The sequence below is a fragment of the Lentimicrobium sp. L6 genome (assembly GCF_013166655.1).
Taxonomy (GTDB): domain Bacteria; phylum Bacteroidota; class Bacteroidia; order Bacteroidales; family UBA12170; genus UBA12170.
Map to the genome: position 1 here is coordinate 1 of NZ_JABKCA010000027.1, position 57671 is coordinate 57671.

Consider the following 57671-nt stretch of genomic DNA (forward strand, 5'->3'; position numbering starts at 1 on the left):
ATGATTTGGAGAAAGACGATCAATTAGCTCTGTTTTTATAATCGAACTCAGGTTTTTAGAAATGATTTGCTTAAACCAAGCTATTACAATCAACACTAAACACTGACAATCTGCTCCTTACAAACCTATATAAATTTATTGTTAATTGGGTATTCAAGATATTATAATAGAACGCTACGCTGTAGCTCAATTGAAAACATGTGACATGTTTTCTATAAAGAGCTTGGTGTTCTGCACCAAATTCTCTTCGGAAAAATCATTCTTCTTTAATTTCAAATATCATTGTTTTAATGAAAAAATTAAACAATCTCAATTTGACATAAATCATTCTACCATATTCACACTCAAGGTCCAGAACACCACCCTATTTATAAATGCATAAATCAGACATGAAGCCTAAGGTGAAGAGCACCGACCCTGTTTATAGAAACCGTATTCCCCAAATAAAACCAGAGGTGCAGCGCACCGTTCTATTTATCATTGATCAAAAAAAAGACCCAGCCAAAGGCCAGGTCTCAAATATATTTTAGGGGATACTATTATACCGATGAGAAATTGATGGAGTTTTAAATGAGATTTTAGCCTAATATATTTCTATCGGCATTAAGCATAGTAATTTTAAAGCTTCATTATACTCGCTTTAAAAAACAATGGCTATTAAATCCCATTACGAGATATCTTAATCAACTTCACTTCCACCGAACCTCCTTCTGGGAGAAGGCTGATATAATCGTTATCTTGATTCACCCACTTCACTTGTTTACCAATGCTGACAAAATAGCTGTGGTAGCCATCTGAGTTCTTTAGTGGAATGGAGTAACCTCCGCTTTGACTTCCACCTTTACCGAAATTCACAAATAGCTTCACGGCTTGTTCGGGGTCAGATAATTTCACTTCCAGAAGGATATAATTCTCACTTCTGTCTTTAAAAGAAATAGGGTCAAAAGTAAATTTCTCTTCATGGTTTTGGGCGATGGTCATTTTTCCATCGAGAATATGGACCATGGAATTTTTCTTAATGAGCTCAAAAATCTTATCAATCATTTCAGAAGGATATTTCTCGAATGGAAACACCGTCAAAGCCTTCTCAAAACTCAAAATAGATTCCTGATAATACTTGGTTCCATAGAAGCGTTCTCCATCAGCAATATATCGGTCATATTCTTTCTGCTGTGCTAAGAGTTCTTTCTCTAGAATAGCATTGATTTCTGCTAGCTTCTCTTGAGGATACAGCTCCTCTGTTTTTATTTCTGAAGCTTCCTGATAAGCTAATTTAGCAGTATCCCATTTCTTAGATCTAAAACTCTTATCACCATTATCTATAGCTTTCTGATAGGCCACATCTTTTTCTCTTTGGATTTTTGCTAATGCGGTTCTGGCCTCCTCTATTTTTTGTGGAGGATAGGTCTCATGAACATAAATGGCTTGAGCTTGTGTAAATAGGCTGATAGAGGTTTCGTAATCTTCAGCTACAAATGCTTGGTCTCCTTGCGCTACTAGACTTTCAAAGCGAGCTTGTTGATCAGCCATTAACGCTAAAATCCCATTGATTTCCTCTATCTTCTGCTGTGGATATAATTCCTCTGGTAAAATCTCTAATGCAGCCAGATATTTTGTTAAGGCCATATCGTAACCTTGTTCTTTAAAGGCAGCATCACCGGCAGCAATAGCTTTATCAAATTCCATTCTTTTGCGGGCAATATCTTGTAGAATCTGGTCTATTTCCATGATTTTTTGTCGTGGATAAACTTCCGTTGATAAATGCTCTAAGGCTGACTGATAACTTTGTTTTGCAGCTTCATGTTCAGAAGCAGCCAATTGGGCATCACCCTGAGTAACTGCAGCATCATAAGCGGCTCTAGTGGCGGCCATGGCATCTAAAATCGTTTGAATCTCGGTGATTTTTTCAGCAGGATAAGTCTTAGCAGGTAATATTGCTAAAGCTTCTTGAAAATGGCCTAAAGATGCTTCAAATTGACGCTCTTTAAACTCACCGTCTGCAGTATTTATTAATACCTGGTATTGCTCATGCTTTGCTACTAATTCATCTATCTTCACTATCTGTTCTTGAGGGTAAGTTCTATCCGTAAAAATCAATGAAGCTTCTTGGTATTGTTCTTTGGATTTTGCAAAAGATTCTTGCTGCAATAAATCATCAGCTTTAGCAATTACTTTATCATATTCTGCGTTTTTCCTAGCTAGTTCCTCTAAAATATCTCTAATCTCGCTCATCTTTTGCTTAGGATATTCTTCCTCCACTTTAAGTATAGATGCAGCCTCATATTTAGTGATAGCCGTTTCATAATCTAATGCAGTAAACAATTGATCAGCTTCTAAAATAATGGCATCATATTGGGCTTGCAAATCAGCAATGGCTTGTAATTTTTCATTAATGATATTGATTTGCTCTTGAGGATAAACCTCCTCTGTTTTTATTACTAAAGCTTCTTGATATTTAGGAAGTGCTAAACTCCACTCCTCTTTCACAAATTGCTTGTCGGCTTCTTTGATTAAAGCATCATACTGCTTTTGCTGGGCAGCTAGTTCCAATAAAATCCCTTCTATCAGTTTCAATTGTGTTTGAGGATATGCTTCATTGGCTTTAATAACCAATGCTGCTTCATATTTATCGATAGATGCCGCATAGTCTTTTAACTCCAACAACTGGTCTGCCTCAGCTACTAAAGCATCATACTGTGCTTGCTGAGCAGCTAACTCACCTAATAGATTATTTAATTCGGAGATTCTTTCCTTTGGATAGGCCTCCTCCGTTTTGATTTGAGATGCAAGAGTATAATTTGTTAAAGCATCTTGCCAGCTATTGGATTGATAGAAAGCATCTGCATCGGCAATGGCTTTGGCATAGGCCGCTTCCATTTCGGCCAACTCTGTTAACTTTTTATCAATTTCTTGAATTTGAGTTTGAGGATAAACCTCATTGGCTTTTATTCCAAGTGCTTCTTGATATCCTTCTTTAGCCACTTGCCATTCTTGAATAGCAAATTTTTCATCGGCAGCAGCAATAGCAGCCTCATAAGCCGCTTGTTGTTCTGCTTGTGATTTCAGCAAGTTTTGAATGGCTAAAATCTGTTCCTTAGGATAAGCCTCCTCTGTTTTTAATGCAGATGCTTCCTCATATTTAGTGATGGCAGCATTATAAGATTCTGCATCTCTATTTTGGTCAGCGGCAGCAATGGCTTCTGAATATAATCTATCATTTTCAGCTATTTGCAATAGGATGGCTTCTATTTCCGCAATCTTCTCTTTAGGATAAGCTTCCTCTGTTTTCATTTCAGAAGCTTGTTTATATTGCCCTAATGATATTTCATAGCTCTTCTCTGCTAAGGCTGCATCCGCCGATTGAATTAACTGAGCATACAGTGCATCTTGATCTGCCATTTCCTTGAGGAGGGCATCAATTTTAGCAATTTGTTCAGTCGGATAAGTCTCGTTGGACAAGATAGTGAGTGCCTCTTGATACTTGGCTCTAGAATCCACATAAGTACTGGCTGCAAACAATTCATCAGCGCTAGCAATTAAGGCATCATATTGAGCCTTCTGAGCAGCTATCGCTTCCAGTTTTGCATCAATATCAGCAATACGAGTTTTGGGATATTCCTCCTCAGCTTTGATTTCTAAAGCATCCTCATAAGCGGTTCTTGCCATTTCCCATTCACTTTGGTCATAATAAGCATCAGCTTTTGTAATGGCAGCTTGATATGCCGCATTTTTATCCGCCATAGCTTGCAATAAACCATCAATCTCGGCAATACGCTGCTGAGGATGGCTTTCGTTGGCAAAAATCACTAAAGCTTCTTGGTATTTACCTTTAGACTCTGAATAAGTCTGGGTTCCAAATAAGGCATCAGCTTCAACAATTAGTGCATCATAAGCCGCTTGTTGTGCTGCTTGGTCTTTTATCTTCTGGTTGATTTCAGTAATTCTATCTTGTGGATATTGTTCTGCGGGTTTTAATCCCAAAGCAGTTTGATAAGAATCTAAAGCTGATGTCCACTCGGTAGCATCAAAGGAAGCATCACCATCGGCAATAGCTTTGGCATAAGCGGCTTCTTTATTGGCTAGAATTCCATCAATCTCGGCAATCTTTTCTTGAGGATAAGTTTCGCTAGGTAGAATGGTCAATGCTTCTTGGTATTTGGCTTTGGCATCTTCATAAGTTTGAGTTCCGAATAAAGCATCAGCTGCCGCTATGATGGCATCATATTCTGCTTGTTTGGCTTCTTGGTCTTTTATCTTTTGGTTGATTTCTGCAATTCTATCTTGGGGATATTGTTCCGCTGGTTTTAATCCCAAAGCCGTTTGATAAGAAGCTAGAGCTGATGTCCACTCGCTAGCATCAAATGAAGCATCACCATCGGAAATGGCTTTGGCATAAGCCGCTTCTTTGTTGGCTAAGATTCCGTCAATCTCTGCAATCTTTTCTTGAGGATAAGTTTCGCTAGGTAGAATGGTCAATGCTTCTTGGTATTTGGCTTTGGCATCTTCATAAGTTTGAGTTCCGAATAAAGCATCAGCTGCCGCTATGATGGCATCATATTCTGCTTGTTTGGCTTCTTGGTCTTTTATCTTTTGGTTGATTTCTGCAATTCTATCTTGGGGATATTGTTCTGCTGGTTTTAATCCTAAAGCCGTTTGATAAGAAGCTAGAGCAGCGGTCCATTCTGTGGCTTCAAAGGAAGCATCACCATCTGCAATGGCTTTTGCATAAGCTGCTTCTTTATTGGCTAAGATTCCGTCAATCTCTGCAATCTTTTCCTGAGGATAAGTTTCGTTTGGAAGAATAGCTAAAGCCTCTTGGTATTTGGCTTTGGCCTCTTCATAAGTCTGAGTTCCAAAATGACCATCTGCTGCCACAATGATGGCATCATATTCTGCTTGTTTGGCTTCTTGGTCTTTTATCTTTTGGTTGATTTCTGCAATTCTATCTTTTGGATATTGTTCCGTTGGTTTCAATCCTGAAGCTGTTTGATAAGAAGTTAAGGCATGAGCCCAATCTCTGTTATCAAATTTAGAATCACCTTCAGCTATGGCAGCAGCATAGGATGCATCTTTATCTGCCATTCCTTGTAATAAAGCATTTATTTCTGCTATTTTAGTCTTAGGATATTCTTCACTTGGCTTTAATTCTGAAGCTTTTTGAAAATGGCCTAAGGCTAAAGACCAAGCACTTGCTGTAAATTGTTCGTCACCAAATTTGATTTCTTCTTGGTAAGCTAATTCTAAATCGGCGAAATCTTTCATGATTCCCTCAATAATGGCCATTTGATCTTTAGGATAAGCCTCCTCTGTTTTCAGCTGAGAGGCTAATTTATAATTATCAAAAGAGGGTGCATATTCCTTAGCCTGAAATTCTACATCTGCCTGTGCGATTAGCTCATCATATTTTTCGGCATCTGCAGCTAATTTGACCAATAAACCATTGATGATTTCTATTTGTGCAGGAGGATAGTTTTCTTTAGGCTTTAATTCACTAGCACTTGCATAAATTCCAAGTGCGGCTTGATATTCTAGAGCTTCAAATTTAGCATCGGCTTGAGCAATAAGGTCAGCGTAGTTACCATCCATAGCTCTTATTCTTCTTTGCTCTTCTATGGTATTGATGTCCTCAATTTTATATTTAGGATACATTTCTTCAGACTTAATTTGAGAAGCAATGAGGTATGCTGATTTGGCATCACTAAGCTTTTCTTGCTCGAATAACTTATCGGCATTGGCAATGGCATCCTCGTACTTCTTATCCAATTCCTTTTGAGCACCAAGTCTTCTTTCAATTTCACTGATACGTGATTTTGGATAAACCTCCTCCGATTTTATCTCTAAGGTTTGCTGATAGGCTAATAGCGCAGGAGATAAACTGTCAACAGCATATAAATCATCAGCTATCTTCAAGGCAGCTAAATAGCTTGCATCCAGTTCTTTTTGCGCATTGATTAAAGCATCAATCTCATCAATTTTTTCTTGAGGATAGACTTCGTTTGGCTTCAGGTTTTTGGCTGCATAATAATCGTAAAGGGCATTCTCATAATCCTTGGCTTGGTACTTGGCATCCCCTGCCATGATTAAGGCTTGGTATTTATCTGCAGCTTCTAAAACAGACTGGATTTCAGCTAGTTTATCTTTTGGATATTGTTCATCTGCAATTAATAATGAAGCTTCGGTATAGGATTCAATGGCCTTTTCATAAGACTTCTGCTCAAAACTTCTATCGGCTTTGGCTATTATTTTATCGTATTCTTCTCTATTGGCTTGTTGGGCTCTAACCTCTTTACATTCTTCCTTTAACTCATTCACTCTATCTATCACCAATTGAGCCCTTTGCTCATCAATATAGAAATTGCCTTTGTTCTTATGATAAGTAATTTCAGTTAATGGCCTATCAAGAATAGAAAGGTCTACAGAACAATCGGGGAATAATTCCACCACTAAATCATATTCAAAGATAGTATTGTGATTTACATCGCGAGGCAGGGCAGTATTGACATCAAATATCTTCTGCACATAATTGGATTTATAGAACTTAATTTGATAGTTGGAGTTTAAATTCAATTTGAATTTGTGTCTTCCATTTGTTCCAATTTCGGCAGTTTCTTTTACACTACCTCCTTCTATTAGCTGAATTCGAGCATCAAATAATCCATTGTCATTTTCATGAACAAAACAGGAAATTTCGATATATCCCGTTGCTAAAAGGATGTCAATTTCTAATAACTGATCTTTCGGGTATTGCTCATCTGGTTTCAATTCAACAGCCTTGGAATACCTAGAAAACGCAGATTGATATTTCTTATCTTTAAAAAGCTGATCACCATCAGCAATAGCTTTGGCATAGTCTGTTTCCAACTTATCAGCTTTGGCTTGTTCTTTATCTAATCCAGAATTAATCTTTGTCAACATGTTGGCGGCATAGGTTTTCTCAGGGAGAAGGGCAATAGCTTTTTGATACTCTGACTTAGCAGCGGCCAAATCCTTGTCCACATATAATTTATCAGCAACAGCAGTAATTTGGTCATATTCTTTTTCTTTCTCAATGAAGACCTTCATTTTAGCAATTTGAGCTATAGCATATTCATCTCCAGGTTTTGTTTCCAATGCTAATTCATACTGGCTTAATGCTTCAGAAAATTTTTGATAATTGAGCTGTTGGTCAGCCTTGAGGATGGCTTGCTCGTATTTCTGTCTATTGGAATCTTGGTTTTGGAGTATATTGGCAATCTTGATAATCTGATCATTGGGATATTTCTGAGCGGCATCAACATTAGCAGCATCGCGATAGAAACTAATGGCCTGCTCGTATTCCTGTTTTACAAAATGCTCATCGGCGGTTTTTATAGCTTGTTCGTAAACCGAATTCTTCAAATTAGCCGCCTCTAATAATGTTTGAGACTCCTCTAATCTTGATTTCGGATGTGCTTCGTAGGCAATAAGCGCAAGAGCTTTTTCATAATTGACGATGGCCGTTTCATAGTCTTTTACATCAAAAGCTTCATCGGCAGTTTCTATATATTCATCATATTCACCTCTTACGGCCATTTCTGCTTTAAGGAGGTTGATGATTTCCTGAACTTTTTCATTAGGATAAGCCTCCTCCGGATTGAGTTTTGCAGCTAATTGGTAGGTAGCTTTAGCATTATAGTAATCCTTGTTTTGGTAGTATTCATCTGCCGATTTTATCACCGATGCATAATCCTTAACCTCTTGGGCCCAAATTGAACCAGTGAAAAGGATAAAAAAGGCCAATAGGCTGATGATGTTTTTTGTATTCTTACTATTCATAAAAGTATTTTCAGGCTTTAGAACTAGTTTAAACTTAGACTTAAAATTGTGAGCAATCTGTTGTCATCATTAAACATATTCTTAAAAGATTATCAAAATATAACGTTTCGTCCCTTGCTTTATTGCTTATTGTATTTGACCATCAACCAGGTGTACCGTACGATCGCAAAGCGATGCCAAATGTTCATCATGGGTCACCATTATAAAGGTTTGTCCAAACTCATCGCGGAGTTGGAAAAACAAGCGATGTAGTTCTTCGGTATTGGTTCTATCGAGGTTTCCAGAAGGCTCATCGGCAAAAACCACTTTCGGCTGATTGATTAAAGCCCTTGCAATGGCCACTCTTTGTTGCTCCCCTCCCGATAACTCAGAAGGTTGATGCGTTAAGCGGTGATCCATTTTCAAAAACTCTAGAAGCTTCTTTGCTTCTCTCTCTACTTCTCGAAAATCTCGTTTGCCAATAAAACCAGGCATACAAACATTCTCTAAACAATTAAACTCAGGTAATAAATGATGAAATTGAAATACAAAGCCAATATTCTGATTTCTGAAATCCGCTAGCTTTTGCTCCTTCAAATCGAAGACAGAAACACCATCAATCAAAACCTCCCCTTCAGAAGGTTTATCCAAAGTCCCCAATATTTGTAATAGTGTGGTTTTACCAGCACCAGAAGCACCAGTAATCCCTAAGACTTCGGAGGAATTCACTTGAAAATCGATACCTTTCAGTACTTGTAGATCTCCGTATGACTTCTTGATATTTCTAGTTTGTATCATCATTTCTATTTAACCCGCAAATATCAGATTATTTTGGGAATAAAAGGACTTCTAAAAGGGGTATCACTTAATTATTTATCAAACCTTCGGTGGTTTTTAACTTAATTTAAATGTTGAGGATATTTTGATTGAAAAGCAAAGCCATTATTTTAGAAATATTGGCTTATTCTATTGATTCGGCATATGAATCTTATTTAAGAGTTTAATTCTTCCTAGTTTCTTGAATAGCTCACTTCGAAGAAGATTTTAAAGCTATAAATTCAATTGAAATAAGGTCATTGCGAATAAAGTAAAGCAATCTCATTAAATCTAGACCAGCTTTTTAATGCCAGAATTAGACATTGAAGATTAAAAATTTGGATTAAATGTTCATTGTATGGGTTTCGATTTTCATAAGGTATGACTTCCTTTTCTTTAAGCTGTTTCGATGCCTGAATAGGAAATCTGCGCAAACAGACCTATTTTAGAGATTACTTCTATTCTATCTTTTTAAGGATGGTATTAGATACAATTTTCGTTTTTCCTTCTTTACAAACTGGTTTCTCAAACTTATAACATCTTTGATATATAGTATTTTTTCTTAAATTTGAGCTGTTTTTGATTTCACAGTATGATTTATATCAAAACAAACTATCTTATGGAGTCCAGAAACCATAATTAAACGGGGAGTATCCGAAAAGCCAGAAGAGTAGGAAAATCAACAATCAAAATCAATATTATGGATGCTCAAAAAGTAGACATGTTTATCATTAGCAACAACAAATTCTTTGAAAGTCATAGAGTTGTTCAAATTCGTGAAAAAATGCTTGAAATGGATGAATCAAAATGGGGATTTATTCAAACGCTTCAGTTTAAAGATCCAACTATTGCCTTAATCATCTCCTTATTGGGTGGTTCATTAGGTATTGACAGGTTCTTTATTGGTGATACAGGCTTAGGCATAGGTAAACTATTGACTTGTGGTGGCTTGGGTATATGGGCCATTATTGACTGGTTTTTGATTATGGGGGCAACCAGAGAAAAAAACATAGAAATATTAGCACAAGTGATGCGCTAATCTATTGAAGCCTACAAAATTTTATATTATTGTTTTAGGCGCTTGCATGGCAGGATATATTTGGCTTGGACTTCAAACCTATTTGCCCTCTGATAAAGTTGGCCTCTGTTTGATCAAACAAAGCACAAATATCCCCTGCCCTTCTTGTGGTACCAGTAGATCTATTTTGAGCATTTGTAAAGGTGAATTTTCGCAGGCTCTCCAATGGAATCCTTTAGGTTATATTTCACTTTTTATCACGCTCATTTCTCCTTTTTGGATCCTTTTGGATTGGGTATCCAATAAAACCACCTTCTTCAAAGCCTATAAAAACATTGAAATTCAATTAAAAAAACCCATCATCTATATTCCAAGTATAATATTAGTATTGGCCAATTGGATTTGGAATATTCTAAAAGGATTATGATTCAAATTAAACCATTTCATTACCAGCCTAGCGAGCATGAAGCTGAGAAAGCTTCCAATAGTTATCTGATGTCCCTAGTAGCTTTAGTAGGAGGGCTGCCTTTCCCTATTATTAACTTATTTGCTACTCTTTTCTTTTATATTGCCAATAGAAAAGGGACAGGCTTTGTAAGATGGCACTGCAAACAAGCACTCTTTTCGCAATTATCCCTCCTCTTCATAAATACTGTTGCTTTTTGGTGGACCATCGCTATTCTCTTCGAAAGCGAAATTATTACCAACTTTTATATATCCTATATTATAAATGCGCTTATTTATAATATAGCCGAGTTTATTGCAACGGTGTATACCGCTATTCAAACCCGAAAAGGACTGCATGTGAATTGGTATTTTTATGGAAATCTATGTGATTGGCTCACTAAGGATTCCAATGTCAAAGAAATAGATTCTCCATTCCTATAAAGATTAAATGATGAACAAATTATTCACCGAAGGGCTCCTCATAATTATCATATTCTTTGTCAGTCTTTTTATGATCAATCAAATCAACTGGATGACTTTTTTCCAAGTAGAAAAAAAGACGGAAAATTTAGAAGAAGAGCTTGGAGAACTGTTCTATGATTTTATCTTACAGGATTATATTGAGATTCAAGATGAGAATACTCTGATAATCATAGATTCAATTTTCTTTAGAATCACCGAACAAAACCACATAGATTCTGATAAAATTCAAATCCACATCATCGATAATAAAGAAGTAAATGCTTTTGCATTACCTGGAAATCATTTAATTATCAATACTGGATTAATGAGTTCCACAGACTCGCCAGAAGAACTAGCTGGAGTTATCTGTCATGAAATCGCACATATAGAACTGGATCATATAATGAAAAAACTGGTTAAAGAAGTTGGGGTGAGTTTATTAGTTTCTTTGGCTGGAGGAAATTCAGGATCTGAAGTTTTAGCAGAAACAGTTAGACATTTATCCTCCTCAGCATTCGACAGAAAACTTGAAAAGGAAGCTGATTTAAAAGGCGTTGATTACTTAATAAATTCGAATATCGACCCCAATCCTTTTGCCGATTTCTTTTATAAGATAGAAGACAATGATGATTTTATAAAGCATTTCTCATGGCTAAATACCCACCCAGAATTAAAAGCTAGAGCTCAATATATTGTAGAATATATCAATAAAAAAGAATATCAATCTGAACCCATTATTTCTGCATCTTCCTGGAAGATACTAAAGGAAACAACTAATTAATCAGCAGCAAACACCTGACCTTGAGTATCTAATATTTGAAATAATATAATTCCACACAAAGAAAAGGCAAAGGAAAATCGCTAAGCTTGCAAAAGAAGATAGAACGCAGATGACACTGATTTGACGGATTTTCGCTGATTAGATTTTATAATAAGACAAGATTTCGTGTATTAGAATGTTCGCCACCACCCCAGATCTCCTCCTCAATCGTTTACCATTCCTTACAATTCCTCAAGTCTCCAAGTCTCACTTTCACCAGTTCTCCAGCTCGTTCTTACTTCATCTCGATATGAAAAACAATTCTTTCAGTAGCACACAACCTTGAACCTTGAACCTTGAACCTTGAACCTTGAACCTTGAACCTTGAACATCTAAACTTTGAACTTTTAGTTTATAACTCCAATACATATTTAAAACCCAGCCCAAAGGCCAATAGCACCCGCCAATAATCCCACAGCTACATTTATTGCCTTCATGGTGAAAAAGCTTTTTCTGGATTCTGCTAGTAATGGTAAGGCACCATGTCCGTCTTGAACAATGGAGCTAGCCAATAATACACTAAATGGAATTAAGCCTTGGAAAAACATAATAACAAATACCAAGTGTGGGCCAGATTCCGGAATAATTCCAATTAGAACTGCAAGCAGCAATACCATCCAAATATTATCAGTTATCCACTCGTTAAGCTCATAAAACTGTCCTAAAAAGGCAATTAAAATCATGGCACCAAAAGACCAGCCTAAAATCTTTAAAAAGTGTTTTTTGATCACATGACCCCAAAGGTGATCCTCCAAAAAGTGATCGGAGGAAGTTAAGAAAATATATAAAGCCGTTATCATTACAATCACATAAGTAAGCATAATCCAGTCGATTGTAAAAGATTCGTGGCCATGCTCGTGATCGTGGTCGTGAATATGCTGAGGTTGGGCTCCATCAAGAGTTGAAATATCAAAATGCTCATGGTGAAAAACGCCAGTGGCCATTCCAATCAAAAAGGAAACTACTCCGAAAATTAATATAGCCCTGATAAAAGTGATATTCTTTAAATTCTGAATAATGGATGTAGCTGACTGAGGATGGGCATCTACTTCATGTTGGTGGACTTCCATGTGTCCAGGAGGAACACAGAAAAACTCAAATCGCTTTCCAAAATACATCAATAAAACTCCAACAGCAATGGCAATCGCCATCACAATTAAATTAATTAGAAGCGCATACTCCGGAATTAATGAAAACATTACAAAAGCTTCATCTCCAGAAGTAGCTATCATGGCTGTCACCAATGCTGCAAACCGAATGACTTCATGTGCATAGAGCGAAACAATGGTATAAGCCCCCAAGCAACCAGGAACAATTCCTAACACCGCCGCAAAGATGATCTGAAGGAAAGGAGATTCCTTCAAGCGATGCGCCCAGTCTCCTCTAGTTTTTACATTCATATATTCTATCACCATCATCATGACCATCACAAAGGTGGTAATCATAATAGTTTGGCTGATAATTTTATGAAATTCAATATTTTCTAACATACTATAAGTATTTCCAAATCATATAAAACACACTAAATAAACTTAAGAATATCATTCCCACCCAAGCATAAATTTTAAGCCACTTGGGAGCTTGGTCGTCTTTATCAATAGACATCATAGCCCAATAATTGAGGATGGCTAATAGTGGAGCTGTCACAAAAGAAATGGTGGTGGCCAAGTCTACCATAAACTTCATACTCTTGCCAAACCAAATCATCAGACCCCAAGAACCCAAAACCAAAACCACCATCCAAATAAGATAGTTTTTATTTTGAGACGTATTATTAAGTTTTTTGGAGGGCAAAAGTAAGCTAAAAGTTGGTTCGAGCACACGAGGGTAAGCATCTAAAACAGTAATTGAAGTTGAAAGCATAGTGGTGAAAGCAGCTACTCCTATAACATAATAAGCCCAATGACCTAAACTGGCAGTATACATGTTCACCAATTGCCCAGCAAATGCAACTCCTTTATCAGAAAACTCTTGACCACTCCCATACATTACAAAAGCTCCTAATGCTAAGAAACCAATAGCTAAAAATGCAGTTCCTATATACCCAATATTGAAATCTCTAATGACAGCTCTCATATTGGGTTTTTCATTACCTTCCTCATATTTTGCCTCTGTCCATGTTGAGTGCCAAACAGATATATCAATAGGTGCTGGCATCCAACCAACAAAAGCTATCAAGAAAGCAATATCAAAGGCATTGGTCCAATCAAAATGATAGATCCCAGCCAATTCAGATTTAAATGAGAAAGCTATTGCAAAAATGGTACTAACTGTTAAAACTAGGATAATATATTTCATACCCTTTTCTAAAATCCGAAATTTTCCGATAATTAGAAAAACCATAATTAAAACCATTATCCCCATTGTCATCCACTTAATATCAGCAGATAAACCAGTCAAACCACCCAATAACCCAGCAGTCACCATACTTACAGCTACTGTTATGACAAACATGGTAGATAAGGTAAACAAAGCATATAAAACCAAAGCCCATTTTCCTATTTTTTTATAGCCATGCACTAGACTTTTCCCTGTACTTGCTGCATATCTTGGTGCAAATTCGAAAAACGGATACTTGAGTATATTAGCCAATAATAATACTCCAATTAAACCAAAACCATAACTAGCACCTGCTCTTGTGCTTTGCACTAAATGAGAAACTCCCACGGCAGCGCCAGCATATAAAAGCCCTGGTCCAAGATTTTTTAATATTGAAACGATTTTCATTCGTATTATTTGATATACAAAATTACATTATTCTTTATTGTTAAAAATAAAAATTGACTTCATAGACAATTTTTATTCTACTTTCTGGTCTACAAATCATAATATCAGGTAAATCACTGATTTATAAAGAATGATAAAAAGTACTATTTTAGCAAACTTATCAAGTTACATACTACAAAATCAATAATTAATTATTTAAAGATGAGAAAAATTACTCTAAGCCTTTTGGCTATTTTGCTTTCTATCCAGTTTATCTCGGCACAAAACCAAAAGGATGAATTTCCTAAATGGGTTCAGATGATGAGTGATGAAAGTGCTAATTTTTATGATGTTCAAGCAGAATTCAATGCTTATTGGGCAGGTAAATCTCCTGCAAAAAGCTCTGGTTGGAAAGTTTTTAAGCGCTGGGAATACATGATGCAATTTCAGATTGATGAGAATGGCAATAGAATTCCTGCAGATCAAGTTTATAAAAGAGTAAATAATTTCAAAAGCCAAAGAACAGTAAAATCCGATGCTAACTGGACTAATATCGGCCCAATAAATCTACCTATAAATACAGGTACTGGACAACCCAATGGAATGGGACGAGTAAATGCTATAGCTTTTCACCCAACTGATGCAGATATTGTTTTCATAGGCGCTCCTCAAGGAGGTTTATGGAAAACTGCAGATGGTGGAAGCACATGGGAAGTTTTAACCGATGACCAACCCACGTTAGGTGTATCAAGCATTATCATCAACCATGACAATGCCGATATTATTCTTATTGGAACTGGTGATAGAGACGCTGGCGATTCTAATGGCATGGGGGTTTTCAAATCTACTGATGGAGGAGAAACTTGGACCGTTTCAAACGATGGTATGGGTAATCGTACTGTTGGAAGAATGATTCAAGATCCTAATGATTCGGACATTATCTTGGCTGCAACTGATGGTGGTGTTTATAAATCTAGTGATATGGGAGCTACTTGGACACAAAGCCAAAGTGGTAATTTTAAAGATATCCTTTTTAAACCAGACAATTCTTCTGTGGTTTATACCATTTCATCAAATAATTTTTATAAAAGTACCGATAATGGTGATAGCTTTACAAATAGTAGTAGTGGACTTCCTGGTGGAAGTAGAGGAGCCATTGCTGTTACTCCTGCCAATCCAGAAGTAGTTTACGTATTGCTTTCTAGTGGAAGTGTTTATGGAAGTACAAGTAAATCAGACGACGCTGGAGATAGCTGGACCGTAAAATCTACAAGTCCAAATATTTTTGATTACAGCTGCGATGGTTCTGGTAGTAATGGTCAAGGTTGGTATGATATGGATATTGCTATTGACCCTAACGATGAGAACTTTGTTTATGTTGGTGGAGTAAATACGTGGGTTTCTAGTAATAGTGGAAGTAACTGGTCTATCAATTCACATTGGTATGGTGGATGTGGTGTTCCTTCTGTTCATGCCGACATGCACGTTTATGAAATCAACCCATTAAACAACAGACTTTATAATGGTAATGATGGTGGACTTTATTATACAGATAACCAAGGTGATTCTTGGCCTCAAATTAGTAGTGGTTTAGCTATTTCTCAAATTTACAAGATAGGCTCTAGTGCTACTGTTAAAGATTTAGTGATCAATGGCTACCAAGATAATGGAACAGCAACTTTCACGTCTGATGGTTGGAAGACAGTAATGGGTGGCGATGGTATGGATTGTGCCATCGACCCAGTTGATCCAACTTATTCTTATGGTGAGTATTATTATGGTGCTATTGATAGAATTAAGAACAATAGTCAAAATCAAGGTAATATTGTAGGTGGAATTAGCGAAGAAGGAGCTTGGGTAACACCATTTCTTATTTCTTATGCCGATGCCAATACTATGTTTGTTGGTATGAAGGGTGTTTGGAGAACTAATAATGTAAAAGCAAATTCTACCAGCCAAGTTCAGTGGACAAAAATCACTGACTTTAGTGGTTCTAATTGTAGTATGCTCGAACAAAGTGACGCCAATCCTGATATCCTTTGGGTAGGAAAAGGAAGCTCCATGTATATGACCCTTAATGCTAACGATGAAGCCCCTACTTGGAACATTGTAACCAATATGCCAGGAAGTGGTGATATTAGATCTATTGCTACAAATCCAAATAATGAGGATGATGTATATATGGCTAGAGGAAACGGGATTTATTATTCTAACAATCTTTGCGAAACTTGGACAGATATTTCTGGTAGCTTACCAAGCATAGCTATGAATAGTATTGTATTTTACAAGAATAGTGGTGATGGTTTATATGTTGGAGCCAATGCTGGTATCTATTACAAGGATTCAAACCTAGATGATTGGGTGCTTTATAATGATGGTTTCCCATTATCTTCTAGAATTACAGAATTAGAAATTTATTATGATGCCGCCAACCCTTCTCAAGACCTACTCAGAGCCAGTACTTATGGCCGTGGGCTTTGGGAAACCCCAATGTTCCAAGGCGTTTTAACTGCTAATTTCAGCGCTGACCAAACAAACATTCCTTCTGGTTGTACTGTTCAATTCTCAGACTTATCTATTGGAGTTCCAACTTCTTGGAACTGGACATTCGAGGGAGGAACACCAGCTACTTCTACAGAACAAAATCCTATTGTAGCTTATGAAAACAATGGAGAATTTGATGTAACACTTGAAGTAACAAATGTAAATGGAAGCGAAAGCATTACCGAGGAAAACTATATCTCAGTAGTAGCAGGATTAACTCCTGAAGTTCATTTTTCAGCCAGTCAACAAGGTTTTTGCGAAGGTGATGATATGATCGTGGAATTTACTGATGAGTCACTATATTGCCCTACAGCTTGGACTTGGACTTTTAATCCTTCATCTGTTAATTTCTTAGAAGGTACCGATGCCAATTCTCAAAATCCTAAATTAGAATTTACAGCTAATGGTTCTTACGATGTAAGTTTAGAAGTACTTAATAGTAATGGGAGTTCTACAAGCACTGAACTTGCCTATATTCAGTCAGGAGGCTCTGCTATTCCTTTCTTTGAAGATTTCGAAGGAGAAGACCCTCTATCTAGAGGTTGGATTATTGAAAATGAAGATGACGGTATCACTTGGAAAGATTATAATGTAGCAGGAACAGAAGGTTCCAAAGCGATGGGAATCAATTTCCATGATTATGTAAACTTTGGAGCCAGAGATAGATTAATTACCCCTGCTCTTTCATTACCAGCAAACTTTATAGATATTACTTTCAAACATGCCTATACACAATATTATTCTGCTTATACCGACTCACTTATTGTTTTAATTTCTACAGATTGTGGTGAAAATTGGACAAGAATATTTGAAAAAGGAGAAGATGGAAATGGCACATTCGCCACTCATGAATTAACTACCGATGCCTTTGTTCCAGCTGAAAGTACAGATTGGTGTGGTTCAGGTTGGGGTAGCGAATGTTACTCTATCGACATTAGCGAGTATGGAGGAATGAATAATGTGAAAATTGCCTTTGAATCTTATAATATGAGGGGTAATTATCTTTATATTGATGATATCATGATAGATTTTTATGCTGGAATTGACAATACACAAATAAATGAGAATTTATTAAGCATTTTCCCTAACCCAAGTAATGGTGAATTTTCTATCAATCTTATTCAAAATATGAAAGATGCACAGATTGAAATTTATGATCAATTAGGTCAACAAGTATTCTTCCTTGCCAAAACAGACATCACTAAAGCTGAAGAATTTAGAATCAAGCTCGAAGGTGTTTCTACTGGTGTCTACTTAATGAAAATTAGTAATGAAGAATTAAGCATTCAAGATAAAATTATTGTGGAATAACATAAATCTATCAATAAACAAAAAGAGGAGGGTTTCGTAAATGAAACCCTCCTCTTTTGTATTTTACAACATGAATTATTTAAGATTAATCCAAGGTTTACCAGTTTTTAAAATTTCTTTTCCAGCAACATCATTAATAACAATTGCCGCCATCATATACCAAGCACCTAGAGCACAAAGTATCAATTCGTAACCCGCTACAACATTCAATATTGGCAAGCCAAAGTGCCCTAGATCTAAAAGAACGAACCCTATGAGGAGCAATGTAAAAGTAAAGGCCATTGCAAAATGGACAAACCAAGAGGCAACCCATAAAATCGCCACCAATAAAGTCCAAACTACCAAATAATAACCTACATCAGTAGTAGATGAAGCATAGACACCAAAATGGTTTGACATCCAAATAAAACCTAAACCAATCCAGAAAGCACCGAAACTAACAAATGCTACATACCCAAAGTTGTTTCCCATTTTCTGTTCCATAAAACCAGCTATCATTTGAGCTAGACCACCAAAAACAAATCCCATGGCTACCACTGGCCCTAGACCACATAGTCCAATATTATGCAATTGTAACAAAAGTGTAGTTAAACCAAAGCCTGCTAAACCAATCACTGCTGGGTTAGCCAATTTTCCATTATTCATACTATAATTTTTAGTCATTTTTTCAGCTGGCGAAAATAGGTTTAAACTACAGTGAAACTACTATAAACACTAGTTTATACTCATTCTTTTTAAGTAATGATGGCCAAGAGCTAAGTCACTAAAAACCATAAAAAAAAAGGGTTACCCGAAATGGATAACCCTGATATATTTTTCAATAAAACAACTATTCTACAGTAACTTCTACTTCATCACTTTGCCATAAACCGTGTTTTGTACAGTAAGCATGAGCAATTAACTTCATTCCTTTTTGAGGAACAATATAGAAATCCACCTCTAAATTTGAAGGGGCAGAACCTTGCGCTCCAGCAGTAAAAGTGGCCTGAGCTAACTGAGTTTCTTTATTCCATAATTGAACATACTGGATATAATGATCAAAATCATCTGGATGTTTATACTCATCACCAACTTTAACCTTTACTTTAAATTTTTCGCCAACAACAGCTTTGTCATCACAATAAACAAAAGCAGAATGTCTATCGATATAATCTTTTTTAGCTTCTCTTTCAATCTGAGAAATGTCTTCGTACTTGTTAATTTTCATCAGTTTATTTTTTTATTAAATATTATATTCTGCTTACAAATTTAAAGAATCCCACTTAAGAAAACAAGAAATGAAATACCTAAATAAGCAACTACAAAAACTATATCCCTTAGAATGTTTAATTTAGAGTCAAAGTTAAGATTTTGATTAACAATTTTTAGGAGTTTTTAATTTTAATTTTTAAGTCTTAAGCATATCTCCTGGAGCAAAAAAGATAAACCCTTCCGTTTTTTTTACAATCTTTAGAATATCTAGAACATTTGGTGTAATTCCTCCTGTAGAACCATGATCAACAGCAACACTTCCTCCTAATTTCATCATCAATGCGATGGCCAACTCATTTAACTTCTTACTCCTTCTTCCAATGTTTAAAATACTATAAAGCATGGTTTCTTTGGCTCTATTGGGAGCGTTCTCAATATCCTCCCCTATCTTGTCTAAATATTTGCTAAAGACTTCATCCTTCATAAATCCATTTTCTTTAGCTAACATGAATATGATGGAATAAGCATGTCGAAGCGTATATTCATCACTACTATGAATCCATTTATTAGCCAATTGCAAACTACCTTTAAATGGGGCCAGAATATTCCCAATGAAAGCATCGCTTAAAAGGTAGAAATCAATATCTGTATTCCATTTTTCCAATAATTCACCTGTAAGCTTCTCTTCTTCTGCCAACATGGTAGCCAATATCTGAACCTCTGGAATTTGAGTATCCCAAAGTTTAAGGGCATATTTATGATTTTTCCCTAACTCTTTTTTATAATGTTGTAAATAAGTATATTTAAGACCTATTACTTTCTCACTTCCTCCATTCTTTATATATTCTTTCCTCAAGCTTTCAGATGCTAAACCCTTTAGTTCTTCTATAAACTCTGAAATAGTCATAATCTTGTTTTTGTTTCATGCAAAGGTATATGTTTTTCAGTGCTCAGAGGCAACTATTTTAGTTAAATGCTGGTCTAGAAAGTAAATCTCCCATTTCACAATTATTTTGAATGAATCAATATGAGCATTATTTTCCTATTGCACAACAGCAAAGAAAATAGTATTCAGCATATTACTTAAAAATAAAATCCCTTTATTTAGGGCATATTTTTTTGTATTATTGCCACCTAAAAATAGTTATTTAGAGCTAGTCTCCTAAGCTGTTTTAGAATGAATAACAAATAGATAAAATTAATTTAATTAAACATACTATGAATCGTAATTTATTATTTCTGTTACTATTTGCGGTAAGTCCTTTTTTTGTTCTTGCACAAGTAGATGAGACTAAACCCTTTGAGGTTGCCAAAAATGTTGGCTATGCTAAATCAGAGCCATTATCTGAATTAGCAGCTAGATTAAGCCCTGATAAAATTGATGCTATTCCTGTTGAAAAGGAAAATAAGAATAAGCTTGATGTTGTTAAATGGCCTGATACAGATTTCTCTAGAGAAACTGAGAATGTACAATCAAAAATGGGACAAAGAATAAGCCGCGGTCCTGGTGTTGGATTTAATGGTCAAGGCCCAACTGGCTCTTACCCCCCTGATACCGATGGCGATGTGAGTGATGAACATTTCATTCAGGTAGTAAATTCAAAATATAACGTGTACACTAAAGATGGTACTAAGGTTTTAGGCCCATTAAATTTAAGTACACTTTGGCAGAGTCTACCTGGCCCTTGGCAAGGTGCCAACCACGGTGACCCTATTGTATTATGGGATGAGGATGCTGGAAGATGGATGATTACTCAATTTTATGTTCCTAATTCAGGAAATAATTATGAATTATTCGCTATTTCAGAAACTAGTGATCCTCTTGGAGCTTATCATTTATATGCTTTCTCTTTTGGAACTACCATGAATGACTATCCAAAACTTGGAGTTTGGAGAGATGGTTATTATGCTACTTATAATATGTTCCAGAATGGAAGTCACACGGGTTCTAGAATCACTGTTGTTGATAGAGACAAAATGCTAGTAGGAGATCCTGATGCTGAAATGATTTCATTTCATAAAAATGGATTCTATTCAACTATGCCAGCCGATATCGATGGCGAAGCTCTACCTTTAGAAACTGACGACTGTCCAGTTATGTTTATTACTAATGCAAAAACAATCCAATTATATGGTTTTCATACTGATTGGGAAAATACCTCTAACTCTTATCTTAACCTCATGGTTACTTTAGTACCTACATATTTTAGTGAGTACAATCAAAATATTCCTCAGCCTAATGGTCAAGGACTTAATTCTCTTGCCGGAATGATTATGAATCGTTTAGCATATAGAAAATTTGATACTTATGCTTCCATGGTAACCAACCATACTGTTCATGCCAACGGAAAATGTGGTGTAAGATGGTATGAATTTAGAAAAGACGACGACGGTGGAAACTGGACTTTATACCAAGAAGGTACTTACGCTCCAGATAGTGATGTTTATCGTTGGATGGGCTCTGCAGCAATTAATGGTAGAGGAGATATCTCCATTGCTTATTCTGTTGCTAATAATACTGATGTTCACCCTTCTATTAGATATACCGGTCGTTTAGCTGCTGATCCACTAGGAGAAATGACTATACAAGAAGTTGAACTTAAAACTGGAACCACTTCTCAAAGTAATTTCGAAAGATGGGGAGATTATTCTTGTCTTAACGTTGACCCTGCTGATGATACTACATTCTGGTTTACTACAGAGTATAATGGTTGGAGAACATGGATTTCTTCTTATGATTTAGGTGGAATATCTGGGCCAAGTGTTAATGCTGGCGAAGACGCTTATATCTGCACAAATGACCAATTTATGACAAGTGCGTCTGGTTCTGGTATTTTAACTATGGAATGGACTACTGATGGTGATGGTTTCTTCTCTCCTGCAAATGGTTTTGAAGTTACTTATATTAGAGGAAACCAAGATGTAGCAAACGGAGGATGTACATTAACTCTTACTGCTACTGGTTTTGATGGTGTTACAACTTCAAGTGATGACATGGTATTAAGCATTGTTCCTACTGCAAATGCTGGTTCTGATGCTACAATTTGGGATACTGAATCTTTCACATGTGAAGGTTCTGGAACGACAATAGGAACCATCGAATGGACAACAAGTGGTGATGGAACCTTCAGCGATGCTGGTATCATGACTCCTATCTATACTCCTGGTGAAACAGATCTAGCTAATGGCTATGCTACCTTAACTCTTACAACAGCAGTTACTGAACCTTGCGTTGCTGAGAAAGATGACAGTATGCTATTAACTATCCAAACCGTAGGTATTAATGATTTAGAAGCTTCAAACAAACTCTCTATCTACCCTAACCCGACTAATGATATCTTTACTTTAAACGTTGATGGTTTAACTAGTGGTGAAGAATTCACCTATATGGTTTTCACCAGCTATGGTAAAGAAGTATATCGTCAGATTGCTACAGCTAAAGCTGATACTTATGAAAGAGTTATTGATATGTCTGACTTTGTTGCAGGTATTTACTTTGTAAGTGTTCAAACTGAAAACGGAAACACTACAATGAAAGTGGTTAAGAAATAATCTTTCATTTTAGATATACTAAAAGCCCGCTAAATTTAATTTAGCGGGCTTTTTATTTAATAAATTCCCAATTATCAACTTTATAGGCTATTTTTTGTATCATTGCTAAAATTTCAGGAGAAATAATGAATAGTTTAAACTTTTCATTATCATAAATACATCGCCATTTTTAAAAAACACTTCTATGAAACAGACCTACATACTTATCGTTTTTGCTTTACTATTTGCTAGTGCTAATGCTCAAATAAATCATGTAAAAACAAAAACTTCTAAAGCTATAGCTTTTGTTAAAACCAAGCCCTTATCAGAATTAACAGCCCTATTAAGCCCCGACAAAGCAGAATCTATCAAACCTGAAAAAGAAGTCAAAAATTTCCTAAATATTCAAAAATGGGAAAACACAGATAAATCTGCAAGACCAGGCCAAGTGCAAACTAAAAATGGAACAGAAGTAAGCAGAGGTCCAATAACTGGCTTCAATGGCCAAGGTGGCACTGGATTTGTTCCACCAGACACTGATGGTGATGTGAGTAATGAACATTTTGTACAGATGGTGAACTCAAAATATAATGTATACCTTAAAGATGGAACCAAATTACTAGGCCCACTCGATTTGGGAACCCTTTGGGGACAATTACCTGGCGGCCCTTGGGGTAATTCTGGCGACCCAATAGTTCTTTATGATGAGGAAGCTGACAGGTGGATACTCACTCAATTTGCTCCTAAAAACAATTACTCTGAAAACTATGAACTATTTGCTGTTTCGGAAACAAGCGACCCTACTGGAGCTTATTATTTATATGCCTTTGAATTCGGAACCATATTTAATGACTACCCAAAAATGGGTGTTTGGTATGATGGTTATTATGCCACTTATAATATGTTCCAAAGAGAGGATGATAGCTTCTATTTTGTTGGAGCAGCGCTTACCGTAGTTGAAAGGGAGAAAATGCTTATTGGTGATCCCGATGCACAAATGATCACCACACCTGGATATAGCAATGGATATATTCCAGGTTATTATTCAACCATGCCAGCAGATATTGATGGAGAGAACTATCCTGAAGAAGGCTCCCCCTGCCCTATCATGTATATTAATGATGAACAGGAAATTGAAATCTGGAACTTACTTGCCGATTGGGATAACCCTTCAAATTCTACCTTAATAAAACAAACACCCAATATTATAGTATCTAGTTTTACTGAAACACCAAGTGCAAACGATGATGGTGGTTTCATTAGCCAACCAAATACCGAGCAAAAACTTGACGGTCTAGGAAGGATGATCATGAATAGACTGGCTTACCGAAAGTTTACTGATTACGAAACCATGGTTGTGAATCATTCTGTACTAGCACAACCAGAAGGAGGAGGTCCTTTTGACAGAAGTGGTATTAGGTGGTATGAGTTCAGAAAGACTAACGAGAATTGGGAATTATACCAAGAAGGTACTTATGCACCTGATGATGGAATTAATCGCTGGATGGGCTCCATTGCCATGAATGCAAACGGAGATATAGCTATAGGATATTCTGTGGTGAATGGAGAAGATATTTATCCTTCCATTAGATATTCAGGAAGAAGAACTAACGATCCTTTAGGTGAAATGACCATTGAAGAAATTGAAGTAAAATCAGGCACTTATGGACAAAACCACTACAGATGGGGCGATTATTCTTGTATGAATGTAGATCCTGCAAACGATACTTCATTTTGGTATACCACAGAATATAATGGCTGGAGCACGTGGATTGCTGAATTTGACTTTAGCCCGATTATTAGCGCTACAGTTGAAGCTGGTGAAGATGGATACATATGTACTAATAATCAGTTTCAAACCAATGCTAGTGGAACTAGTGTATTATCGGTACTGTGGACTACCGATGGAGATGGTGTATTCTCGCCACATAATCAGTTTAATACTACTTATATTAGAGGAAATGAAGATATTGCCACAGGAGGTGCAACACTAACTCTAACTGCCACCGGCTTCGATGGTATTGAAGTTTCCGACCATTTATATTTAAATATAGTACCTTATATTAATGCGGGAGAGGATGCTAATATTATTGATTCCGAAGCCTTTCAATTAGAAGCTGTTGGAACAGAGACAGGTAGCGTTCAGTGGACAACGAGTGGTGATGGGAGTTTTAGTAATTCCAACATCATGACACCTATCTACAATCCTGGTTCTCAAGACATCTCAAGTGGACAAGTAACATTAAGTGTTGAAGTTGCCATCACTGAACCTTGTATTGACAATAAAAGTGATGAAATGACTTTGAATATTACCACTGTTGGAGTTGAAGAAAGGAGTAATACTAGCAACTTAAGTATCTACCCTAATCCAACCAATGATATTTTCACATTAAATATTGATGGTTTATCTTATGGTGAAGAATTTACTTATATGCTTTATACCAGTTATGGGAAAGAGATCTTTCGTGAAATCGCCAAGGCTAAAACTAGTTCCTATTCTAAGTCGATAGATATGAAGAACTTCATCTCAGGTATTTACTTTGTAAATGTTCAAACAGAAAAAGGAAATTCTACTATGAAAGTTGTGAAGAAATAAGTGCTATGCAAATATATAAAAGCCCGCTAAAATAAATTTAGCGGGCTTTTTCATTTATTTAAAAATAAGTATTCAATTACAAATTAGACACCATTTTATCGATATCTTCTTCTGTAGTATCCCAGCTACACATGATTCTATATTCCGAAGCTCTTAGGTCCCAAGGATAGAAAAAACCCGACTTTAGTAATTTTTTAGCAGTGTCATCTGGCATCACAGCCCAGACACCATTGGACTGAACTTCTTGAGTGATTCTTATTTGTGGAAAAGCATCTAATTTTTGAGCAAGAATCTGAGCCATAGCATTGGAATGCTCAGCATTGGTTTTCCACAGATCATTCTCAAGTAATGCCAAAAACTGAGCCGCTACATAACGCATTTTACTGGCCAAGTGCATGCCTTGCTTTCGGTAAAGCTCCACATGTTCTCCCAATTGAGGATTCAAGAAAACAACTGCCTCTCCAAACATTAAACCATTCTTTGTTCCTCCAAAAGAAAGCACATCTACACCAGCATCTGTAATCATTTCTTTAAAACTCAATCCAAGACTTGCTGCAGCATTAGAAATTCTAGCACCATCCACATGTAGATATAAATCATTATCATGTGCCAACTGTGCTAAAGCTTTAATTTCTTCCACAGAATAAACTGTTCCCATCTCTGTAGATTGTGTAATGCTGATAACTGCAGGAATGCTTTGATGTGGAATTCTATCGGCTTTCACGTAATCTTTAATCTGCTCTGGATGTAGTTTTCCATCAGCAGAAGGAATAGCAATTAATTTAACACCCGCATGTTTTTCTATGGCTCCACACTCGTCAACATGAATATGAGCATGTTCACTGCAAATCACACTATTAAAGGAATGGCATATACTATCTAGGGCTATAATATTAGCAGCAGTACCATTATAAACGAAATATGTTCTAGTATCAGCCCCAAAAATCTCTTTAAATCTCAAGTCTGCCTTTTTGGTGAAATCATCATCACCATAAGCTGTCTGATGGCCAGTATTGGCTTTGATTAAGGCTTCCATTATTTGAGGATGAACTCCAGCCCAATTATCGCTTGCAAATGCTTTCATAATATCATATTTTTTTGGCAAAATTAAGAAATTACAGTGGATATAAAACAGATAATCAACTAATCTAAATATAAATACGGTTCCAACTTTAGGTATAAAGAATCAGGAAAACAATTAGAATCTTTCAATTGATATAGAGCCGAGAACTTACCCAGTTGTTTTCTCATATTCACAATATACTTTGTAGTTTCATAATCAATATATGGGTGCCTAAGAATGCTTTTAAATTCGGCCGTATTTAATGGAATTTGTTTAATGATAATCGTATCTAATTTTAACCCCAAAATCATCTTAGCATACTTCTCATCATCCATTTTATAAAGCTCTTTTAACTGCTCCATCCTAAGGTAACCACCTAAACGATTTCGATATTCCACTATGGCACCTGCATAGAATGGGCCAATTCCTGTTACCTCGATCAATTGAATGGAATCAGCAGTATTTATATCCACTAGAGGAGCTTTCATGAGGGGTTTGGCGATCACCAACTTGTCCAACTTCTTTATCTCTAATTCCTTTTCCTTTTTGGGTTCTGGAAGTTCAATTCTGATATAAGGTTCTAATTGTTTAAAAACAGATTCCTCCATTCCATATATTTTTGATAAATCATTTTTACTTTTAAAAAAACCTCCTTTATCTCTATACTTCATCACATTTCTCACTACATATTCTGATAAACCCATTTTAAGCAATTGCGCTGAGCTTACTTGATTGGGATCAAAAAAGGACAAATTAACAAGTGCTATTTTTTCTGGAGGATTCTTAAAATTTGAACTTTTGGGATTATATTTTGATTTTTCTTTTTCAGCCTCAAATTTTACAGTATTCAGTTGATTGAGAAAAGGAGTATTATGAGATAAATGAGCTGGAGCTTTTGTTAAATATTTCGGGCCAAAGTGATTAATACTCAGGCTGACAAGAAATATAATACTCAAAACGAGCACACCTCTTTCTTGTCGTTTATTGAAATTAAAATAGTCCTTGATAAATTTCATCTACACCAAAGTTAAGAACTTATGGAGCAAACTACTGAGTAAATGAGCAAGCTTTGCCAGTGATTTAACCAACGTGGTGTTTTAAAGAAAAAACGTTTAAAATATTTACAATGGGGCATAAAAAAAGCCCGGATTCACATCCGAGCTTTAATATGTAAATCAATGGTTGGATTATTTTCCTTCCATTTGAGATTTTAATTTTGCTAATTCGCTACTTGCGATATCACCAAGTGTTGTAGCTTCGTTGCTATCGTTATTACGTTTAACAGCGTTGCTTTGTCCTCCACCACCTTCACGTCTTGGAGCAGAAGTCTTTTTGTCTTCAGCTTTCCAAGTGTTAATGTGAGAAAGAATGATTTTCTTATTCTCTTTAGAGAATTCGATAACTAAGAAATCTAATGCTTCATCAACAGAAACTTTAGTATTATCTTCTTTCTTTAGGTGACGATTTGGAACGAATCCTTCAACACCATAAGGTAAAGATACAACAGCACCTTTATCATTAACAGTAAGAACAGTTCCTTTATGAGTAGAATTCATTGCAAAAACAGTTTCGAATACATCCCAAGGATTTTCTTCTAATTGTTTATGACCTAATGATAATCTTCTGTTTTCCTCATCTACTTCTAATACTACAACATCTAAAGAATCACCAATCTTAGTGAATTCAGCAGGATGCTTGATTTTCTTAGACCAGCTTAAGTCAGAGATATGGATTAAACCATCAACTCCTTCTTCTAGTTCTACGAAGATACCGAAGTTAGTGAAGTTTCTAACTGTAGCTTTATGCTTAGAGCTCACAGGATATTTAGTAGCGATATCTGCCCATGGATCTGGAATCAATTGCTTCATTCCAAGAGACATTTTACGCTCTTCACGGTCAAGAGTTAAGATTACAGCTTCTACTTCATCACCAACTTTCACAAAGTCGTGTGCAGTTCTAAGATGCTGTGACCAGCTCATTTCTGATACGTGAATCAAACCTTCAACACCTGGCTGAATTTCGATAAATGCACCATAATCAGCAATAACAACTACTTTACCTTTAACTTTATCATTTACAGCAAGTTTCTCATCGAGAGAATCCCATGGGTGAGAAGTTAATTGTTTAAGACCAAGGGCAATACGTTTTTTGTTTTCGTCGAAATCAAGGATAACCACATTGATTTTCTCGTCCAACTTAACGATTTCCTCTGGGTGAGAAATACGTCCCCAGCTAAGGTCAGTAATATGGATTAAACCATCAACACCACCTAAATCAATGAATACACCGTAAGAAGTAATATTCTTAACGATACCTTCAAGAACTTGACCTTTTTCAAGTCTAGCGATGATTTCAGCTTTTTGTGCTTCTAATTCGTCTTCGATAAGTGCTTTATGAGAAACTACAACATTCTTGAATTCATGGTTGATCTTAACCACTTTGAATTCCATGTTCTTTCCAACATAAATATCGTAATCACGGATTGGCTTCACATCAATTTGAGAACCTGGCAAGAATGACTCAATACCAAATACATCAACAATTAAACCACCTTTTGTACGGCTTTTCACGAAACCAGTAATAACTTCATCATTATCGTGGGCTGCGTTAACGCGATCCCAAGACTGAAGAATTCTAGCTTTTTTGTGAGATAATTGTAATTGACCTTTAAGGTTTTCTTGGTTCTCAACGTAAACGTCGATTTTATCACCAATCTTAATATCTGGGTTATATCTTACTTCAGAAGCAGCGATAAGACCATCAGATTTATAACCAATATTCACAACAACTTCGCGAGAATTGATAGCTACAACAGAACCTTCAATAACCTCATGCTCAGTAATTGATTTTAATGTTTGACCATATAAATCTTCCAATTTATTACGATCATCAGATGAATAAACCTCTTGTTTTTTACCAATAGCATCCCAATTAAAATCTTCTTCAAGTGCAGGCTTGGCTTTCTTTTCAGCTTTCTTCACCACTTTTTCTTCAGCAACTACCTCAGTTGCTTTTACTTCTTGTACCTCAGGAGCAGCTTGCTCTTCAGTATTTTTAATGTCTTCGCTCATATATTGAACTAAATTGTCAAAAGACAAAAATTTGCGATTTCTATTTTGCCCCATTCATTTCAAAATTCGAAATCAGGTTAAAAATCAATTATTTACACTTTTTCGAATGGGGCTGCAAATTTACAATAATAAATAGGAATAAGCAAGTTATTTCTAATGAAAATTATGCTGTCTCTCAAAGCTTTGAGAACAAATTATAGAACCTCGGCTACTGTAAAGGTTGAGCCGCCAATAAAAACTAAATCTTCGGCAGTAGCCTGCTTTAAAGCAGCTTGACAGGCTTTTGCTACAGAATAATAAGATTTACCCAAAAGACCTAGTTCCTCGGCTTGTTTTTGCAAGGACTCTACGGCTAAGCCGCGGGGAATATCTGCTTTACAAAAATAATACTGTGCAGTTTTAGGGAAGTATTTTAATATTTCCTGTAGGTTTTTATCATCCACAACACTGATTACCATATGAAGGTTTCTGTATTTCTCAAGGGATAATTGCTCCATCACCAAAGACAAACCCGCCTCATTATGAGCTGTATCTGCTATTACTTTGGGTTCCTTACCTATAATCTGCCAACGACCAGTGAAATTGGTATTCACTAAAACATTCTCAAAACCTAATTTAATATGTTCTAAACTCATCCCTGCTTGTCGACATGCTGCAAAAGCCGTAATGATATTCTTCTTTTGATAATTACCAAAAAGTGGAATACTCAAACTACCTAATACCATTTGATTATTTTTGAGGATGCTATATTGATCTGCTGACTTTTCTATTTGATAAACCTCATCTGCTAAAATCATTGGAGCAGAAAGTTCATTCGCTCTTTCTTGAAATACATTAAAAGTTTCTGGATGAAACTCTCCAATAATAAGTGGAACTTCTTTTTTGATGATTCCTGCTTTTTCACCAGCAATTTTCCCAATAGTATCTCCTAAAAACTGAGTATGGTCTAGCGCAATATTTGTAATCACAGAAAGTTCAGGATTTACAATATTAGTACTATCAAGCCTTCCTCCCATTCCAGTTTCCAAAATAGCAATATCTACTTTTTGATCAGCAAAGTATTTAAAAGCCATTCCCACTGTCATTTCGAAAAAGCTAGGCTGAATTTCTTCAAACTTCTTTTGCCTTCCCTCAATGAAATCTAGCACTTTAGCTTCTGGAATCATTTCACCATTGATTCGAATTCTTTCTCTAAAGTCTTTAAGATGCGGTGAAGTATATAATCCAGTCTTATAACCCGCTTCTTGAAAAACTGAAGCGATTAAATGGGAGGTAGACCCTTTTCCATTGGTTCCGGCAATATGAATAGATTTGAATTTATTCTGAGGATTATCCAACACCTCCATAATAGCATAGGTATTGTCGAGGTTGGCTTTGTAAGCTGCTTTTCCCATTCTTTGAAAAATGGGCAATTGTGCATACATCCATTTTAAACATTCTTTGTAATTCATTAGTATAATAATTTAAATGCTTGGCCTAAATGTTCTATAATATCGCTGGCGATCAAACTCTCAAAACCTAATTTCTCAGCAGCCAAATCCCCTGCTAAACCATGAAGGAATACAGCTAATAAGCTAGCTTCTAAGGAAGAATATTTCTGTGCCATCAGCGCTGCAATCATACCTGTTAAAACATCTCCAGAACCACCAGTTGCCATTCCTGGATTTCCAGTAGAATTGAAATAAACATTAGAAGTGGGTGTAAAAACCATGGTGTGCGCCCCTTTTAATATCAAGTATACACTATATTTTTTGCTAAAAGCTTTTGCTTTTTCCATGCGCTCAAAACTATGCTTGGAATTCCCTAATAAGCGGTCGAATTCCTTTATATGAGGAGTCAAAACAGATTGAGCTGGAATAAAGCTAAGCCAAGTCTTGTTATCAGATAAAATATTGATGGCGTCGGCATCAAAAACCATGGGATTCTGCACTTGCTGCAAGAGCATCTTTAATGCCTTGGCGGTTTGTTGACGAGTCCCTAATCCTGGGCCAATAGCAATATTTGAATACTTTGCCAAATCTGGTAGGCTAGTAAATGCTTCCGCACTATCATCGGGACTAGACATCAACTCTGGCATCATATTTTGGGAAAGACCCGATGCTTTGGGATGATGTAATGTGACCAATCCCGCTCCAGATCTCAGAGCCGCTTTTGAGCTTAAAATGGCAGCACCCATTTTTGTATGGTCCCCGGCAATCATTAACAAATGTCCAAAACTGCCTTTATGACTAAATTTGGCTCTTGCTTTTAGAAGCGTAGTTACAAACTCAGCATTAAGATAATAATAAGGCGTTTGAGTTTGATAAATATAATCTGGAAACAAACCAATATCTAATAGATTCCATTGCCCTACATATAATTCATTTTCTGGTAATAGAAAGCTCAACTTGGGAAACTGAAAGCTCAATGTATAATCCGCAAAGAAGACCATGTCTTTTAGGCTTTCCATAGCTTTATCGGCAAACAATCCACTTGGGATATCTATTGCCACTTTTATATGATGGCATTCATTGAGTTTCTTGATGACTTGAGCTGAAAAGCCTTTTAAAGGTTTTGAAAGACCACTTCCGAAAACAGCATCTATAATAATTGTATCAGCAGAAAACTCAGGAAACTCATTTGGCATCTCCTTCCACTCGAATAACTGAATATACTCAATAGACTTTAATCGCTCATAATTAATAGAGAAATCATCAGAAAAACGATCGTTTAAATTCAGCACAAAAACTTTTACTCCGTAGCCATCCTCAGCTAATAACCGGGCAATGACCAATCCATCTCCTCCATTATTTCCTGGCCCACAGAAAATGGCAAACTCTTGATTTATTTGTGCTTTTTGCTTTAACCAGAGCACACATTCTTTAGCCGCTCTTTCCATTAAATCAATAGAAGCAACAGGCTCATGTTCAATCGTGTATTGATCAACCATCCTGATTTGTTCTATTGAAAATATTTTTTGAATCATAAATCTAAATTTAAAGTGATACGAGCCAAATAATCGTAGTGTGCGCCTCTTTGCAATAATTCAGCCTGAAATCCATGGCGTTCAGCTAAATTCTGCAAATTATCGAAGTCGATAAAAAGCCACGGAAAAGGCTTGGATGGGATTCCTTGATATTCCACTTGAAATTCTACTTCTCCATAATAATGGTCGTTAAGATCTATCATAAAAGAACCATCCTCTTCTTCAAAAAGATAAATTAAATCGGAGGAATCAAATAAAATTTGTCCGCCCTCATTGAGTAGATTCTTGCACTGAGAAAAGAATTCTTTAAAGCCATCAAAGTTTTCGACCAACCCAATTCCGTTCATTAATAATAAAATAGTATCGTATTTATGGTCTTTGAGTTCAAAGAAATCTTGACAAAGAGCATGTTTCACACCTCTTTCCTCCATGATCTGAACACTCAACTCACTGATATCAATGGCATGACATTCAAAACCCAGTTTCTGTAGCGCCAAAGCATGTATACCTGTTCCAGCACCCACATCTAAAACTTTTCCTTTGGATAGTTGAATGGCTTTTTGCTCCAACTCAGGCATTTCATCAAAATTCCTAAAAAAGTATGCTGTTTCATATTCTTCATCATCGCTAACGCTGGTTCTCACTATTAATGGCACATTATTTTTATGAAGGTGCTCCTCCATTAATGCCTGACCCATGATATCGTCAACTGCTTTCACTATCTTTCCCATAATCGTTAATTAGTGTTCGTCTATAAAGTCCATCTTCGTCGTTGTTGCTCAAAATCCAAATCCTCAAATACACTAGTATTCTGCGGTTTGAATTTTTCACACGCCTCGAATCTAAACTTTATAGTTCAAACACTCGACTTTATGGACAGACTTTAATTAAGTTGCAAAATTAATAGAATATGAGTTTAAGTTCAGAAAAATTTAAGATAAAAAAAGCCCTTCATAATGAAGAGCTGATTAATCAAAATCAATCCACTAAAACCCAATAATCTTTTCCAGCTTCAGTAGCAATAATTCTCTATCCACAGGTTTTCTAATATAATCTACTGCACCCATTTGTAAACTCTTAAGTTCAAGAGAAGCATCTTGCAATCCTGTCAAGAATATTACAGGAACATCTATTTTTTTCTCCGTCATGTATTTTAATAACTGGAAGCCATCAAAATTAGGCATATTAATATCAGACAATACCACATCTATGTTTCCTTGAGCCAATTCCATCAGAGCGTTTACCCCATCAGAAGCTACCGTCACCCGAATGTTTTTCGTTTCTAAAACAGCAGTTACTACTTTCTGATTTATCTTATCATCCTCCACCAATAAAATATGTGCCGATTGACTATCATAATCGACTCCATGTTCAGGAATCATTAAATCCCAAATATCTTGAAGATAAACATAAGCGAAAGCAGAAGAAGTATCTGAAACACCATAAGGAATAATCAATTTATCATCGTTTACCATGGCTCCGCAACTGTAAACAACATTGGGCACTCCACCTTCTCGCTCCACTGAATTTGCTTTTAATAATGGCTCCTTTAGACGAGCAATCACTTTTCGTGGGTTTTCGAGATCCAATAACACAGCACCAATTACATATTGACGCATCACTCCTACTCCATATGTTAATAACAACCATCCTTTTTCTGTTTCTATGGGCGAGCCAACATTTCCTACCTGATTACTTTCCCATGCGAATTTAGGCTCGTGAAGTAAGTGTGACTCCTCCCATTTATTGATATCATCGGAGAAAAGGATATAATTATTAATACCATCTAAGCGACTAATCATGACATAATCACCTTTTATCTTTCTAGGGAATAATGCCATTCCTTTCTGATGGGCACCGATTCCGTGCAAGGGCATCATGGTAAAATGGTAGAAATCATAGGTTTCAATCATATGTGGCAAAACCTCTTCCCCATCATTGGCATTATAAGTGGCTATATAACTGACAACTCCAGCATTATTAGTGTATTTTACAAATCTAGCATCCTCTATACCTTGTGATTCCGAAGCCGTATTGGGAAACAAAACTCTTTCGGACAAAGTAGTATCTAATGAAAATGTGGTTTCATAGTTTATTTCTGCTAATGAAAAAAGAAAATCCAAAGCCTGCAAACGCTCGTCACTATCTCTAGATTCTAATTTAACATCATCAATAATTTGAGTCAGGTGATTATAATCAAACTCTTTGGGAAGAATAGCCTCTATATAATTTTCATGGTCTGAAAAAGCCTCAGATTTTTTTACGGAATCTAGGAAGTGTTTTTTCTCATAGGTTTTACTGCTAATTCTCTCTGGCAAAGCTACAACCCTTCCCATTTCCTCCAATTCTAAACTGCCATCTTTATTTAATATTCCTTCTCTAAATATCAAATTGCTGATACCATCTTCACCAACGCCTCTTAGGCTAATGACAACTCTTTTCTGACCTCTAAGTAAGTCGGTTTGATCAGGAGCTTCCACCATACTAGGGTTACAAATAGATTTTGATTCAATAGACTGTTCTTTGGTGAAATAAGCTCCAATCAACAGCTGCTTGGATTCAGGTAAAGCATCATTAGAAATCCCCAGCTCCTCTATCAAAGGCAAAATGTGATTATAATTAGCTTTAAAAATATTTGAGATATTTATATGCCGATTGGAAAACAAGCGAAGTGTTTGCTGAAGTGTGATACTAGCTTCATTTTCATTCAAACCCAATACACGCTTGATTAGTATTTTTGCTCTCTCTTTTGATTTAGGAAATGAAAATTTAGTGATCACTCTTTTTGGATCTGGCTTAATTTTGGTTTCAAGGCGCTGTACATTTATACTCATAATATTATTTTTCAGAATTGTTCATTAAATGGTTTTTACCAACCCTATTCTATAAAGCTCTTTGACAATCAAAATTGCTCTATTCTAAATAGTTGTTAGTGTTAATCCAAATATAATCAATTAATTCCAAAAAAGAAAATAGAAAATAAAAAGCGATTGAGAAAGCCAGAAAAAGTCTAAATTGGGAGACCTGGGGACTGGGAGTCAAAGCGATTGAACAACCTTCTAAGGTTGGGTCTATACTACCATTCTATCATTAATTATAAAATTTCATCCAAGTTTTATAATCATCGCGGCTAGTATCATAGATTCTGATGATGGCTGATGTCCAATAATCTTCAAATTTCCTGCCTTTTCCTTCTGCTCTTGTAGGCTCACTTATCAATACTTTACCCGTTCCAATATCAAAGAAAACTACCCAAATAGATGCATATTCATTAATAGCATTTAAAGATTCTACCATATAGACCAAACCTAAACCGGCTTTTTCTGAACTTGAATATTTCTCAATAAAACCTTCAATTTGGGACTTCTTGAAAATAAAATTTTCAGCCTGGATTATCTCATCAAATGGGATCATTCGGTTCAATTCATAAACTGCGGTATCATATTCCACCCTCTTTTTTTTGTATGGAGCGCCAATGGGAATATTTTTCTTTCCTTCAGAAAACATTTTATTCCATGTTGGATAATAATAATTCACCATCTCAGCGCCTCCCGGAAATTCTCCTATACCTACACATTTAGCATGAGTGAAATCTAATCCAAAAAAGGTGACAGCTTTATATTCAAAAACATCAGAAACTGATTGAGAATAGCTAAATAAACTTGATGCAAGTAATAATACGATGAGTAACTTTTTCATTAGAGTAATTTTCTGCAATTTAAGAAAATTTACAAAATCAAAATTGCTTAACAATAGTTTTAGTTTTCAGCCTGCTTTTCCCATTTCTCATAAAACTCTTGAGACTCTTTAATGATTTGTCGTATTCCACCAGCATAATAATTCCTGATGCTGAAACCTTTCATTCCTCCTCTAGCTCGTTTTACCAATAGCACCTCTTGAGTATCAATATCGAAGAAGACTATTTGTATGCTTATCAGATTATTTCCATGGCTAACCTCATCTATAATATATACTAAACCAAGGCCACTATGTTTCTCATCATTATAATTTTGGACAACCGATTGAATCTGCTCCTCACTCAAGCTTTCTACTTTGCCATTCATATAATGCTCATAAACATCAAAGGCTGCATTTAGATCATCTGCTCTATAAAAATTATACTCCACATTTTTCTTTTTATAGCTTTTTGCCACATCATAGCGCTTTCGTTCATCCATCATCAATTCATTTAATGCTGGCATATATTTATCTTGCATACTGGCTGGGCTAGTAAGTCCAGAACCACCAGTAAAACGAGCTTGAGTAAAATCTAAACCATAAAATACCATGTCTTTGGATTTGAATACATCTACATCTTGCGCATGAAGGCTCCATCCCATGGTTAATGATAAGAATACTAGAATTAAATATTGTTTGGTTATTTTCATTTCTTAAGAGTTTGTTTAAAAACAAGAACAAGAAGTTTTATTTAGGGTTGCATTTTTTAAAAAATTCCCAATAAAAAAAATGATCATCCACCACTCATTTTTTTAAACTCTTCTTGCAAATATTTCATTAAAAAATCAATTCATCTTTCTATCAGACGCAAAGGGTTTAAAAAAGCTACACTTCGACCAAAAATAAGCCTATTTTTCAGCCGAAAAAATTACTATTTTTGCGCCCTTAAATATTACGATATGGACATTCCTTCAAGATATCAACCCCAAGAGGTTGAGAACAAATGGTATAAATGGTGGCTGGAGCAAAACTACTTCCACTCAGAACCAGACGATAGAGAAGCTTTTACAATAGTAATCCCTCCTCCTAATGTTACTGGTGTATTGCATATGGGTCATATGCTCAATAATACTATTCAAGATGTTTTGGTTAGAAGAGCCAGAATGCAAGGTAAAAACGCCTGTTGGGTTCCTGGAACCGATCATGCATCTATAGCTACAGAAGCCAAAGTGGTCAACCATTTGAAAGAAAAAGGAATCGCGAAAAATGACCTCAGTAGAGATGAGTTTTTGGAGCATGCTTGGGAATGGAAAGAAAAACATGGCGGAATCATTCTTGAACAATTAAAGAAACTAGGCGCTAGTTGCGATTGGGAAAGAACTAAATTCACCATGGATGAGGATTTATATGAATCTGTAATCGATGTATTTATCGACCTTTACGATAAAGGACTTATCTACAGAGGTGTGAGAATGGTGAATTGGGATCCATCAGCACTTACTGCTCTTTCTGATGAAGAAGTGATTCATAAAGAAGTTCAATCCAAACTATATTATATCAAATATCAAGTAGAAGGCGAAGATGAATGGGTAACTATTGCGACTACTCGTCCTGAAACTATATTAGGAGATACTGCAGTTTGTATTCACCCCGAGGATGAGCGTTTTGTTCACTTAAGAGGAAAGAAAGTAATTGTTCCTTTAATTAATAGAGCTATTCCTGTTATTCAAGATGAATATGTGGATAGAGAATTTGGAACCGGTTGTTTAAAAATTACTCCTGCACACGACATCAATGATTATACTTTAGGTATCAAGCATAAATTAGATACCATCAATATATTTAATGATAATGGAACTTTAAACGAAGCAGCTGAATTATATATTGGCGAAGATCGTTTTGAAGTGAGAAAGAAAATCAGCAAAGAGCTCCAAGAAAAAGGCTTCATGGTGAAAGAAGAAGATTATACCAATAAGGTAGGATTCTCTGAAAGAACCAATGCTGTTATCGAACCAAAATTATCATTACAGTGGTTTATGAGCATGAAAGAAATGGCCAAGCCTGCTCTTGATATTGTGATGAACGACACCGTACAATTTTATCCAGCCAACGTTAAGAATACTTATCGCCACTGGATGGAGAATGTAAAAGATTGGAATATTTCTCGTCAACTGTGGTGGGGACAGCAAATTCCGGTTTATTATCTTCCAAACAAAGAAGAAGTCGTAGCAAAATCTGCGGAGGAGGCTCTTGAAAAAGCAAAAGCTAAATATCCAGAATTAGCAGATATTACTATTGATGATGTAAAGCAAGACGAGGATGTTTTAGACACTTGGTTCTCTAGCTGGTTATGGCCCATCTCTGTTTTTGATGGAATCAGAAACCCTGACAATAAAGACATACAATATTATTATCCAACCAACGATTTGGTTACCGCACCAGAGATTTTATTCTTCTGGGTAGCTAGAATGATCATGAGTGGATTGGAGTATAAACAAGAAATTCCATTCAAGAATGTATATTTCACGGGTATTGTAAGAGATAAGCTGGGTCGTAAGATGAGTAAATCTTTAGGAAACAGCCCCGACCCTATTAAATTAATGGAAGAATATGGAGCTGATGGTGTAAGAGTTGGAATGCTACTCACCTCTCCAGCGGGTAACGACTTACCATTTGACGAGTCGCTTTGTGAGCAAGGAAGAAATTTCTCTAATAAGATATGGAATGCCCTCAGATTAGTGAAAGGCTGGGAAGTGGAAGAGAAAGAACAAGCCGAAGCTGCAAAAGTAGGAATCGATTGGATGCATGCTCGTATCAATCAGAGCTTAGAATCCATGGAGGATAACTTTAGCAAATACAGACTTTCTGATGCTCTAATGTCAGCATACAGGTTGGTTTGGGACGATTTCTGTTCTAATTACCTCGAAATCATCAAGCCACCTTATCAAAAAGCCATTGACGCAAGCACTTATAATGAAACCATCCTCATTTTTGAGAAACTCATGAAGATTCTTCATCCATTTATGCCCTTCCTTACAGAAGAGATATGGCATTTATTGGCAGAAAGAAAAGAAGGTGACGATATCATTATCAGTGATATGCCAAAAAGTACAGATATTGCTACTGATATTATCAAAGCTTATGAAGAAGCTGCTGAGGTAGTCAATAATATTAGAAAAGTAAGAAAAGAGAAAAATATTCCTCAAAAGGAAGCTTTACAATTACAATATACACAAGGGGAGCTCAATCAACATGCTTTTGCGGCTGTTATCAATAAACTGGGGAATATTGAAGCATTTGAAAAAGTTGATGAGAAACCTGGAGCGGCATTGAGTTTTATGGTAGGTTCTGATGAGTATTTCATTCCACTTTCGGAAAATATTGATGTGGAAGCTGAGATTGCCAAGTTGGAACAGGATTTGAAATATCAAGAAGGATTTATCAAATCGGTTGATAAAAAACTCGGCAACGAACGATTCGTAAATAATGCTCCAGCTCAAGTGGTGGAGATAGAAAAGAAAAAACGAGCCGATGCAGCCGATAAAATATCCAAGATAAACGAAATGATTGCTTCATTTAAGAAATAATAAGAAGGAGAGCCTATCTAAATGTAAATTTTTGATAGGTTTTTTTCTTTGAAAATTAATCTTGATTTAACATAGAACATGAGATAAACCGGCATATTTGCCGCTCTAAAGTAAAACCAAAAACCTTATAGATATTCAAACTTATGAATATTTATGAACACTTAAAAAATGTTAAAAATAATTTATAATTTTACATCAAATTTCTAAAATCAAAAGTTTATGAGAAAAATGTTACAAAAGTTTACTTTGATTGCAGTGATGGCGCTATTTACTGGCGGATTATTCGCTCAAGGTACTCTAACAGGAAAAATTAAAGACGACATGACTGGCGAACCATTAATTGGTGCTTCTGTTGTTTTAGAAGGTACAACTACTGGTGCTACTACTGATATGGACGGAGTTTTCACTCTAGATCTTCCTTCAGGAATGCAAAAAGTTGTGATTAGTTATGTTGGTTTCGAAGATGTTGTTATGGACATTGACGTTGCTAATGGGGAAACTAAAAATTTAGGTAAAGTTTTACTTCAGGGTAAAGCTATTGGTATGGCTGGTTTAGAGATTATCGCTGACCGTGCTAAGGAAAGAGAAACTCCAGTTGCTATTTCTAATGTTTCTAAGAAACAATTAGAAGAGAACTTGGGTTCTAGAGACCTTCCTATGGTTATGAACAATACTCCTTCGGTATATGCTACTCCTCAGGGTGGTGGAGCTGGAGATGCTCGTATCAACGTTCGTGGATTTAACCAAAGAAACGTAGCCATTATGGTGAACGGTGTTCCAATTAATGATATGGAAAACGGTTGGGTATATTGGTCTAACTGGGATGGTGTTGCTGATGCTACCTCTTCTATCCAAATGCAAAGAGGTTTATCTGCTATTAACTTAGCTACTCCTTCTGTTGGTGGTACTATGAATATCCTTACTGACCCTGCGGCTCACAAATTAGGTGGTTCTGCTAAATTCGAAGTTGGTTCTGGACAGTTCTTCAAAACTACTCTTTCTGGTCACTCTGGTTTAATCAATAATAAATTTGCTGTTAGTGCTGCTGTTGGTAAGAAAACAGGACAAGGTGTAATTGACAAAACTTGGACCGATGCATGGACTTATTATCTAGGTGCAGCTTATAATATTAATAAAAATCATCGCTTAGAAATTTATGCTGTTGGTGCTACTCAGCGTCACGGACAAAACCTTTATAAGCAAAATGCTGGTGCTTACGATACCGATTATGCGAAAGATATTTACGGTGATGATAATTCCTATACATATGATTACAGCAAGTATACGGATGAAGAAATTCAAAAACTAAAAGATTGGGGAGTTTATAGCGAATCGGGTACAGAATATGCTACAGACGCATTTCCTCAGGCTGATGCAGGAAGATTATATAATGAAAACTGGGGTCCTGTAAACGAAAGCTATACAGGCCAACAAAGTTGGAATGGTAAATCTGCACGTGACAGATATAATTCTGGTTATATTAATGAAAGAGAAAACTATTTCCACAAGCCATTGGCTAACTTAAACTGGTATGCTCAATGGAGTGATAAAGTATCTCAATTTACTACTTTATATTATTCTGGTGGTACTGGTGGTGGTACTGGTACATATGGTAAAATTCAGTATGATTATGCTGGTCCTTCAAGAACTCCAGACTGGAATTCTACTATTTCCCAAAACTCAAACCCTGAAGATGAAAACTACGGAAATCAAGGTATCTTAAGAAACTCTGTTAACAATCAGTGGACTGTAGGTGCTATTTCTAAAGTTAAAGTTGATTTCACTGAGAAATTCAAAATGCAATTTGGTGTAGATTGGAGAACTGCTGAGATTGACCATTACCGTGAAGTTAGAGATTTATTAGGTCTTCAATCTTATGATGATAAATATACAAGAAATGATTTTGGTTCTCAGTTAGGTTTAGGTTTAGGTGATAAAATCGCTTATAATAATACCAATACTGTTGATTGGTTTGGTGGTTATGTCCAAGCTGAATATTCTACTGAGAAATTCTCATTCTACGGAACTGCTGGTTACTCTGTAATCAAGTATAACTTCCTCGACCATTTCAAAACCGCATCTGAAATACAAGATGGCGTTGATGATGACGGCAATCCAATAATGATTCCTGATGTAAATAGTGGAAATTTACAAGCCAATACTGATTGGATTGGTGGATATCAAATTAAAGGTGGTGTTAATTACAATATCAACGAAACATTCTCAGTATTTGCCAATGTAGGTATAATATCTAAAGTACCTATTTTTGATGCTGTTATTGATGATGGTGATGGAACTGTTGCTGAAGACCCACAAAACGAAAACTTTACTGCTTTTGAAGGTGGTGCAATTTATAGCACACTAGATGACAAATTAACTGTTAAAGCTAACTATTACTATACCAAGTGGCAGGACCGTACTTTAACTCGTAGTATTAGAGTTACTGAAGATTTAAATGGCATTGCTTTTATTAAAGGTTTAGACCAATTACACCAAGGTTTTGAATTAGAAGCGAATTACCGTCCTATTAAATTAGTAGGTATTGGTGGTATTGCTTCTTTCGCTAAATGGGAATATTTAAATAATGTTTCTGCTCAAGTTAAAACTTATGATGATGGTGATTATAATACTTATGACTTAAATCTTTATACAAAAGATTTAAAAGTTGGTGATGCTCCTCAAACTCAATTTGCTGCTTGGGTTGACATTTTCCCAGTAGAAGGATTAAAACTTCAGTTTATCATGCGTCATAACTCTAATCATTATGCTGATTTTAACCCAGCTAATAGAGATGATGAAACAGATACAGAACAAGTCTGGAAAACTCCTTCATATACTGTTTTTGATGCACATGCTAACTACCAACTTCCTTTAAAAGGCAAAGTAGGTGTAAATATCTTCTTCCATGCATTCAATTTATTTGACACATTTTATGTGCAGGATGCAGTAGATAATAGTGCATATAATTCATTCCAAAGAATTGATACTGATAGAATGTTATCAGAAGATTCAGGTAGAAAAAGAACTGTTATCGCAAATCCTCATACAGGATCAGCTGCTGAAGTATACTTAGGTCTTCCTTTTAACTTCAATTTGGGTGTTAAAGTTACTATCTAAACTTTTAGCTTAAAATATTATTAATCCCTATGGCTTTTGTCGTGGGGATTTTTTTTTTACATCTTTCAAGAAAAATTAAACCCTGCTAGCTCGTGGTAAAAACATAAACCACTACAGATACTACAAATATCAAACATATTAGTAAAAATAGTCTTAAAGCATTTCTTGGTGATTCTATCATATCGACATAATAAACATTTTTCTTACCATAAGTTACGTTCCCTCCGCTCACTATGATTTAGGAAGATTCCCGAGTGAACTGGTATAGCTATCTATTTCCCTTTCTCTGGAAGTTTATAACCTATCTTTCTTCTTGGCTCTTGTTTTTCTTTTCCTTCCAACAGTTCATCCAAATAATTAAACACCAATTCTATATTTTTATCATGGTTCTTAAGTTTCTTCTTTATCTCTAATATTTCCTTTAGTATTTCTTGATTTTGTAACCATGCTTTCCTAAGCATAGTAAATGTTCGCATAATTGCTATATTAATATCTATTGCCATTTTACTATTTAAAACACTGGACAACATTGCAACACCATTCTCTGTAAAAGCAAAAGGAACCGCTCCACCAAAATGTCTTTTAGAAGGTATCACATTTTGTGATACCACATCCTCAATATCAGTTTCGGTTAATTCATACATAAAATCATCAGGAAAACGTTCCCTATTTCTTCTTACAGCCTGTTTTAAAGCTCTTGTTTCAATACCATAAAACTCAGCAAGATGAACATCAAGCAAAACTCTTTCCTCTCTTATTTTTATTATCTTACTAGCTATTAATGCTTCTTGATTCATAACTGTTTTATCTTTATCCATCGTTACTATGAGCTTTACAAGACTAATCTCTTAATTCATAAACATAAGTACCCACAAGATCGGACTATATTGAATTATTATTCAAAGATAATAAAATAAGAATTTACTATACACACTAATAAATCCTTTTAGAGCTTAATATGAAAATTAAGAATCCAGCTCGCTCGGATTTGCAATCCGAGTGCAAATACCAACCATAAGTATTCAATTCAGATGTATTTTAACATAAGAAAACTCTAAATGTATCTATTCAATTCATATCTCAGGCGAGAACATGGTCGTAAAATAGGCTTTATCTGGTTCGTGAACGTTGTATTTATCTGACATCCAACAAAGATAGAAAACTTTGGAAATTAGCTTTTCGTACTTATGTTATACTCCAGCTCGCTCGGATTTGCAATCCGAGTGTATATATCAATTACAAACCCTCAATTCAGGTGTTTCTAAAATCACATCCAATACACTTGGCAATTCAGCATAATTCCGAGCAGAACTAAACAAATATTCCTCAGGTTTTTCCACAATCATATCTTGCACTGGGTTCTGGTGAATATAATTCAATTTCTCATAAAAGAACTTTGTTGTGTATATAACTTTAGCATAATTACCTCTTTGCCAAAGTTTGTATTCTTGCTCTCTTTTTAAGTGCTCGCAATATTTTTGCAATAATGGCAATAGCCATTCTCGTCTGCTTTCTGGCTCCTCCTCTATTTGCTTTACAATTTTCTTTGAAACATTTTTTTTAAATCTCTGAGGATATCTGTTAGCTATGTCCTTCTGCTGCTCTACAAATTCTACCAATTGTTAATGAAAATGCTTTATGCAATTTCATTATTACAATGGTAAATGCCGATAATTTTTAATTGTAATCACCCATTTCAAACCAAATAATATTATCTCCTAAATTCATCGGCATTAAATGTAGATGGCTATGCATCAATACCCATCCGTATATTTCCAAGCCTTTGTTTTCTATACAATATTTTAGTGAATCAACCATAGCCATCTTATGATTTTTCCTTGTAAAAATATCTACCCAGCCAACTGTGGTCATTGTAATAAAATAGGCTTTATCTGATTCGTGTATTTTATACTTATCTGACATCTAACAAAGATAGAAAATTTAATAAATTGACTGCCTATCTTGTTGTTATACGCACGGAAAACATTTCCGCGCTAGCGGGTCGAGGCTGTTATGAAATCAGTGTTCTTAGCGGTAAATGAGACCACCAAAAGATGGACAATGCCAATTAGAGACTGGGGCATAATTTTGAATCAGTTTTTGATTATTTTTGACGATAGATTAAATATTAACTAAACAAAATTACGTTTACACAGTTTTTGGGACACTGTCTGTTATACGCACGGAAAACATTTCCGCGCTAGCGTTTTTTTTGTTTTGATGTTTACCTTAATACCACAAAAAATTATCAAATCATTTATCCTCCTCTAATTCATTTATTTTAACTTTGCATGAAATGATTATCCCTATGAAAAACAATATATTATACCTACTCTTACTCGCTTTACTAATTTCCTCTTGTTCCACGAAAGAAATGGAAAAGGAACAGCCCTACTTAATCCTCCTCTCTATGGATGGATTTAGATGGGATTACCCGGATTCTATTGCTACGCCAAACTTTGATAGGATGGAAAAAATGGGCGTAAAAGCAGAATCTATGCAGGTTTCATTCCCCAGTAAAACCTTCCCTAATCATTATACTTTAGTCACAGGATTGGTTCCTGATCATCATGGGATTGTAAATAATACTTTCTATGCTCCTAAATTTGATGAGGTTTATTCTATTGGAAATAGAGAAGCGGTGCAAAATGGGAAATTCTACCAAGGGGAACCCATTTGGAATACGGCCGAAAAACAAGGCATGAAAGCTGGCTCCTACTTTTGGGTGGGTTCGGAAGCCGATATTCAAGGCATGCATCCCTCCTATTGGAAAGAATATGATCATGATTTTGATTTTTATCAACGTGTGGATTCAGTAATGGCCTGGTTAAGCTTAGAGGAGTCTAAACGACCTCATTTAATTAGTTGGTATGTTCACGAGCCGGATGGAGTTGGGCATCACTACGGGCCTCATAGCGAAACAGCAGATTCCACCATTAGAGATTTAGATGCCCTATTGGGTTATTTTATGAAGGAACTATCGAAACATCCACTTGCTGATAAAGTAAATGTGATTGTTTTATCTGATCATGGAATGGGTAATATTTATAAAGATAAATCAATTCTTCTGACCGATTATCTGAAGAAAGAATGGTATACCTATCTTGTTGGTGGAAACCCCATTTATAATATTAAAGCCCAAGAAGGTTTTGAGGATTCTATCTATTTGGCTTTAGAGCAGGTGAATGGACTTACTATCTATAAAAACTCAGAAATCCCAGAAGCCCTGAATTATGGAACTCATGAGCGCTGCCTAGACTTTACCATAGTTGCAGATAGTTCATATAGCATAATGAAAAGGGCACCGAGAAAGAATTATGGAATGGGAGGCACACATGGCTATGATATCCGCAACAAAGACATGAATGCTATTTTCTATGCTTATGGTCCAGCCTTTAAACAAAATTATCAGCAAGAGATGTTCAAAAACGTGGATGTGTATCCTTTGATGTGCGAAATTCTGAACCTGACTCCTGCTCCTAATGATGGAGATCTGGAAGAAGTTAGGGGGATGTTGAAGTAGGTGGAAGAATAGAAGTTGGGTGTCGGCTGACTGATGTTGGAAGAGCAAAGCCTGGAGTTGGAAGCCCGGAGTTGGAAGATGGAAGTTGGGGGACAGATGAACAATGCTGGAAGAGGCAGACTTGATGTGTGAAGATTTTGAGCTCCGTTTATATATTTAAAATAATTGCCCGTAGGGCATTAGCTTTTGTATCAGAAGAAAGGTAAAAGATTTCATTTGCTCGTAGAGCATCTGTTATAAACATTTCAATAAAAGAATTGAATGCAAAGCAAATCCCCTACAGGGAATCAATAAACCTTGACTAGAACCTTATACAATACTTAAACCGCTACGCGGTAATGATTTATAATCGAATAATAAAGGGTATAAATTTCAAGTAAAACATGGAAAAACCCATCGTTTCAAATTTCAATTTCTAAAAACCATTATAATTTTCTAGAACACATGTAGGCTATACTTTAGCCAGTTCGTACTTTCATCAGCTTTCCAACTCAAAATAGAAACCTAAACCTCCAGGTTCACATCTCTTGAAACTTTAAACCTTGAACCCTTAAACCCTAGTCCACCAAATGATAATTAAAATTCCGTTGTCTTAAGATATTCCAGTTTTTATTCTCAAAACCAGCATCTGGGATTTTTTTGAAGTCAAGATGATTTTCTAATAGCTCAACTTCCATATCGTCCAAGCAATCCTGAAAATTCAATCCGTAATTAGCTAAAGCTGTAAGGAAGTATTTTGTGACATCATAACCCAAGAAGGCATGGCGGTTTTTCTGAGGCTCAATACCAAATTCATCTCTAAAACTTAAAACAAAATCTTGCACTTCTGGTTTTGAATAATCAATATACTTTGCAGAAGCTACTTGTAAACCCAATGGCTGCGTATAGGCCACATCAATTTCTGTATAATCGCTCCAGTGTGGCAAACCTATTACCTGATAATCGAAACTATCTCTCACAAAATTCAGCTTGGTAAATAGCTCAATGGCAAAAACCTCTTCTGTTCCAAAAGCCACCACCAAATTATTTCTAATTAATGAGGAGGCCTCCGAAATACCATAAAGGCTATCGACACTATAAACTACCGTTTTTAAGGAATTGGGAAGTAGGGTTGTATCGTTGGGGTAAGACTGGGTTAGTTCATAGTCAAAACCAGGCATTACCTTTCTAATTTCCTTAGTTGCCAATATACTGTAATCGATTTCTGTTTCTGGATAATCTAATTCGTATTGGCTTACTTTATAAAGAATATCGGCATTGGGAATCCCCATTTGATTGGGTATACCCTCTTCTAAAATTTGTTTTAATTCTTTATATTCGTTGGCTAATTGATAGGGATTACTTCTTACCAATATGATATTATGATTCTGATATCTGTCTACTATATAATTTCCAACCTGCTCTATTAAAGCATCCTCGTCAGGCTCTATTTTAAACACATTAGGATTGTCGTAAATTACCTTTCTACGCTTTGACAATACATTTACTAAAGGAATTTGATGACGGTTGGAATACTCACTCACCACTTCAAAACTTGAGCTATATAGCAAACTAATTATTAAATCCACATCGCTTAAATCCGTGGAATTTAATGCAGCTCTAGTTCCTTCAGTTTCTCTTGGAATATCCATTACATGAAGATCAAATTCCAGACCGGATTCATTTAATTCTCGTGCAGCCAACAAAGCACCCTCGTAAAACTCGATAAACTTAAATGGCTTGTCATATCTACGGTCCATCAGAACCATAGTATCCACAAATATCAAACTATCTATTTCATTCAAATAAAGAGGAAGCATTAAAACCACTTTATATCTTTTATCTTGCTCCCCAATTTTCGAACATAAAGAATCCTCAATAACATCTGGAATATCATCCACTATTTCTTCCCCACTCACCACTATATCTTCCAACTCTTCAGTCTCAAAATCAGTTTCAATAAAATCTAGAGGTATTAGCAAGCTTTCGCCTCTTTTTAATTTAGAGCTTACATTCGGATTGGCCATTTTCAAATCGGCCACTGTCACATCATAACTCACAGCAATTTGAGTCAATTTCTCTTTTCTTTCAGCCACTTTATGCTTGATATATCCAGTTTCATTTAACTTTCTAGGAATCAAAAGAGTCTGTCCAATTTGTATTTGCCTATCTCCCAATTCGTTATTCTTTTCGATTTCAGCAACAGGAATAGCATATTGACGAGCTAAACCAAATAAAGTTTCTTGAGGTTTTACCTTATGCTGAATAAATCGTGCGGAGTCTATTGTAGATTGCTTTTGAGGCTGAGTAAGCTTTTTTGGTATCAACAAATCCTGTCCTTCTTGAATATTAGAATCAGTCAGGTCATTTATATACATTAAAGCATCCACAGAAATGCCAAAACGCTTGCTTATGGTAAATAGGGTTTCCTTAGGTTGAACTTTATAAATACTATATTTATCATCATCTATTTTTGCTGTTTTAGCCTCCTGAGCTTCAGTGTGCAAAGAGCTTTCGTTGGATTGAACAAACATAGAAGGAATTTTTAAATACTGACCAGGGCTAATTTCTTCTCCCTCGATCTCATTCAAAGTCTTGATATCCGCTATGGTGACGTTATATATTTTAGAAATATGATAGAGAGTTTCCTTCTTTTTCACAATATGATAAATAAAATCAATGGTTGCCGTTTTAGCCTGAACTGGAATTCTTAGCTCCAATCCCATCCTTAAACCATCATTAAGCAATGGGTTATTTTTTAAAATAACATTGGTAGCCACTCCATAGGTTTTTGAAATATTATAGAGGGTATTTCCTTTTACCACATGGTGAATATAAAATTTCTTACCATCCTCTGACATGGTTTCTTCACTTTTTTGCGCTGAATAGTCCTGAGAAACAGCAGTGAAATTAATGCAAAGACTCAATAATAGTGTAAGAAAAACGGGATACTTCATATTCATATTTAATTAATTTACAATCAGATAGCTATTTATAGGCTTTTATTTCTCCAGATTTCACTCTCCTCAAATAGTCTTTTAAATCCTTCTTTACTTCAGGCGCCAAAATTAGTAAACCTATGATATTAGGAAAGCCCATACTTAAAATCATCATATCGGAGAAATCGACCACTGCCCCAAGGGTAGAAGAAGCGCCTATCACGATGAACGATAAAAACATTAAACGGTAAACGGTGTCAGAATATTTTCTACTTCCTAAATATCTTTCGCTTAATCCACCAAAAAGATAATCGAAACCTTTTAAGCCATAATAAGACCAGCTGATCATGGTTGAAAAAGCGAAAAGAAAAATCGCTACCACTAAAACATAAGGAAACCAAGTAAAAACACTAGCAAAAGCTTGAGAGGTTAATTCAGTTCCTTGAAGGTTATCTGGATTGGTATAAAAACCAGTGAAGATAATCACCAAAGCTGTCATGGTACAAATAACTACAGTATCAACAAAAGGTTCTAATAAAGCAACTAAACCTTCGGTAATGGGCTCCTTAGTTTTCACTGCAGAGTGCGCAATAGCTGCTGAACCAGCACCAGCTTCGTTAGAGAAACTCGCCCTTTGGAATCCAACTATTAATACTCCTATAACTCCACCTTTCATAGCATCACCATCAAAAGCACCTTCAAAAATAAGTCTGAAAGCCTCCCCCACATGAGAAATATTCATAAAGATGATAATCAATGCAATTCCCACATACATAACAGCCATAAGCGGAACAATTTTATCGGTAACCTTGGCGATACTTTTGATACCGCCAATAATGACCATTCCAACCAATAGGGCTAAAACTAAACCAAACCAAAACCCATGTCCTTCTAATGCAGGAATCATGGAACTAAACTGAGCAAATGCTTGATTGGCTTGGAACATATTTCCACCACCAAAGCTTCCACCAATGACTAGAATAGAAAAAATAACAGATAAAACAGCACCTAAGCCTTTCATCTTACGCTTTTTCAAACCCATATAAAGATAATACATAGGACCTCCACTCACTTGGCCTAAGACATCTATTTTCCTGTATTTCACACCAAGTGTACATTCTACAAATTTGGATGACATGCCTAAGAGTCCAGCGATAATCATCCAAAACGTAGCACCAGGTCCACCAATAACAATGGCAATGGCCACTCCGGCAATATTTCCTAAACCAACGGTCCCTGACAGAGCCGTTGTTAAAGCCTGAAAATGGCTCACTTCTCCTGCATCATTTGGATTATCATATTTACCACTAACAATTTGTATGGCGTGTTTAAATCCTCTAATATTAATAAATCCCATATAAACAGTGAAAATTACTGCCCCAATGATTAACCATACTACAATAATGGGCAAAGGAGCTTTTATAGGTTTACCATCTTCTCCAATGACCACAGCCCCTTCATCGTCATAAATAATGGGGTCGTAGATTCCTGCCCATTCAAAGGGATCGAAAAACAAGATTGTATTCATTTGTTCCACAATAGGTTCAAAGAAGTCATTAATATGTTCACTGGTCGTTTTGGTTTGCTCTTCAACTGGTTTTTTTTCCGAAGCATGGGCCCAAGAACCAGCTAAAAAAACAAATACAAAACTGACTATTAGGGATAGTTTTTTGATACTCATATTAAATTTCCTCTTTATTTTGTGCACAAAACACTGGAATATTCGAATTATTATAAATAGTTTTTTCTTCTATGGCTCCAAGAATAAAAGAAGGTTCAAACTCATCATTATCTACTTTAATCATAATTAAATCTGCATTTTGTTCCTCGGCATATTTATTAATCTGCTTTGGAAAATCCACTGCGCTTTGAGCCTGATCAATGGTATATGGAATTTGATGGGTTTTGAAAGTATTGGTGATTTCATCAACCAGTTTCAGCATGGCTTTTTGAATATAAGCCTCCTCTGTTTTCATGATATAGATAAATACTTCAGCCTGAAAAGCCGTTGCAATAAAAATAGTCCAATCAATCTTTATACTATAGCTGGTCGAAATATTTATGGGGAAGACAATCTTTCGATATCCCATGCCAAAAGTTCTCTTCTGAACCACTAAAATTGGAATATCCAAACCATGAATCACTTTCATGGCATGGCCACCAGTAATCTTTTGAATCCCCGTTTTACCATGCGTACCAAATACCACCATATCGGCTTGTACTTCTTTACTTACATTGGAAATAGAAGCTACTAATTTCCCTTCTACTTTTATGGTTTGAACAATGATACCATAGGATTGCTCTAGCTGAGTCCTTAAATCGTTCAATTGAGTTTCAATATAATCATTATTAAAGCTATTCTTTTTCAAAAATGCTAAACTATCAGCATTTATTACATGGAGCAATACGATTCTAGCTCCAATGCTGCGAGCAATTTCTGCCCCATGATTAATAGCATTATTACAGACCTTTGAGAAATCTGTAGGAATTAATATTGTTTTGCTCATGGCTTACTTTTTTTTGATTTTGATTTTTTCTATTTGCTCCGGAGTCCCAAGAATAAAAATTTTAGAATGAGGGATAATTACTGTTTCGGGGCTAGGATTGATGATGAATTCGCCTTCAGGAGTTTTAAATCCAATGATATTAGCTCCTACCATTTGGCGAACTGCCATTTCCATAATGGTTTTATTATGAAACTCGATGGGTAATTCTGCATAATCGATAGCTTCGATAATGGTTTCGGAACCTCCAGTGATGGACAAATGATCGAGAAACTCCAATACATCCCCTCTAGTCACCAACTTGGCCATATGTGCTCCTCCCACTCCCTCAGGCATAACCACATGATCTACACCCGCTACATGAAGCTTTCGCTCAGCACTAGCATTGGAGGCTCTGCTCACAATCGTGATTTTGGGATTAAGAGAACGTGCTGTTAATACTACAAAAAGATTATCGGCATCCACAGGCATAGTAGAAACGATAGATTTAGCAGACTGAATTCCTGCTTGCTCTAGAACTTCATCTTCAGTGGCATCTCCTTCAATAAATTTAACAGGATCTCCAGAATAGTTCATGATAAGTTCATGATTCTGGTCTATAACCACAAAAGGCTGTTTTCTAACTCTAAGCTCATTGGCTACCGTTTGTCCATTTCGTCCAAACCCACAAATTATTACATGGTCTTTCATAGTTTTATTCTTTTTTTTCGATCGAACACCCATCACATCATTAATCTGTAATTCAACCAAATACGAAGTGATAATAGAGATAGCATAAGCGTAATTACCAAAACTAAAAATAATTAAGAATATGGTAAAAATCTTTCCGCCATCTGTTAATTGATGCGGCAAACCAAAGCCCACGGTTGAGATGGTAATTACAGTCAAATAAAGAGAATCTAAAAAGTTATCCTTCTCAATTAACATAAATCCAAAAACGCCAATGGTCATAATGATTGACAAAATGGCCAAGGCCCATAAAACTTTCTTAAGATTGGTATTTTTCAAGCTTTGCTAATAATTAAGTATTTACTGCAATTATAGTGAATATAGCGATTTGATGCAAGAGGAAAGTGAAATTGGAAGATATAATCCTTACACAAAAATAAGATGTGTTTTTTTAAAGATACAAGGTCTTTCTAACAGCTTTAAAAAACAATTTAAATCGCTGATTTAATGATTCTTTAAATTTATCTTAAGCAGTGATAAGGATTGAGAAGAGTCAACCTAAGTGAAAGTAGATTTATAAAAACTCTTTGGATTGCGAAACCTTGCATTCTTTAATATTTAATTGCTAAATACTTTCAATTCAATAATTGAGCAGAATAAATCATGGGAGTGAAAAACAATAGATTTTAACCAATATTGACTTCATCTACAAAGAAGCTCAGCAGCTACTTCAACCTTCTGCATATCCTCCATAACATCGGTGCAAAGGCAACCATAATAATATTGACCAAAATCTAAATCTTGCAGAAACCATCTCTGCCCATTTTGGGAAAATTTTTCATTGCTGGCATCAATTTCGATCTGGTGTAAATAGAATAAGTTAACGCCCAATGCTTTAATAATACTTTCTTTACGTGTCCAATAGCAAAAGAATTTTTGGAGTGGTGACGTAGACTTATTTATGTTAACCCACTCTTTTGGTGTGAAAAAAGCTTCAAAATCAGAAAGCTTGATTTGCCTGTGCTGTTCAATATCTATACCTATTTGCCCTTGCTCTGCCAATACGCAAACCACCATATTACCCGAATGAGAAATATTAAAGGAGATATCCTCCAAATGTGGTTTGTCATTTTTCAGATAGGTGATATGATCCAATAAATCACCCCTTCCCATTTCCATTAAACCATACTTGAGGAGTAATCGCCCAATGACAAATTGATAGCCATCTGCTTCAAATTTATATCGAAGTGCACGCTGTTGAATAGCTTCAGGCATCCTCTCAATGAGCTCAGCTAAACTATATTTCTCCTGTATCAGCAAGGAGTTGGTATGGTAAATCATGTTCATGAATCATCTAATAACTATCAATGAATAATCAATATCAACGAAAACCATCAAGTATTGAATACTTGATGAGGCAATATTACGATAGAATTCTGGTTTTAGTAGTAATTATTAAGTATCTAATGAGCATATCAGTAAACTCACTCTCCGTATCCCACCCAAATATTTCACTCATCACACTCAGTCGTTAATTTAATTTAACACTACACAACTGCCGTATTTTCAGGCTATTGAAATTAATTATACACTATTTTATGTTAAAATAAAGAACCTTGGAAATAAAATCGGAATACTTTCGTTTCTTTGCGGTACTGCGAAGACGAAAATATTACCGTTGGTTTTAAAACTATAATTTAAACATGATTACACGAGAACTCATCATAGAAACAGCAACAAAATCATTCTTAGTGAATGGTGTAAAATCAGTTACCATTGACAAAATAGTTAAGGAATTACACACTTCCAAAAGAACCCTTTATGCTCACTTCAAGGATAAAGTGGAATTGCTTGAAGCTTGTTTGGAGAATTATAATCATAAAGTAAAAGCCGAAAATGAAGCCATTATAGAATCGGCTGATAATGTGATAGAGGCTATGGCCAAATTACATCATCAAATTGTGAGACGCTCCTATGAGGTAAATCCAAACTTCTTTCAGGATGTACAAGCCTTTTACCCTAGCGTATTAAATAATTCATACAAAAGCACTGGAAAATACGCCCATAAACAGATGATTAAATTGGCAACATGGGGTATAGAGGAAGGTATTTTCAGAAGTGATTTAGATATAGAGGTTGTAGGACAAACGGTATTGGTCATGCAGAAATTATTAAAAGACAAAGTGAAATTCCCTATCTCAGAATTTAGTATCGAACGTCTCACATTTGGGACTTTAGTACCATACTTGAGAGGAAATTGCACACTAAAGGGAAGAGAAATATTAGAAATTCAAGAGGAACTTTTTAAAGTTTCCATTTAAAAAATAAAGCTATGAATATTAACAGCTCGCTTCAGAAAACACCAATTGCAGTAATAGGATTATCTACAATTGTAGCAGACGCCCTAAATATTGAGGAATTTTGGACAAATATCATCCAAGGAAAAGACAGTATAACTGATGTACCCAAAAGTCGTTGGGACATAGATGATTATTATGATGCAGACATGACTGCTCCTGATAAAACCTATTGTAAAAGAGGTGGTTTTATTCCTGACATTAATTTTAATCCCATGGAGTTTGGTTTACCACCAAATATTCTTGAAGTAACGGATGCAAGTCAGTTATTAGGTTTGATAGCTGCACGTGATGCACTCAAAGATGCTGGTTATGGTAAAGATTCAGTGAAATTCACAACTGCACTAAAAGCCAAAACTGGTGTTTTACTAGGTGTAGGTGGAGGCCAGAAATTAATTACACCATTAATTTCACGTTTACAATATCCTATCTGGGAAAAAGCTTTGCGTGAAAGCGGTATTGCCGAACAGGATATTCCACACATAGTTGACAAAATGAAAAAAGCCTATATCGGCTGGAATGAGAATTCATTTCCTGGCCTATTGGGTAACGTTATATCGGGTCGTATTACCAATCGTTTCGACCTAGGTGGTATTAACAGCGTTGTAGATGCTGCTTGTGCTGCTTCCTTGAGTGCCATAAAAATGTCCTTGAGTGAATTAGTAGAAGGACGTTGCGACATGATGCTGACTGGTGGTGTTGATACCGACAATTCACCATTTATGTATATGTCGTTTAGTAAAACGCCTGCCTTCTCAAAATCTGGAAATATCAGCCCATTTAGCGATAACGCGGATGGTATGCTGATTGGCGAAGGATTGGGAATGTTGGTATTAAAAAGATTAGAGGATGCTGTGCGTGATGGTGACAGAATTTACGCGACCATTACAGGTGTTGGAACTTCTAGTGATGGCCGTTTCAAATCGGTTTATGCCCCTCGTCCTGCTGGACAAGCCATGGCTGTAGAACGTGCTTATGAAGATGCGGGTTATGCACCCTCAACTGTAGGTTTAATTGAAGCACATGGTACAGGTACTGCTGCAGGTGACCCTGTTGAATTTTCATCCATGCAAATGGTCTTTGGGAAAGACAACCCTCAAAAACAACATATTGCTTTGGGTTCCATCAAATCGCAAGTGGGCCATGCTAAAGCTGCAGCTGGTGCTGTGGGGATGGTGAAAGCGGTATTGGGTTTACACCATAAAGTGTTACCGCCAACAATTAATGTGGAGCAACCCAATTCTAAGTTTGACATTAGTAATTCGGCTATGTATATCAATACAGAAGCTCGTCCATGGTTAAGAAACGGACATCCGCGTCGTGCTGGTGTAAGTGCTTTCGGTTTTGGAGGCATCAATGTTCATATTGCATTAGAAGAATATGCTGGCACAAAGCCTAAGGATTATCGTATACATGAGCCCTATAAATCGGTCTTATTAAGCGCTCAAAATCCTAGTCAATTATTAGAGACTTGTAAAAGCACTTTAGCCAATTTAGAAGGAGAAGAAAGTAAATTGGCTTTCTTAAACCTAACAAAGTCTAGTAAAAATAGCATCGCAGACAAATCCTTTGCTCGCATTGGATTTGTGGCCCAAGACATTGAAGAATGTATTAGTTTATTCCAAACGAGTATACAAATGCTTCAAACCAAACAAGAACAATGGAATCATCCTAAAGGTATTTACTACCGTCCGAATGGTATGGATGCCCAATCGAAAGATGTAGTGGCATTATTTGCAGGACAAGGCTCACAATATGTGGGTATGGGTAAAGAATTAACCAATGCCTTCCCTGAGCTAAATGAAGCTTTTCAGCAGACCGACAAACTTTTTGAGCAAAACGGAGAAGCTGCTTTATCAAAAACTATCTTCCCTATTCCTGTATTCTCGAAAGAAGCAAAAGCAGCTCAACAAAAAACATTAACACAAACGAAATTTGCTCAGCCTGCCATTGGTACCTTGAGCATGGGACAATATAAGATTTTACAAAATGCCGGATTTAAGCCTAGCTTTACTGCCGGACATAGTTTTGGTGAATTAACTGCACTTTGGGCAGGTGGTGTTTATGATGAAAATACCTTTTTAGCATTGGCTAAAACCAGGGGTGCTGTCATGTCGATTGAAAATCCCAATGCAGACAAAGGTTCAATGCTAGCTGTTGAAGCTTCGCAAGAACAGGTGCTACAAGCCATTGCCAATATGCCTGGTGTTAGCATTGCCAACGTGAATTCAATTAGCCAGATTATTCTTGGCGGTAGCACACAAGCCATCCGCATTGCAGAACAACAATTAAAAAATCAGGGCTATGCTGTTATTCCATTACCGGTTTCAGCGGCCTTCCACACTGATTTTGTTAAACATGCACAAGAGCCTTTTGCTGGTTTTATTGCAGCACAGCAGTTTAACACACCGAAAATACCTATTTATTCAAATACATCAGGAAATCAATTCCCAAATGATTCCAATGCAATAAAAGAAATTTTAAAGGGACAGATTCTAAAGCCTGTATTGTTTAAAAATCAAATTGAAAATATTTATAATGCTGGTGGTCGTGTATTTGTAGAGTTCGGACCCAAAGGTGTATTGACCAAATTGGTTGGGAATATCTTAGAAGGGAAAGAACATACAGCCATTGCTATTAATCCAAATGCCAAAAAAGACAGTGATTTACAATTCCGTCAGGCTATTGTACAATTGCATGTTTTGGGATTACAATTATCAAATGTAGATCCCTATTTAAAAGAAGCTGAAGCACCTGCTAAAGCAAGCAAAATGGATGTGATAATTAGTGGTGCTAATTATGTTTCTCCTGCTACGAAAAAAGCTTATTCCGACGTAACGAATAACGGATTTAAAATTTCTGGCAATCAAACACAAGTTATTGAGAAGATTGTTGAAGTGGAAAAGGTCGTAGAAGTTGCAGCTCAAACCACAAACAATCCCTCAAATGAAAACAATGGCGTTTCCGAATTGCTACTTTCTACTTTAGAATCCTTTAAAACCAA

Annotated in this window: 36 protein-coding genes (1 of these 36 running past the window's edge); 12 read left to right on the forward strand and 24 right to left on the reverse strand. The window is 36.0% G+C overall.

Going from position 1 to position 57671, the window contains the following annotated elements; all coding sequences use genetic code 11:
- Window positions 1-657 precede the first annotated feature (657 nt).
- Both HNS38_RS08395 and HNS38_RS08400 read right to left on the reverse strand, forming a co-directional pair.
- Window positions 658-7794, reverse strand: a complete 7137-nt coding sequence (locus tag HNS38_RS08395) for a hypothetical protein (protein WP_172346289.1) — start codon at window positions 7792-7794, stop codon at window positions 658-660.
- A gap of 126 nt (window positions 7795-7920) precedes the next feature.
- Window positions 7921-8571, reverse strand: a complete 651-nt coding sequence (locus HNS38_RS08400) for an ABC transporter ATP-binding protein (protein WP_172280024.1) — start codon at window positions 8569-8571, stop codon at window positions 7921-7923.
- A 718-nt stretch (window positions 8572-9289) separates the two neighbouring features.
- Between HNS38_RS08400 and HNS38_RS08405 the strand changes: the two genes are divergently transcribed.
- Genes HNS38_RS08405 through HNS38_RS08420 form a run of 4 tightly spaced genes read left to right on the forward strand, consistent with a single transcriptional unit; the run spans window position 9290 to window position 11297 of the window.
- Window positions 9290-9628, forward strand: coding sequence for a TM2 domain-containing protein (locus tag HNS38_RS08405; protein WP_172280026.1), 339 nt, complete (start codon window positions 9290-9292; stop codon window positions 9626-9628).
- Window positions 9629-9632: 4 nt separating this feature from the next.
- Window positions 9633-10034 (forward strand): DUF2752 domain-containing protein, encoded by a 402-nt coding sequence (locus HNS38_RS08410; protein ID WP_216663670.1) that lies wholly within the window; start codon window positions 9633-9635, stop codon window positions 10032-10034.
- On the forward strand, window positions 10031-10495 hold the full coding sequence (locus tag HNS38_RS08415) for a DUF4870 domain-containing protein (RefSeq protein ID WP_172280030.1): 465 nt from the start codon (window positions 10031-10033) through the stop codon (window positions 10493-10495). Before HNS38_RS08410 ends, HNS38_RS08415 begins: the two co-directional genes overlap by 4 nt.
- A gap of 7 nt (window positions 10496-10502) precedes the next feature.
- Window positions 10503-11297, forward strand: coding sequence for a M48 family metallopeptidase (locus tag HNS38_RS08420; RefSeq protein WP_172280032.1), 795 nt, complete (start codon window positions 10503-10505; stop codon window positions 11295-11297).
- Between the two features lie 410 nt (window positions 11298-11707).
- Here the strand turns inward: HNS38_RS08420 and HNS38_RS08425 are convergent, their stop codons facing one another.
- Window positions 11708-12826, reverse strand: coding sequence for a putative manganese transporter (locus HNS38_RS08425; RefSeq protein ID WP_172280034.1), 1119 nt, complete (start codon window positions 12824-12826; stop codon window positions 11708-11710).
- A gap of 1 nt (window position 12827) precedes the next feature.
- Window positions 12828-14063, reverse strand: coding sequence for an Nramp family divalent metal transporter (locus HNS38_RS08430; protein WP_172280036.1), 1236 nt, complete (start codon window positions 14061-14063; stop codon window positions 12828-12830).
- A 201-nt stretch (window positions 14064-14264) separates the two neighbouring features.
- Here HNS38_RS08430 and HNS38_RS08435 point away from each other — a divergent pair, with 201 nt between their 5' ends.
- Window positions 14265-17897: a PKD domain-containing protein gene (locus HNS38_RS08435; protein WP_172280038.1), complete on the forward strand. Its 3633-nt coding sequence runs from the start codon at window positions 14265-14267 to the stop codon at window positions 17895-17897.
- Between the two features lie 75 nt (window positions 17898-17972).
- On the opposite strand, the gene HNS38_RS08440 is transcribed toward HNS38_RS08435, so the two are convergent.
- From HNS38_RS08440 to HNS38_RS08450, 3 genes are all read right to left on the reverse strand, one after another.
- Complete coding sequence (locus HNS38_RS08440; protein ID WP_172280040.1) at window positions 17973-18542, reverse strand: acetate uptake transporter; 570 nt, start codon at window positions 18540-18542, stop codon at window positions 17973-17975.
- Window positions 18543-18726: 184 nt separating this feature from the next.
- Entirely contained in the window at window positions 18727-19104 is a 378-nt protein-coding gene (locus HNS38_RS08445; RefSeq protein ID WP_216663671.1) for a desulfoferrodoxin family protein, read from the reverse strand.
- A 180-nt stretch (window positions 19105-19284) separates the two neighbouring features.
- Window positions 19285-19995 carry a DNA alkylation repair protein gene (locus tag HNS38_RS08450; protein WP_172280042.1) on the reverse strand — a complete coding sequence of 237 codons (711 nt, stop codon included), beginning with the start codon at window positions 19993-19995 and terminating at the stop codon, window positions 19285-19287.
- Between the two features lie 311 nt (window positions 19996-20306).
- Here HNS38_RS08450 and HNS38_RS08455 point away from each other — a divergent pair, with 311 nt between their 5' ends.
- Entirely contained in the window at window positions 20307-22640 is a 2334-nt protein-coding gene (locus tag HNS38_RS08455) for a T9SS type A sorting domain-containing protein (RefSeq protein WP_172280044.1), read from the forward strand.
- A 184-nt stretch (window positions 22641-22824) separates the two neighbouring features.
- Window positions 22825-25215, forward strand: coding sequence for a T9SS type A sorting domain-containing protein (locus tag HNS38_RS08460; RefSeq protein WP_172346290.1), 2391 nt, complete (start codon window positions 22825-22827; stop codon window positions 25213-25215).
- Between the two features lie 76 nt (window positions 25216-25291).
- Here the strand turns inward: HNS38_RS08460 and HNS38_RS08465 are convergent, their stop codons facing one another.
- The 9 genes from HNS38_RS08465 to HNS38_RS08505 form a co-directional block, all read right to left on the reverse strand.
- Window positions 25292-26299, reverse strand: coding sequence for a low specificity L-threonine aldolase (locus tag HNS38_RS08465; protein WP_172280048.1), 1008 nt, complete (start codon window positions 26297-26299; stop codon window positions 25292-25294).
- A gap of 59 nt (window positions 26300-26358) precedes the next feature.
- Window positions 26359-27294 (reverse strand): helix-hairpin-helix domain-containing protein, encoded by a 936-nt coding sequence (locus HNS38_RS08470; RefSeq protein ID WP_172280050.1) that lies wholly within the window; start codon window positions 27292-27294, stop codon window positions 26359-26361.
- A gap of 171 nt (window positions 27295-27465) precedes the next feature.
- Window positions 27466-29349, reverse strand: coding sequence for a 30S ribosomal protein S1 (gene rpsA / locus HNS38_RS08475; protein ID WP_172280052.1), 1884 nt, complete (start codon window positions 29347-29349; stop codon window positions 27466-27468).
- A 194-nt stretch (window positions 29350-29543) separates the two neighbouring features.
- The gene (locus tag HNS38_RS08480) at window positions 29544-30800 is read right to left on the reverse strand and encodes a folylpolyglutamate synthase/dihydrofolate synthase family protein (protein WP_172280054.1); all 1257 of its coding nucleotides are present in this window, start codon (window positions 30798-30800) and stop codon (window positions 29544-29546) included.
- On the reverse strand, window positions 30800-32314 hold the full coding sequence (locus HNS38_RS08485) for an NAD(P)H-hydrate dehydratase (RefSeq protein ID WP_172280056.1): 1515 nt from the start codon (window positions 32312-32314) through the stop codon (window positions 30800-30802). Before HNS38_RS08485 ends, HNS38_RS08480 begins: the two co-directional genes overlap by 1 nt.
- Window positions 32311-33045, reverse strand: coding sequence for a class I SAM-dependent methyltransferase (locus tag HNS38_RS08490; protein ID WP_172346291.1), 735 nt, complete (start codon window positions 33043-33045; stop codon window positions 32311-32313). Before HNS38_RS08490 ends, HNS38_RS08485 begins: the two co-directional genes overlap by 4 nt.
- A 255-nt stretch (window positions 33046-33300) precedes the next feature.
- The gene (locus HNS38_RS08495; protein WP_172346292.1) at window positions 33301-35148 is read right to left on the reverse strand and encodes a response regulator; all 1848 of its coding nucleotides are present in this window, start codon (window positions 35146-35148) and stop codon (window positions 33301-33303) included.
- Window positions 35149-35404: 256 nt separating this feature from the next.
- A complete protein-coding gene (locus HNS38_RS08500; RefSeq protein ID WP_172346293.1) occupies window positions 35405-36013 on the reverse strand; it encodes a hypothetical protein in 609 nt (202 codons plus the stop codon).
- Between the two features lie 59 nt (window positions 36014-36072).
- Window positions 36073-36702 (reverse strand): hypothetical protein, encoded by a 630-nt coding sequence (locus tag HNS38_RS08505; protein WP_172346294.1) that lies wholly within the window; start codon window positions 36700-36702, stop codon window positions 36073-36075.
- Window positions 36703-36951: 249 nt separating this feature from the next.
- Between HNS38_RS08505 and HNS38_RS08510 the strand changes: the two genes are divergently transcribed.
- Both HNS38_RS08510 and HNS38_RS08515 read left to right on the forward strand, forming a co-directional pair.
- Window positions 36952-39579, forward strand: coding sequence for a valine--tRNA ligase (locus tag HNS38_RS08510; RefSeq protein WP_172280070.1), 2628 nt, complete (start codon window positions 36952-36954; stop codon window positions 39577-39579).
- A gap of 219 nt (window positions 39580-39798) precedes the next feature.
- Complete coding sequence (locus HNS38_RS08515; protein WP_216663672.1) at window positions 39799-42696, forward strand: TonB-dependent receptor; 2898 nt, start codon at window positions 39799-39801, stop codon at window positions 42694-42696.
- 272 nt (window positions 42697-42968) lie between these two features.
- Here the strand turns inward: HNS38_RS08515 and HNS38_RS08520 are convergent, their stop codons facing one another.
- From HNS38_RS08520 to HNS38_RS08530, 3 genes are all read right to left on the reverse strand, one after another.
- Window positions 42969-43514, reverse strand: a complete 546-nt coding sequence (locus HNS38_RS08520; protein WP_253916301.1) for an ORF6N domain-containing protein — start codon at window positions 43512-43514, stop codon at window positions 42969-42971.
- Window positions 43515-43928: 414 nt separating this feature from the next.
- Window positions 43929-44315, reverse strand: coding sequence for a hypothetical protein (locus tag HNS38_RS08525; protein WP_172280073.1), 387 nt, complete (start codon window positions 44313-44315; stop codon window positions 43929-43931).
- 58 nt (window positions 44316-44373) lie between these two features.
- A complete protein-coding gene (locus HNS38_RS08530) occupies window positions 44374-44619 on the reverse strand; it encodes a hypothetical protein (RefSeq protein WP_172280075.1) in 246 nt (81 codons plus the stop codon).
- A 385-nt stretch (window positions 44620-45004) separates the two neighbouring features.
- Here HNS38_RS08530 and HNS38_RS08535 point away from each other — a divergent pair, with 385 nt between their 5' ends.
- Window positions 45005-46219, forward strand: coding sequence for an ectonucleotide pyrophosphatase/phosphodiesterase (locus HNS38_RS08535; protein ID WP_172346295.1), 1215 nt, complete (start codon window positions 45005-45007; stop codon window positions 46217-46219).
- A 557-nt stretch (window positions 46220-46776) separates the two neighbouring features.
- Here HNS38_RS08535 and HNS38_RS08540 read toward each other — a convergent pair.
- The 5 genes from HNS38_RS08540 to HNS38_RS08560 all read right to left on the reverse strand — a co-directional run bounded on the left by HNS38_RS08540 (window position 46777) and on the right by HNS38_RS08560 (window position 53657).
- Window positions 46777-49161 (reverse strand): LysM peptidoglycan-binding domain-containing protein, encoded by a 2385-nt coding sequence (locus tag HNS38_RS08540; RefSeq protein ID WP_172346296.1) that lies wholly within the window; start codon window positions 49159-49161, stop codon window positions 46777-46779.
- A 25-nt stretch (window positions 49162-49186) separates the two neighbouring features.
- A complete protein-coding gene (locus HNS38_RS08545) occupies window positions 49187-50818 on the reverse strand; it encodes a sodium:alanine symporter family protein (protein WP_216663673.1) in 1632 nt (543 codons plus the stop codon).
- Window position 50819: 1 nt separating this feature from the next.
- On the reverse strand, window positions 50820-51644 hold the full coding sequence (locus HNS38_RS08550) for a universal stress protein (RefSeq protein WP_172280082.1): 825 nt from the start codon (window positions 51642-51644) through the stop codon (window positions 50820-50822).
- A gap of 3 nt (window positions 51645-51647) precedes the next feature.
- On the reverse strand, window positions 51648-52649 hold the full coding sequence (locus tag HNS38_RS08555; RefSeq protein WP_172280084.1) for a TrkA family potassium uptake protein: 1002 nt from the start codon (window positions 52647-52649) through the stop codon (window positions 51648-51650).
- Between the two features lie 363 nt (window positions 52650-53012).
- The gene (locus HNS38_RS08560) at window positions 53013-53657 is read right to left on the reverse strand and encodes a 4'-phosphopantetheinyl transferase superfamily protein (protein ID WP_172346297.1); all 645 of its coding nucleotides are present in this window, start codon (window positions 53655-53657) and stop codon (window positions 53013-53015) included.
- Window positions 53658-54013: 356 nt separating this feature from the next.
- Between HNS38_RS08560 and HNS38_RS08565 the strand changes: the two genes are divergently transcribed.
- A complete protein-coding gene (locus HNS38_RS08565) occupies window positions 54014-54631 on the forward strand; it encodes a TetR/AcrR family transcriptional regulator (protein WP_172280090.1) in 618 nt (205 codons plus the stop codon).
- Between the two features lie 11 nt (window positions 54632-54642).
- Window positions 54643-57671 carry part of the coding region annotated (locus HNS38_RS08570; protein ID WP_172346298.1) for a type I polyketide synthase on the forward strand (this coding region is incomplete at its 3' end). Its footprint extends 308 nt past the window's final position, so 3029 of the 3337 annotated nt are shown.

Bases quoted from the DNA above. Each gene is read 5' to 3' on its own strand.
- HNS38_RS08395 (WP_172346289.1), bottom strand. From the start codon at position 7,794: ATGAATAGTAAGAATACAAAAAACATCATCAGCCTATTGGCCTTTTTT.
- HNS38_RS08400 (WP_172280024.1), bottom strand. From the start codon at position 8,571: ATGATACAAACTAGAAATATCAAGAAGTCATACGGAGATCTACAAGTA.
- HNS38_RS08405 (WP_172280026.1), top strand. From the start codon at position 9,290: ATGGATGCTCAAAAAGTAGACATGTTTATCATTAGCAACAACAAATTC.
- HNS38_RS08415 (WP_172280030.1), top strand. From the start codon at position 10,031: ATGATTCAAATTAAACCATTTCATTACCAGCCTAGCGAGCATGAAGCT.
- HNS38_RS08420 (WP_172280032.1), top strand. From the start codon at position 10,503: ATGATGAACAAATTATTCACCGAAGGGCTCCTCATAATTATCATATTC.
- HNS38_RS08425 (WP_172280034.1), bottom strand. From the start codon at position 12,826: ATGTTAGAAAATATTGAATTTCATAAAATTATCAGCCAAACTATTATG.
- HNS38_RS08430 (WP_172280036.1), bottom strand. From the start codon at position 14,063: ATGAAAATCGTTTCAATATTAAAAAATCTTGGACCAGGGCTTTTATAT.
- HNS38_RS08435 (WP_172280038.1), top strand. From the start codon at position 14,265: ATGAGAAAAATTACTCTAAGCCTTTTGGCTATTTTGCTTTCTATCCAG.
- HNS38_RS08440 (WP_172280040.1), bottom strand. From the start codon at position 18,542: ATGAATAATGGAAAATTGGCTAACCCAGCAGTGATTGGTTTAGCAGGC.
- HNS38_RS08445 (WP_216663671.1), bottom strand. From the start codon at position 19,104: ATGAAAATTAACAAGTACGAAGACATTTCTCAGATTGAAAGAGAAGCT.
- HNS38_RS08450 (WP_172280042.1), bottom strand. From the start codon at position 19,995: ATGACTATTTCAGAGTTTATAGAAGAACTAAAGGGTTTAGCATCTGAA.
- HNS38_RS08455 (WP_172280044.1), top strand. From the start codon at position 20,307: ATGAATCGTAATTTATTATTTCTGTTACTATTTGCGGTAAGTCCTTTT.
- HNS38_RS08460 (WP_172346290.1), top strand. From the start codon at position 22,825: ATGAAACAGACCTACATACTTATCGTTTTTGCTTTACTATTTGCTAGT.
- HNS38_RS08465 (WP_172280048.1), bottom strand. From the start codon at position 26,299: ATGAAAGCATTTGCAAGCGATAATTGGGCTGGAGTTCATCCTCAAATA.
- HNS38_RS08470 (WP_172280050.1), bottom strand. From the start codon at position 27,294: ATGAAATTTATCAAGGACTATTTTAATTTCAATAAACGACAAGAAAGA.
- rpsA (WP_172280052.1), bottom strand. From the start codon at position 29,349: ATGAGCGAAGACATTAAAAATACTGAAGAGCAAGCTGCTCCTGAGGTA.
- HNS38_RS08480 (WP_172280054.1), bottom strand. From the start codon at position 30,800: ATGAATTACAAAGAATGTTTAAAATGGATGTATGCACAATTGCCCATT.
- HNS38_RS08485 (WP_172280056.1), bottom strand. From the start codon at position 32,314: ATGATTCAAAAAATATTTTCAATAGAACAAATCAGGATGGTTGATCAA.
- HNS38_RS08490 (WP_172346291.1), bottom strand. From the start codon at position 33,045: ATGGGAAAGATAGTGAAAGCAGTTGACGATATCATGGGTCAGGCATTA.
- HNS38_RS08495 (WP_172346292.1), bottom strand. From the start codon at position 35,148: ATGAGTATAAATGTACAGCGCCTTGAAACCAAAATTAAGCCAGATCCA.
- HNS38_RS08500 (WP_172346293.1), bottom strand. From the start codon at position 36,013: ATGAAAAAGTTACTCATCGTATTATTACTTGCATCAAGTTTATTTAGC.
- HNS38_RS08505 (WP_172346294.1), bottom strand. From the start codon at position 36,702: ATGAAAATAACCAAACAATATTTAATTCTAGTATTCTTATCATTAACC.
- HNS38_RS08510 (WP_172280070.1), top strand. From the start codon at position 36,952: ATGGACATTCCTTCAAGATATCAACCCCAAGAGGTTGAGAACAAATGG.
- HNS38_RS08515 (WP_216663672.1), top strand. From the start codon at position 39,799: ATGAGAAAAATGTTACAAAAGTTTACTTTGATTGCAGTGATGGCGCTA.
- HNS38_RS08520 (WP_253916301.1), bottom strand. From the start codon at position 43,514: ATGGATAAAGATAAAACAGTTATGAATCAAGAAGCATTAATAGCTAGT.
- HNS38_RS08530 (WP_172280075.1), bottom strand. From the start codon at position 44,619: ATGTCAGATAAGTATAAAATACACGAATCAGATAAAGCCTATTTTATT.
- HNS38_RS08535 (WP_172346295.1), top strand. From the start codon at position 45,005: ATGAAAAACAATATATTATACCTACTCTTACTCGCTTTACTAATTTCC.
- HNS38_RS08540 (WP_172346296.1), bottom strand. From the start codon at position 49,161: ATGAATATGAAGTATCCCGTTTTTCTTACACTATTATTGAGTCTTTGC.
- HNS38_RS08545 (WP_216663673.1), bottom strand. From the start codon at position 50,818: ATGAGTATCAAAAAACTATCCCTAATAGTCAGTTTTGTATTTGTTTTT.
- HNS38_RS08550 (WP_172280082.1), bottom strand. From the start codon at position 51,644: ATGAGCAAAACAATATTAATTCCTACAGATTTCTCAAAGGTCTGTAAT.
- HNS38_RS08560 (WP_172346297.1), bottom strand. From the start codon at position 53,657: ATGAACATGATTTACCATACCAACTCCTTGCTGATACAGGAGAAATAT.
- HNS38_RS08565 (WP_172280090.1), top strand. From the start codon at position 54,014: ATGATTACACGAGAACTCATCATAGAAACAGCAACAAAATCATTCTTA.